We start from the raw sequence: 57671 nt of genomic DNA, 5'->3' as shown, positions 1-57671 counted from the left end.
CACAGGCCATTCAGCGCATCCAGCCTGATGTGCTGCACCTGCACATGCCCAACAACTCTGTTTTCTGGGCGCTCACCCTGGCGCAGGCGCGCGACATTCCGTGGGTGGTGCACTGGCATTCCGACGTGGTGGTATCACGCATCCGCACGGCAGTTGCCATCGCCTACCGCCTTTACAGGCCTTTTGAACAAGCCGTACTCAGCCAGGCGGCGCGGGTCATTGCCACATCCACGCCGTACCTGGAAGCCAGCGAGCCGCTTCGAACATGGCGGGACAAATGCGATGTAGTTCCCCTGGGCCTGGATTGCACGAACCCGGCACCACCCGACGACACCGAACCGCTGAAAAGCTGGTCAGCCGAAGATGGCGGCGCACTGCGCCTGTTGTCGATCGGGCGCCTCACCTACTACAAAGGTTTTGAGACACTGGTCCGCGCTGTGACGGGCCAGCCAGGGCTGGAACTGCTGATCATTGGAGAAGGCGAGTCCCGCCAAGAGCTGGAGACCCTCATTGCAACCCAAACCCGGTCCGGCGAGCCGCCCAATGTGCGCCTTTTGGGGAACGTGGGTGACAACGAGAAACATGCCCTGCTTCAGAGTTGTGACGTTTTCTGCCTTGCTTCGTGCGAACGGACCGAGGCCTTCGGAATGGTGCTGCTAGAAGCCATGCACCATGCCCGGCCTTGCATCGTGAGCGACCTGCCCGGATCCGGCATGCCCTGGGTCGTCTCAAAGGCCGATGCTGGCTTGCGCGTTCCCCCGGAAGACGGTATTTCGGGCTGGCGGGCGGCGTTCCAGCACTTGCAAGACCTGCCCGAACAACGCGCGGCATTTGGTGCGGCGGGACAGCGTGCCTTGCTTGAATATTTCTCGATTGCCGCCTGCGCAAAAGCGCTCGCCACCAGCTATAAGCTGGTGACCCCAGAGGCGGAAAAACCGGCTCGGGGCAAGGACCTCCTGGTGGTAATCCCCGCGCGCAACGAAGCCGGCACCATCGGCAGCGTGCTGCAGCATCTGCATGCGCAGGGCTGGCACGATGTGCTGGTCATCAATGACCAGAGCACGGACGATACGGCAGCCATTGCCAGCGCGGCAGGTGCCCGCGTGCTGAATCCTGTGCTCCCCATGGGCGCATGGGGTGGTATGCAAGCGGGGATTCGCTATGCGTTGCTGCATGGCTACCAAGCAGTCATCACCATGGATGCCGATGGCCAGCATGAGGTCAACGAGATTCCTGTTTTGCTGCGAGCGCGGGATCAGGCCGACCTGGTGATAGGAGCCTACCCAGAGCGCGCCAGTCGCACGCGGCAACTGGCCTGGAACTGGTTTCGCCACCTGGCAGGTTTTGACTTGCGCGACCTCACCTCGGGATTCAGGCTCTACAACGCCGAAGCCATGCAGGTACTCGCATCGCGTGAAGCCACCTTGCTGGACTATCAGGACCTGGGCGCCCTGCTACTGGTGCGCCGCGCCGGCTTGCGTATTGTCGAAGTGCCCGTTTCCATGAATCTGCGCGCGGTTGGCAAGTCGCGAATTTTCAACTCATGGTTCAGTGTGGCCAAGTACATGGCGGCCACCACGCTGCTATGCCTTGCGCGGTGGCAAGTGCGCCGAGCAAGCCGTCGCGCTGCTCCTTGATTCTCAGCAGCGTTTCATTGGCCAAGGCGTGGAAACTCGCCCACCATCACCCCTTGGCATCGGTTTATCTAAGCTAGCTCCCTAACTAAGCGGGGGACCGCAAGCAACGCCCCTCCGATGCCTGCTTTCGGCGACAACTAACGCTACCGGAGTTCTCGCAAAGCAGCGTTATCTGCCTCCAATATGGCCAGCCGCTGATTGAGGCGCCTCACATCTCTTTCCACCCGGGTATTGACGATGTCGGTGTGCAGCGTCTTGACGAGGACGATCACCACAGCCACCAGCAAAAGCAGAGCGGGCGGGTAACTGATGCCCACCACCACCGCGAGACGATCAATCAGACCCGGCCAGACTCCCAAGACGGCCGCAGCCCCCGCGACCAAGATCCAGAACAGGCCGTGCAGAAGGTAGAGGTGATCACGCCGGACGAGCAGCAGAATGACGGCGGCAAGGCCGATGCCCAGCAAGGTGGTCGTGATTTGAAGTGGCGCCATGATTGAGAGTTGTAAGAAGACCAGTTGCATGCAGACGCCTGTGCGTCCGCCGGCCACATTCGCAATGCGCCCCGTCACCTAGGCATCCAAACCTCTGAACGGAGCGATGGATTTTAACGTTCGCCCACAAACCGTTTCCCTCCTTCAGGCCGCTAGATCGTTAGGACACCAACTGGTACCAACATCACTTGCAAAGCGGTTAATTCAGCGTAAGCTCAGCACGCGTTACAGAGAGTAGTGATAGCAAATATCCAACTGGAGGTTCCGATGCGCAAACCCAACATTTACATCTTCATCTGCGGCCTTCTTCTGGCCGCGTCCGCAGCCCATGCTCAAGCCACGCGTACGTGGGTGTCTGGGGTAGGAGACGACGCAAATCCCTGCAGCCGAACGGCTCCTTGCAAAACCTTTGCGGGTGCAATCTCCAAAACTGCAACCAACGGGGCCATCAACGTACTTGACCCAGGTGGTTTTGGGGCAGTCACAATCACTAAGAGCATCACTATTGATGGGGCAGGTGGGCAGGCTGGAGGCATACTCTCTGCCGGGACAAATGGCATCATCATCAATAACGCGGCGGCACATGTTGTCATTCGCAATGTTGTCATCGACGGTGCGGGCACGGGCATCAACGGCATCAATGTCTTGAGCGCGGCGGGAGTCATCCTCGACAATGTCAGAGTGTCCCGAGTTACCGGCCAATGCGTCAATTTTGCACCTACAACCCCGGCAGATAGCAATCTCGCCATTCGCAAATTTCTCGGTGACCACTGTGGTGGCGGGGGCATCTGGATCGTTCCTGGTCCGGCCACATTGGCTACCGTATCTATTTCCGACACTCGTATCGACCAAAGTCAACGCGGTATCCGGGCTGATGACGGAAGCGACGTATCCATCGTGAATACGATCGTGAGCTCCAATACCAATGCAGGTTTTATTTCGAATAGCGTATCGCGCCCTGTCAGCATGAGCATCGAAAATTCGGTCTCCGACGGCAATATTCAAAGTGGTGTGCGCTCGTTTGGTGCGCAATCGTCAATTCGCATTTCGTCCAGCACCATTACTAACAACACCGGACTGGGCCTAGAAACATTATCGGGAGGACAAATCCGGAGTTTTGGGAACAATAGGAATTCTGGAAATTATGGCGGCAACGGAGCACCTACAAGCACGTTGAGTCTGCAGTAAGCAGCGAATAAAAAAGGCTCCATCAAGGAGCCTTTTTTATGTGATGCTGCCGTGCCCGCACATCATGCTGATGGCTTTTCCGACTTCTCGCAAACATCCAGCACAGGCCACCTAAGTCAATTCATCTATCTACTTGCTCTTTCGAGCCGGAACACCTGTGTAGATGCCTGGCTCGACTATTGATCGATGCACCACGCCTCCCGCACCCACCATAACTCCGCTGGCAACTGACACGCCATCGATGATGACAGCGCCAGCCCCCAGCATTGAATATGCTCCCAAGCTGCTTCTTCCGGCAATCGTGCTATTCACTGAGATATGGGCATACTCGCCAACCTGAGCTTCATGCTCAACGACAGCTCCCGTATTGACAATACAACCAGTGGCTATGGACGCCAAAGGACCGATGTGCGCATGATGGCCTACGAAGCAGCCTGCTCCGATGGAACTTCCAACCCCCACACTGGCGAGCGGAGAAACAAGGGAAACCAAAGGCAAACCCAGCTGCTCAATAGCCAGACACTGCTGACTTCGGCGTTTATTGTCACCGGCAGCGGGAAAAGCGCTATATTCCTGAAAATCATCTATCGCCAGAGACGAAACTACGGAATGCCCTAAAAAACTCTCCCCAGGCCGTGCATTTTCGTCGACAAACAATAAACTGATGTACCCGCATGCCAGCGCCAAATCGGCTGCACTACGCGCATGGCCACCATATCCGAAAATTATCAGTTTTTGAGACATCATTGCAGATTCTTGATTCGATCTACCCTGGAAATTCGGTCCAGAACTTCGATGTGCTCATTCACAACATCAGACCAGGAACGCTGGCTAAGTTGATCATAGGTTATGCGCTGCCGTGCTAGCAACTCCTGCGGATGAGCAAGTCCCCATTCAATGCGCCGTGCGCAGTCCTGCCAATCATAAGGGTCAAAAAAACTAATCTCTTGCAATTGAGGATCTGTCAAAACTTCCTCTGTGACCGGTATACGCGCCATAACCACTGGAGTGTCAACGGACAGCGCCTCAGTAAAGGTAAAGGGACATCCTCCTTCGCTCAGACTTGGATTAACAGCCAATGTCGCCAGCTTGTAACAAGCAGCCAACTCAGCAATACTGAGCTTGGGCAAGCATAGAACATCATTCTCTAATCGATTGATAGAAATAAAATCTTGTATCTCAGGTGCCGAACGCGGATGCCCAGTCAATATCAGTTTATGCGAAATATAGCGATTACGCAAAAGATACTCATATGCCCGAAGCAGGGTAATAATATTTTTATTCGGCCTGAACTGACTCGCATAGAATATAAACTGCAGCTCTCCATTGACCAGTCCAGAGGTATAGTCAATATTGGTGGCACGTAGTAGTGCTTGGAATAGCAGCTTCTGACAATGGTGCTTTGCCGTTTTTTCGGTGTCGGGAAACCCTGTAATTTCCACAGAGCGGTTCAATTTATTGGCAGCATGATGAATCACAGAAATTTTTTCCGCATCAACGCCATAGCGATCCACCAGCGTACCCCATTTCACTGCATCACTGTAGGTCACCAAGTTGTGTGCAGAATGAATCGATTCTTGAACCTTCTCAAAAACCTGCAGAGTGTAGTTTCCATTGACCGATGAGAAACCCACGGGAAAATCAGTCAATACAACATCCGGCACACACATCAACCTTGGGGCCTTGATCTCATTGAACGCTGGCCAGAAGGCCGTAGGGCAGTACCAAGCTGTTACCTCGTGCAGCCGCTCAATGACTTTCTGCATGCGCTGGGACTCAGAGTGCTCCATGTCAGCAAACAGACGCTGAACAAGTCCTATCCCTTGCGGCTCATCCAGCAAAGCTTTCAGCCGAGCTCTTTTGACAGCAATTCTGGGAGCCAGCCGCTGAAATCCGCGTTGAAGGAGAGGTTTCCAGCGATTGACCAGCAGCATGGGAATCCACAGGGGAGCCAGCATCAGAAGCAGGGCCCCCACTGGCAGCGCCTCCACGCAGAACATCAAAAGCGTGGATAAGCTGTTTACCGTGATGCCCCGCCGCTCTAAGCGCATCTGCGCCCTAGTGGCTACTTTATCCATGCCACGAGACAGACGCCGAAGCCAGCTCGAACCTCGCTCGCGTTTCAGGTAACTTTTCCAGGCCTCATAAACGTAGAGCGCGTACGGCTTTCCTTTAGGTCCAATGACGCGCACGCGATCCATGGGAACGTCCTCGCTCAGGAATAGCTGTTCCAATGAATCATGAGACCAACTGGGGCAAACAATCGTGAAGCGCACGTCAGTGCGCCCCTCCGCCCCTTTGAGAAATGCCGCCAAGTATCTACCTAGACCTTCCACCCTCAAATCAACCGTGGGGGGATATGCGACGTAAATTCCGTATTCTTTTACAGGCACGAGCGCACCTCTTCCCAGTACTGGCGTGCAAGCGCCTCCACACTCTGGCCGGCAAGTTGTTGTGGTGAAGGCAGGTGGGCACGCCTGCCAGGGGCGTCAGACTCCATTTGCTTAAGCTGAACCGCCATATCGCGGGGAGACTTGGCGTCCATCCACGCGAGGTTCAGTGCAAACTGCGTATCCATCTCACGCATAGCGGGATAGTCGCTGGACAGCGATGGAACCCCCAAGCAAGCAGCCTCAATCACGCTGAACGTTCCGTTATCAATATTACCTGCATGCCATAGGAACGCGGCCCCTTCCACGAGTTCGCGATAAGTGGCGTCTAACAACTCGCCGCACCACTGAACCCGCGCCTTCAACAGTTCACTGCGTTCAAAGACCTTGGCCATTTCTCGCAAATGAGGAGTCTGACTGGTCAGCATGTCCCGGGTGTTGACCCCCGTAACGCGGCAATCCAGCTTTCCGCCCAATTCGCCGTAGTAGATCTCTAAGGCCTGCGCCGCGCGAGCATGATTCTTGTGCAGGGAAGCATTGGTGGTCCAGATAAAGTAGCCCCGACCCGAACCTCGTTCCTTATTGTGGGCTGCCCTGCGTATGGGAAACTCAGGCGCCAACATAGGAACCCGACGAACCAAGCGAGGCTGAAGACCCGCATATTGGGTTGCGTCTCGCCAAGTGAAGTCTGTGGTCACAAGCACGCGCGCAGCAGACTGAGCAGCCAGTAGAAAAAAGTAGTCCGCGCCCTGCGGCATGACGGCTTCATAGCGCTGCAAATAGTCATACACCATGAGCACATTGGGCTTCAGTGGAAGCAAAGGACTCGACAAACGGTCGCTGACGACAAGCCAAAGGTCACAATCTTGCAGCTGCTGAATTCCGTCGTCGGGCACGAGGTATTGCTGAACTAGGGGCTCCCACTCCGGAAAGCCCGCGTACCGCATGGCACGGCGCGCCTCGCCAGCTCGCAGGGACTTCCACTTATATGGCCTTCGCTGGACCCCTTCGGCCAAGTCATCAAAATCAGTTGTCGAATACACCGCAGGGTCGTCCAGATGCAGAAACACAACATCTGTCGGCTCTCCTGCTTGGCGACTGCCGATATACAGCGCCTTGGCTAGCAACAACGCGCCTCGTAGGCTGCCACCGCGATACCCCACAGGCAAGATCACCGCAATGCGTTTGCGCTTCGTCACGAGGGGTCGACGCGCTTGTTCTGCGCGCGCCAGGGCGAGTTCTGAGGCGATGCGGGCAAAACCAGCCTGCCATGCACCTTCACAGTTCGCTGGATTCATCGCATCCAGAAGCATCGTTTGACTTCCTCGGATGCTCCGGATCAGATCTTGGTCGCCATTCAGGATACGTTCAATTTTTAGCCGCGCTTCACGGATGGTTTCGCAACGCCCCGGAAGCTTCGAGCCGCCCATCCGATCCAACATACCGCCCCCCATGAATACAAGCGGCATGCCGATGCGAACGGCTTCAAAGGGGTGGTAATGAATATGATGTGATTCTTGGCTGTGATAAAACATGACGCGGCTTTGAGTCATGTTATGAGCATGCTGCTCATTGCTCACGAAGCCGAGAACCCTCGGGTCATCCACTTGAATCGGTTGTGCGCCAGCGACGATATAGGGTAGATCCCCAAAACTTCGGCAAAACGATTCATATATCTGCCGATAGTAAAAATTGAATCCAATATCTGGGCAGACAAAAACAACCTGTTTTAGCGCACCTTCCCAGCTATCCTTATAATCAACACTTTCCATACCCAAAGGGAGATAGCATCTTCTGTCACGAAGATACTTAGCCTCTTGATCCCCCAGATGTGGATAGGCCTCACCAAAATAGAATCGCCCACCCAAACCCCTCACAGTTGAAGCGATTCCGTAGTGCGCTATTATTTTCTCATAAGTGACTGGTTTTTCCGTCCCGAACGCCCTTAAGATGATGGACCCACGAAAATACTTCGCAGCAGATACCAAAACCTCCGCTGAATGCAATATCAAGAAAACAACATCAAAGTGTCGATTTGCAATCTCCCAGGCATCTTGGCTTGCTCCCGCATACCAATCCGCCGCATTTAAAACCTGCAGATCATGCACTGATATAGCCAGTCTATCATCCTCTGAGAAGTCAATATTTGCACTCCGAAAGCTTGGGTCAGCTGGAAATATTTTTGGCTGGAATATCTGCTCCACGCCAATGCGTTTCAGCATTGGAATCTCAAATTTTCGTGCTGACGTGTGGTTAAGCAACCACATTACACGCAAGGGCTGATCATTCCTCATGGAATATTATTCACCTTCTTGTACTCGACTACCGCCTTGGGAATGGAGCCGTCAAAAACTATCTCACCACGGTGAAAAACCAATCCTCTCTGGCAAAGGCTATTAAGGGCGCCAAAATCATGAGAAGCCAGCAGAAGAATTTCTGCGCGCTCAATCAACTCCGCAATTCTCTGTCTCGCTTTACCCATAAAATTCGCATCCCCCGCACCAATAACCTCATCCAGCAATAATATATCCCCACCAACCGCAGTAGATATAGCAAATGCCAATCGCACTTGCATGCCTGCAGAATATGTCTTAATAGGATAATCTATAAATTCCCGGAGATCTGCGAATTCAACGATCTCGGCCTGTTTTTCACGCATGAACCGTGGCGTTAATCCCAACAACAGTCCCCGATATAAAATATTTTCACGACCGGTAGCATCCGGCTCGAACCCTAAGCTCAAATCAAATAGCGAACGCACCTGCCCTCGAACATTGACCTGGCCACTGGAGACTGGATACAAACCGGCAACGGTTTTGAGGAAAGTGCTTTTTCCAGCGCCGTTGTGCCCCAAGAGTCCCACACGCTCTCCACCTTTGATTTCAAGAGTTATATTCTTGAGCGCATGAACATCTTTGATCTCACGTGCACCACTTTTCCCAAACGGTCGTGATAATAAAGATTTAAGCGAACGCTCTTTGAACGCAACCGATGCATAATGCAGATTGACTGCTTGAAGATTGATTTCAGGCTGGTTCATAAATAAAAGATAACCTTGCTCTCAGCCTTCCGCCCCACCAACCAGGCGAAAAGACCAAACACCAGAGCTATTGCAAAGGAATAGCTGTAGTTTTCGACGGTAGGCCATGCCCCCTCCAGCAACGGCGCTCTAACCAACTGGAGCACGTGGTAAATGGGATTGAAGTCCACCAGAAAACCCATCCCCCCTTGCCTAAACATTTTGGCTTCAAAATAGACCGGCGATATAAACCACAAGGCCTGCATCAATAGCCCCATAGCGTGGGGCACGTCCCGAAAGCGCACACCAATATACGCCAAGGTCGTAGCCAAGGGCCACGCGATCAGACCCAAAACAGGGAAGATGGTGAGCGTCGCCAACCAACTCCAGCCGAAGTTCTGCGGAAGCACAACCAGCGACCATCCAAACAGAGCAACGCTTGCCAACATCAGAACAGCCAGGCTCCCTAAAACGGTGCGGAGGGTATATATGGCCAATGGGTGTTTACACTGCTTGATATATGCATCTGCCTGAACGAACGATAGGGCTCCCCCCGTAACGTTGGCAACAACAAATTCCCACACAATCAAGCCAGAGAGAATGTAAGGGGCATAAGTTGTGATGTCTGACTTGAACATTTGGCTGAACACCACCGCCAGTAACGCCGTCATGCCGAGGGGTTGAATAATTGACCACAAGGCCCCAAAGAAGGAACGCCGCCAACGCGAGCGCAGGTCAGCCAGAGCGAGATGGGTCCAAAAATAGCGGGATTGCCATATCCCTTTCCAGTATCGATTCATTAAACTAGTCCAGTGGTTTGACCGTTGCACCTATCCATCGAATACCCAGCCCTTTGTTGCAGTGGTCCAGCCCCAACGTGGATGCATCCAGACGCAATATCTCGGTACCTCCTACAGATAGAATTGCCGTCAAATGGCTAGTTTTTAGCTGAACATCTCCCTCCAGAGGAAGTCCAAATACATTTGCAATTTCCGTCAACTGCCTCCACCCGTCTCCTTTGTGGCGCCATGCAGACAATACCCCTCCTCCGACTGAACTCTGAATCAGTAATGCAGCCATATGGGTATCCCCACCCTTACCCGTGTAACCGAGCACTGCAGAGACATGCGACACCTGCCCAGCTTCAAGGGCATAGGAAAAGCACGCCATAGATTGATTATCAGAGTCCTTTTTCAAAGCTAGGCACAGGTTATCTACAGCGGCTCGCTTACTTCCATCATTTAACGTTTCTGGTGACCCGAGGACCAAAGGGTATGACGACCAGGTGGCTTTCCCGCCCCAAACAGCGCGAGCCAAATCAAGCTTGCCCTGAACCAAATCGGCATTAGATATTGTAAAATTCTGGCCATTTTTTTCGCTTTTTTCCATTTCAGCCGGGGGAAGATCCCGGAACTCACTTTCCGCGAGGAAATTCTGGATATTATGCAATGGAGTGCCATGGTGGGCCAGATCGGGCACATCCAAAAATCTCACCTCATTCACTGCTCCATAAGGCCCCAAGCAGATGTAGTCAATCGCTTGCCATTGCTTTCGATCCAATACCCAAATCGCACTCAGCGAATTGCGACGCAAATCTCTCCCGGTCTTTTGGCTCTCTCCTACAAGCACGTAATCATCGGTAGCAGCCAGCCCGCGCGTATATACAGGTGAGCCTGATTCCCAAAGAGGCTCTGCGCAATCTATATCGATCAGGGCCCCAATTTCAGAATGACAACTTATACGCTGGCCTTCAGAGGTAATCCAAATATTGTGAAGCCCCGTTCTCTCACCGAGAGGAGTGACTGATAACAAGTCAAGATCCGGGTATGAAAAAACAGCCAACTTAGAGCCTTTATTGTGGCCATGCGCTACTACAAACAGTTGATCATTCTGGAGAAATACGGAATTCAGGTGATCGCCTGTAATTTTTTCCAGCGACAATCGGTCCCATCGCGCGTTACTGATACCCGCCTCTTGAAATAGATTGAGACGATTCAAATCAACTATCGAAATAACATTTCTGCCCGTGTTCGTACAAATAATTCGACCATCAGGCGCACACAATATCTGGTGAGGAGCAGATAAGAAACGCCTCCCATTCTGAGTACCTTTGGAGAGCCAGCCCTGTTCAGATTGGGCATAAGATGCTATGTCGATGAGATCTGAATTATTCACACCTGAATGTGAAAGAACCAGCTCCGAATCTCCCGGGAACCAAGATATTCCATAATATTCTGGCTGATCTTTTTTCAAAGGGGTAACGCGCTTCGAATCTAGATCGACCAGCAAAATATAGCCAGTGGTGGCGACTAGCGCATACTTCATTACACAAGATTCTCAAAAAATAGTCGCAAGTGCTTAGCGATATCTTGTACATTTTCAAACGCAAGCGCGGGGAAGCTCGGCAGATTGATTCCTCTAGCCCCTAGATATTCAGCAACAGGAAATACGCCTTCAGCCTGACAATGAGGCATGGTGTGCGCAGGATAGAAAACGGGCCGTGTTTCAACGCCTTGCTTGCGCAGGTGCTGGCGAAGCCCGTCCCGTTGGGTGGCATCGTTCACCAGAACGGAGCACATCCAGAAGGAATGTGTCGTTCCGGACTCTTCACGATGCACCTCCAGCGGCAATCCCTGCAGGGCCTCTTCATACCAAAGTGCAATTTGGCGTTTCTTTTCAAGAATGACGTCTGCTTGTTCCAGCTGTGCCAATCCAATCGCGGCACAGATATTAGTCATTCGGTAGTTATAGGCAACGATATCGTGCCAATATTCCCGGCTTGACGATACGCCTTGATTTTTCAGGTGAAATGCTTTCGCGAGCACTGCTGCATCTTTGGCAATTACCATACCTCCTTCGCCCGTGGTAATGGTTTTGTTGCCAAAGAAGCTGAAAGTGGCGACATCACCAAAGGTGCCAACATGTCGCCCTTTGTAATAGCTACCAAAGGCCTCAGCGCAATCCTCAACCAAGAGAAGATTGTTCTCTTTGCAAATTTGAACAATCGGATCCATGTCACAGGATTGCCCATACAGATGAACGGCCATCACCGCCTTGGTTCTTGGTGTTATTTTTTTCCGTATATCTTCGGGGTCTACCTGCCATGTAGCTTGCAACGAGTCCACAAATACGGGAGTTGCGCCCGTTTGGATGATGGTGTTGACCGAAGCAATGTAGGTGAAGGTTGGCACAATCACCTCATCGCCAGGACCAATGCCCAATGCGGCCAGGGCCAGATGAATGGCCACGGTGCCATTGCAGACACTGGTTGCACCTCCTTGCGCACCCACATAATTTGCGAAGGCCGACTCGAACTTGCCAATGAATTCCCCCTTGGAGGAAATCCAAGTGGAGTCCAGGCACTGATTGACGTACTCTTTTTCGCGTCCGTTGAAATAAGGTTGGTATACCGGAATCATGCCTGGCCGATCATTCGTGATGGTTGAAGTATTTAAAACCATTCTGTTTGACCAGCTCGTCGCGTTGTGCCTCCTTAAGGTCTTCCCGCATCATTTCTGAAACCAGCTCGGCGAAAGTGGTAGTCGGTACCCAGCCCAATTTCTGCTTGGCCTTGGTTGGATCGCCAAGCAGTGTTTCAACCTCTGAGGGACGGAAATACCTGGGATCGACCGCCACAATACATTTACCCGTTGCCGTGTCGTAGCCTTTTTCCTCCACACCCTGCCCCTGCCACTGGATATGGATATCGATCTCTTTCGCTGCAAGATCCACAAATTCGCGAACTGAGTGCTGCTCTCCGGTCGCAATTACAAAATCTTCCGCTGTTTCCTGCTGCAGCATTAGCCATTGCATCTCTACATAGTCGCGCGCGTGACCCCAGTCGCGCAGAGCGTTCATATTCCCGAGGTACAGGCATTCCTGTAATCCAAGTTTGATTCTCGCAAGTGCGCGCGTGATCTTGCGTGTTACGAAAGTTTCACCCCTCAAGGGAGATTCGTGATTGAACAAGATGCCGTTGCAAGCGTACATTCCGTATGCTTCACGGTAGTTCACCGTGATCCAATAGGCGTACATCTTTGCAACCGCATAAGGAGATCGAGGGTAAAACGGGGTGGTTTCCTTTTGGGGAACCTCCTGCACCAAGCCATAAAGCTCAGAGGTAGATGCTTGATAAAAGCGGGACTTCTTTTCCAAACCGGCAATACGTATGGCTTCTAGTATGCGCAACGTACCCAAGGCATCCGAATTGGCGGTGTATTCGGGCTCTTCAAACGACACGGCGACATGGCTTTGGGCCGCGAGATTATAAATCTCGTCTGGTTGAACCTGTTGGACAATACGGATAAGACTGGAGGAGTCTGTGAGATCACCATAATGGAGCGTTAAATCCAGCCCTTCGCTATGGGGGTCGTGATAAAGATGATCAATACGATCCGTATTGAACAACGATGCACGCCGGCGAATACCATGAACAGAGTAGCCTTTGCTGAGCAACAACTCGGCCAAATACGCTCCATCCTGCCCTGTAATGCCAGTAATAAGTGCTATTTTCTTTTTCAATTCACTCTCCAGAATATAGATTTCTTAGATTAGGAGCACATCCGCCCATAAGTATCGTCAAATCTCACGATATCATCCTCCCCCAAATAACTTCCTGATTGGACCTCAATAATCTCAAGCGGTACTTTTCCGGGATTAGAAAGTCGGTGGACGTGACCCACTGGGATATAAGTCGATTCGTTCTCACCCAAGAGAAAGACCTTGTCCCCATTGGTGACCTGAGCCGTCCCCTTAACAACCACCCAGTGTTCGGCGCGGTGGTGGTGCATTTGCAGGCTGAGGCTTGCACCTGGATTGACCACGATGCGTTTGACTTGGAACCGCTCACCGCTATCAATACTGTCGTACCAGCCCCAAGGCCGATGTACTTTGCGGTGGGTGTTCGCCAAAGCGCGTTTGTGCGCTTTGAGGTGAGCCACGACATGTTTGACGCTCTGGGTCTGTGACTTGTCGGCAACAAGTACGGCGTCGGGAGTTTCAATCACCACGATATTCTTCAAGCCAACGCCTGCAACCAGACGGCTGCTCGTCATTACTAGTGACCCAGTCGAATCGGTTAACACTGCGTCGCCGACTACGGCATTGCCATTGGCGTCATGGCCCAGGACTTCCCACAAGGCATCCCAGGCGCCGAGGTCAGACCACCCGGCCTGCAGCGGTACGACACACGCAGGAATATCCAGGTCTGGGCGTTTCGGCAGACGCTCCATGACGGCGTAGTCAATGGAATCCGACGGGCAGGCCGAGAAGGCGCTCACGTCAGGCCGTACAAAATCCAGATCGCACTTCGCCTCCGCCATCGCACGGGTGCACGCCTGGAGGATCTCCGGATTGCAAGCGCCCAACGCTTTCAGCCAGACACTTGCACGCACCATGAAGAGCCCGCTGTTCCACAGATACTCTCCTGAGTCGATGTACCTTTGGGCGGTATCACCATCAGGCTTCTCCGCAAAATTGGCGACACGGTAAGTCCCGGGCTCATACTCTGTGCCCCGCTGAATGTATCCATAACCCGTCTCGGGCCTGTCCGCCACGATGCCAAACGTGACCATGGCACCTTGCGCAGCTATCCCCAAAGCTCGAAGGATTGCAGCGTGCAGGGCGGGCCGATCAGTGAACACATGATCCGCAGGCATGGCCAGCAGTATCGGGTCACCCCCGTCACGACAAGCTTGCAAGGCTGCGAGGGTAAGGGCAGGGGCCGTGTTCCGCCCAGAGGGCTCCAGGACGATGCTTGCGCTGTCTATTTTGGCGGCAACCAGCTGACTAGCGGCGAGAAAACGGTGCTCGACGTTGCATACGAGCACAGGCGGTGTCAGCGAAACGCATTCTGGCAGTCCGTGCAGACGCAACACGGTGTCCTGGAGCAAGGTGAACTCACCGTTAAAAGCCAGAAACTGTTTCGGATAGGTTTCACGCGACAAAGGCCACAGCCGGGTGCCGGAACCTCCACACAAGACGACAGGAACCAGTGTGTGCTTCATGAAAAGGGACAAAAAAGGAGCGCTTCAGTGTTCGCTGCGGCCCTAACCGCTTGGAAACTGACCCGTTCAAAATTGGGGGAGCCATGGCGGCAGACTCTGCGCCGCACGCGTAGAAGAAGACTTGACACCGGTCTAGCGGTCCGGCACTTCTTTAACGCATTGTATCTTTGCCCCTATACGCGCCAGCCAAGGTTACATCGGGTTTCCTTCCCCCAGTCTGAAGGTTCGGCTGCCCGCTATGACCGAGCGGATCAATCCACAAGACCTCGTTGCGACGGGATATCGGCCACCAAAAAGTGTGCCGCTCTGCATTGTTTTCAGACCCGTGGGGCCCCGGCAATCGCACAGCGCTCGACTCGGCTGTAAAGCACACGACCTGCCCGTACGAAAACCGCGCTGTGGCCCTGCCTGATCTATGCCAACTGCTAAGTCAGGGCTGAACAACCATTGAAGCCCACCCTCAAGGGGAGGCACACGCCGAGGTTCGCAGAGGCGTCCCTTGCAACTGAGCGTGCCACTATTGAATCTTCGCGCAAAGCGCCAGCAAGGGGGATTGCGCACGGGTCTCGCTGTAGCGTGGCCTGCCCCCAACTCCCGTCACGGCGCTCCTTCAACCAAACAGATATTCACTCTGAAATGGCATAAAGAACATCTTCACGATCACCCCAATTGTTGCAGGTGTTATTACCAAAAACAGATACGGTCTTGTCTTGTGCTTGCGCAGAAAGCAACAACGCGTATATCGTCTTCCCTTGCGCAGTAGCTAGATTGATAGCCCACTGATTGTTGTTTCCACAAGTAGGAGATCCCGTCTTGGTACCAGCAGTAAAGAAAAGAAAATTACTGGCATTAATAATCATCGTAGTGACTTTGCCAGAAGACGTTCCTGCCTGAACATTAAATGCAAGAAGTATGGCACAAGCGGCGAACGAAGCTTTTTTAACTATTTTCATATAAATCCCTCAGTCCAAAAGAAGTTGCAGTATCGGAGCAAGATTAATTGGTTTTTTGTGATATGACGCCGCCAATGTAACTCCACTATATTGACTATACCCGCGCAGCATCACATGGTACGTACCCGCAGCCGGTGTTGGGAACGTACAGCTCTCCTCGTTTCCTGGCAAATAGGGCCTGCAATCGTATGAAGTGGTCGTTGGCACCTGCCCGAACTTGACGAAGAGATCCACATCCCCAATTCCGCCACTTATCTGGACAATCAGGTTTTTGGCACCTGCTGGAATCGTTACAGTGCGGTAGAGAACAGAGCCCGCAGCCCCTGTCAGATTTGTCTCCAGAAGAGGCGTTGTGGCAGGGCCACCTGCGTTGTTTGACTTGAAGTTCGCGGTCACGGTGGTGTTGGCATTGACCGTGAATGAGCAAGCGCCCGTCCCACTACAAGCACCTCCGCTCCATCCGACAAAGGCACTTCCGGCCGAGGGGCTTGCAGTCAGCGTTGCGATGGTGCCTGGGGTCAGTGATTCGCTACAGGTGCTACCGCAATTGAGCAATCCCCCTGTACGGCTTACTGTGCCCGTCCCCGTGCCGATCTTGGCTACGGAAAGTACGCCTTGGGGAGTTGGAATGAACGTGGCGGTCACATTCCTTGCCGCACTCATGGTTACGGTGCAAGACCCAGTTCCTGAACAATCGCCACCCCACCCAGAGAAGGTGTACCCAGTTCCCACGACTGCAGACAGCGTGACTACAGTGCCCGCTGCGTAGCTTTCGTTGCAGTCCACGCCACAATTAATACCCGCTGGGGAGCTGGTTACCGTGCCCGTCCCCGTTTTGCTCACACTCAGGTCAAAGGTGCCCGAAGTATCCAGGGGCAGCTTTGTCTGCGCTTGATCGGACATCATAGTGGGGACCCGACCAGCATTCACTCCATAGGCGTGATTGGTTCCAAACGTCCATGCGATATTGCTCATCCCGCCACTGAGCAAATGGCAGTAGCTCATGATGGTCCCATTGCCCTGGCCGGCTCCACCGCCCGTAGTTGACGACAGGCCCGGTAAAAAGCCAAAACGGCCTGCCCCCCCGAGCGCGATTCCACACTGCCCAGTGGAGTTGCCCGAATAGCAGCAATCAATCGCGCCACCGGTATTGGGAGTTGGTGCGATATAGGGATTATCGTAATCATGCGTATGGGAGCTACCAAACGCATGCCCGATTTCATGGGCAACTACAACCGAATCCCAAATGACTTGCGGATTTGACGGGTTGAAATTTCCTTCGATATTTGCACTTACCCCGTAAGCGATCGCCTGGTTGGACAGGCTACCTACATAGGCAATGCCACCTCCAGAATTTTTACCACTTAGCAAGTGAACATGGTGCCGGGAAATAGATGCATTGGCCCCTGCGTTCCAAAAAGTCCGCAACTCATCGAGCATTGCACTTGTGGCGGTCTGGGTCCACGGGTCGGCCGATGTCGTTCTGATCACTATTTGCTTCAGATTGAATCGGGTAGCCACTTCGGCCTGGTACCTACTACCGACATAAGTAAGCAGGTCCGTGACGTATGTGAATGCAGCCGACTCAGAGCCAAAATTTTGGTAGAACTCATAGTCGCTATCAATAATTATGTCAGCACGCCGCGGGCTGCCTGCTTTCTCTTCACCCAGAATTTTTTGTGAATTCTCTCTACCGGTTTTCAGTAGATTTTCAATGCCGAGCTTCCGCTGCCCAGGATCGGATTGAAGAAATTCCGGACTTACTCCGCAAGAGAATTCTCTGTTGACAAAGTCCTTTTGATGATCGACAAGGCGCGAAACAGCTCCCCCTGAGCCGCCGCCCCTTGCAGGCAATAATTCATTAACAACGGTTTCTTTTCCTCGGTGAATGATCGTCCTGATCTCACCACTAGGGTTCACCGTGACGAAGGCGTAGCTATCAGAATTGCCCTCGAGTGCTCCCACGAAATGAGCACTCGCAGCAAGCGGAAATGCCCTAGAACCCTTTTCATCAACAACAATGAACTGTGTATCCCCGTTTATTACTTCCGAGCGACGCAATATGAGATTAACAACCGAAGGAAGTTCATCATTAATTTTGAGATTTTGAATATGAAGGGCTTCGCCAGGCTTGATACTCATGGCGGTAAGCGCTAGTTTTTCAGACGGCGCCTCTCCCGGCGTAAGCTCCAGAATCTGCTGGGCATGAGCCCCCACCAAATAGAAGGCAAACGCAGCAACTGCCAGAGATTTGGTGGATCGCCAACTCAATTTATCGAACATTGTTTTATTTTTCATAGTGATAAACGATCACCAAATTAATTTAGCACACCCGTGGTCGCTCCACCCCAACACGTGAGGATTTGCACTCCAAAGACTGCAGCTCAAAAATCTAGCGCAAATGCGTAAGAACATCAAGAGCATCTTCACTAGCCAGGCGCTCCTGAGATGCGGTCCAAATCAGGCAAAAAGGCAATTCCAATGTTCACGGAACAACGCCCATCCCGCAACATCTGCAAGCCACTTATCAGTGGCGTCCACCACACCCAGTCTGAGTGCGCCTGCGCCTCCCACCCCTTCCCGGCCCCAGGACCATCCAAAGCCCAACCCAGCTACGCTCGCGCCAAGACGCCAGACTCTCAGACGCGCAAAAAATGCACTGCCATGTGAACAGCATTTTTAATGCCAATAGATTTTAAATATAGTTTTAATGCATTCAGAAAATTCGCGCATTCAAATTCAAATTACTTAGTAGCCTACTTTTTCAGGAATGGCTTTAACACAGACTGAAGTGTTTGCATCACACGCCACGATCGCGATCCCACAATATCCCGGTAAACCTGCTGAAGTTGCATGTGACTTGCACCGAGATGCGCCAGCTGAGTGCGAAGCAAACCATTCTCCGCGTCAACCTCTGCGGCGCTCTCCTGCGCTACCCTCACGGCATTTTGATTCAGTTCTGACGCCCGCAAGTGCGCTACTTCCAGTTGCTCCAATTGAGAACGCAACATCCTGTTTTCAGTCTCAATTCTCTCGTTTTCGGATTTCAACGCTGAAATCTCTAATTGCGTGGCCTCATTTTTACCCCCGGATGGCTGGCCGTCGGGCGCATATTCCTGGGTGTCCTCGGCCCTTCGGCCAAACCCCTTCACTGAATAGGTTGACCGCGGGCTAGCACGCCACTCCTGAAGACGCTCCTTGAAGAGTTGGCACGCGTACTCATACAACTTTTGATCGTATTCAACCTGCCCGGCAATTATTTCCCTTGCTCGATTACTCACTTGATCGACTGAAATTCGAGATCTGTTTTCCATTTCAGGGCCGATTTTATAATCACTCAGATCTGGAATCATGCAACGCAAAAGTTCCAGCGACTCTGGAAAACTCTCAGTGATTCCAAAAAAATCCAAAGCTGCCAGATTCTTCTTGGCACTCTCAAGATGCTGCGCCAGATCATCACCGGAATAGGTAGAAAGATACATGGTTTGCTGATTACCCAATGCACCATCCACAATCACGGCATTATCTGAACACACAAACTCCTCCAGGGAGGCCCGCTGCGCAAAGACAAGCGCGTCACGCTCCACGGTATTTGCAACCTTATAATGAGGATCATCAGGTTGGAAGTTTTTCTCGTCGTGCCAAGATTTATATTGAGAAATAGTGCGCTTCAACGGATCACGAACAAAAGTTGCCAAAAACGCGCCCGGGCAGAATCGCAGGAGATCTTTATAGTAAAAGTGACCAAAAACAAATGGCGATGACCCTTCATTTCGAAAATACATTTCAAGCGACTCCGGCTTGTCATTTCTGTCAAGTCCAGTAAAAGCCCGAGACTTCTCAAAACCTACGCCTTGAGACAAAATATAGTTTTCGAATGCGGTCCCGGAGCATTTCGGTATGTGCACGAACGCAAATGGAGTCTTAAAGCCGGATAGTTCGCCATGCTGATCGCCATCCGCGGCACAGCGGATATCTGAGAATTTCATAACAAATATATCTATTCGAAGATTAGAGAATTCGAGACACGATCAGAACGGAAATGGACATCAAGATGATGGCGAGAGGGGAGCCATTCAACGCACCTCTTATGCACTTCTCAAAAGCTGGCCTAGCTATGCAACGGCGGATGGCGCAACACGCGCCCCAACCCCGCCGAATGAAGGCCCACAGACCAGCATGTGGAACCTCTCGACTGACAGCAAGGGCTCATGAATCAATGCAGGCAAGGGCTACTCACTATATCTTTGAACCCATCGTCCGCCAGATCGCAAACCCCCTCTGCAGCGCTCCTGTGCAAGCAGCCACCGCACCGCCCACCAGGTTCCGAAATCTGTAGGGCATCTTGAAACCGCCACAAATGCCCGTATCATTAGCACTCACCGCAGACGAGTGCTAACACCGCCTCGGCTGCCGGAAGTTTGGTAGCGCCTGGGCCTCCAGGCGCTGAGTACGTCAGCTTTTTACTGAAAACAGGAGCATTGCAATGAACCTTCGCCCTCTGCACGATCGCGTGATCGTCAAGCGTATCGAAAGCGAAACCACGACGGCCTCCGGCATCGTGATCCCTGACAACGCCGCTGAAAAGCCCGATCAAGGTGAAGTGCTGGCCGTCGGCCCCGGCAAGAAGAACGACAAGGGCGACGTGATCGCCCTGAACGTGAAGGTCGGTGACCGCGTTCTGTTCGGCAAGTACTCGGGCCAGACCGTCAAGGTCAACGGCGATGAGCTGCTGGTCATGAAGGAAGACGATCTGTTCGCAGTGGTCGAGAAGTAATTCTCCCGCTGATTCGCTCATCTTTTCATAGCTGCTACTGCTTACTAGATAAGCGCTAGCGGCCAATTTGAACCCAATTTTCAGGAGCTCCAAAATGGCAGCAAAAGACGTAGTTTTCGGCGGCGAAGCCCGCGCACGCATGGTTGAAGGCGTGAACATCCTGGCCAACGCGGTCAAGGTGACTCTGGGCCCCAAGGGTCGCAATGTGGTGCTGGAGCGCTCGTTCGGCGCCCCTACCGTGACCAAGGACGGTGTGTCCGTGGCCAAGGAAATCGAACTCAAGGACAAGCTGCAGAACATGGGCGCCCAGCTCGTGAAGGAAGTGGCCTCCAAGACCAGCGACAACGCTGGTGACGGCACCACCACCGCTACGGTGCTGGCACAAGCCATCGTTCGCGAAGGCTTCAAGTACGTGGCCGCCGGCATCAACCCGATGGACCTGAAGCGCGGTATCGACAAGGCTGTGACGGCCCTGGTTGCCGAGCTGAAGAAGGCTTCCAAGCCCACCACCACCTCCAAGGAAATCGCCCAAGTGGGTTCGATCTCCGCCAACTCCGACGAAACCATCGGCAAGCTGATCGCTGACGCCATGGACAAGGTTGGCAAGGAAGGCGTGATCACCGTGGAAGACGGCAAGTCGCTGGACAGCGAACTGGACGTCGTGGAAGGCATGCAGTTTGACCGCGGCTACCTGTCGCCCTACTTCATCAACAACCCAGAAAAGCAATCCGCGATTCTGGACAACCCCTTCGTGCTGCTGTTCGACAAGAAGATCAGCAACATCCGCGACCTGCTGCCTACGCTGGAGCAAGTTGCCAAGGCTGGCCGTCCCCTGCTGATCATTGCCGAAGAAGTCGAAGGCGAAGCCCTGGCTACGCTGGTGGTCAACACGATTCGCGGCATCCTGAAGGTTGTGGCTGTGAAGGCTCCAGGCTTTGGCGACCGTCGCAAGGCCATGCTGGAAGACATCGCCATCCTGACGGGCGGCAAGGTCATCGCTGAAGAAGTGGGCCTGACGCTCGAAAAGGTGACGCTGGCCGACCTGGGCCAAGCCAAGCGCATCGAAGTGGGCAAGGAAAACACCATCATCATCGACGGCGCCGGTGCTGCTGCTGACATCGAAGCCCGCGTCAAGCAAGTGCGCGTGCAGATCGAAGAAGCCACGTCCGACTACGACCGCGAAAAGCTGCAAGAGCGCGTGGCCAAGCTGGCTGGCGGTGTGGCCGTGATCAAGGTCGGCGCTGCCACCGAAGTCGAAATGAAGGAAAAGAAGGCCCGCGTGGAAGACGCACTGCACGCTACCCGTGCCGCTGTGGAAGAAGGCGTTGTGGCCGGTGGTGGCGTGGCCCTGCTGCGTGCCAAGCAAGCTGTAGGCGACTCGGTCAAGGGCGACAACGCCGACCAGGAAGCCGGTATCAAGCTGGTTCTGAAGGCTATCGAAGCGCCTCTGCGCGAAATCGTGAACAACGCTGGTGGCGAAGCCTCGGTGGTGGTGAACGCTGTGTTGGCCGGCAAGGGCAACTACGGCTTCAATGCCTCGAACGACACCTACGGCGACATGCTCGAACTGGGCATTCTGGACCCCACGAAGGTCACCCGTACGGCCCTGCAAAACGCTGCCTCCGTGGCATCGCTGCTGCTGACGACCGAAGCCATGGTTGCTGAAGCACCCAAGGACGAGGCCGGTGCTGGCGGCGGCATGCCCGACATGGGTGGCATGGGCGGCATGGGCATGTAATGGCCGGCCGCTCCGGGTGGAACCCAGGTTCTGCCCGGTAGCCCCAAAAGAAACCCCGCAGGTTGCAAAACCTGCGGGGTTTTTTCCTTGCCGGGCTGACATCCACGGGTGAATGCCGCCGGAGCAGCAGATCGCCCCAACGGGTCGGTCAGAACCTGTAGGTCGCGCTCAGCACCACATTGCGCCGTGTCGCCCACCAGCAGTCACCACGCGCCAGACAGGTGCTCATGTACTTCTTGTCGGCCAGGTTGCTGATATTGAGCGCGTAGCGCCAGTCCTGGCTGTCGTAGGCCAGCAGCGCATCCACCACACCGGCCGCCGGAACCTTCGGCCCCGTGCCGTCGCGGAACGACGACAGCCAGCGGTACCCCGCACCGGCCGAGAAGCCGCGCACGCCGCCAATGGAGAACCGGTACACGCCCCACACGGCCGCCTGGTGGCGCGGCAGGTTTTCCAGCAGCGGATCGACGTCCGTGTAGTTGTAGTGGGCGGTCAGGTCAAACGCTGTGGCCACGCGCGCCTTGTATTCCAGCTCCAGGCCCTTGTTGCGGGTCTGGCCCACCTGCAGCGAGTTGTCGGGGTTGGTCGGGTCGGCCACCTTCTGGTTCTTTTCCTTGAGGTCGTACACCGCCGCCGTGAACTGGGTGGTGCCGCCTGAGGGGGCATATTTCACGCCCACCTCGATCTGTTCGCCCTCCAGCGGCTTGAAGCGCTGGCCCGAGGCGTTGGTGCCGCTCACAGGGCTGAAGGATTCGGCATAACTGATGTAGGGCGTCCAGCCGCCCCCCAACTGGTACATCACACCCAGGCGTTTGGTGGTGTCGCTGGTGCGGTCGTCGGACTGGCCCGCCAGGCTGTTCACAGCACGGTCGTGGCGCAGGCCGGCGATGAACATCCAGTTGCCCCACTTCATCTGGTCCTGCACATACAGGCCGCTTTGGCGCTGCACGTTCTCGGGCCGTGCGATGAGCGTCGGGTTCAGAACGTTGCCGTACACCGGGGCGTAGGCATCGATGGGCGTGTTGTACGCATCGTCGGCCTCGTTCTTGTTCTCGGTCTGCCGGTTCCAGTCCACACCCAGCAGCAGTTGGTGGCTGAGGGCGCCGGTGGTGAGGTTGCCCTGCAGATGGGTGTCCACCGCTGCCATGCGGGTGCGCGTGACGTTCTTGCCGTAGACGCGGTCAATCAGCCGCTGGTTGACAGGGTCTGCGCCCCAGCCACCCGGGATGGTGAAGAAATCGGCATAGTGGTAGCCACCGCGGTTCTCATTGCGTGCCAGGCGCAGGTTCTGGCGCACCGCCCATGCGTCGTTGAAGCGGTGCTCGAACAGGTAGCCGAGGGATTGCCGGTCGCTGTCGTAATAGTCGCCCGGCTCGCCGATAAAGCGGTTGATAGGAAGCTGGCCATTGGGGTTGGGCAACAGCGTGCCCGACCAGGGCAGGAACTGCGCCGTGGTGCCCGTGCGGTCCTGCTGCCAGTGGGCCTGCAGCACCAGCGAGGTGGCGGCATTGGGGCGCCAGGCGAGCGAGGGCGCGATCAGGCGCCGGTCGTTCTGCACGTAGTCCGTCTGCGTGTCCGCATCGCGCGCCACGGCCACAAGACGGTACGACCATTCGCCGTCCTTCGTGAGCGGGCCGGTCAGGTCGGCCTGCAGCTGCTTGCGGCTCCAGCTGCCCAGCTGCACGCCCACTTCGCGCTGCGCTTCCTGCAACGGGCGCTTGCTGACCATGTTGACCACGCCCGCCACCGTGCCCGCGCCAAAAAGCATGCCCGACGGGCCGCGCAGCACTTCAATGCGCTCGAGCGTGTAGGGTTCGGCGGGGGTGGTGCTGGTGTACCAGTTGTAGTTCTGGCGCAAACCATCCAGGTACGTGTCGGGGGAGCTGCCGCGCACCCGCACACTGTCGGCGCGGCTGTCCAGGCCATAGGCGTCGCTGCGCACCCCGGCGGCATACAGCAGCGCCTCTTGGAAGGTCGTCGCGCCCTGGTCCACGATCTGGTCGCGCGTGACCACGGTGACGGACTGGGGGGTTTCGGCCAGGGGCGTGTCGGTCTTGGTGGCCGTGGCCGCGTTGCGGGCACGGTAGCCGACCACCGGCGCGGTGGCCGATTCTTTCTCGGCGCTCGCGTCCACGCGCACCTCGGACAAGGTGGCTCTCACGTCCTGGGCCTGGGCCGCGACCCAGGCGGGGACGCCTCCAAAAGCCAACGCAATACCCATGCAGACTGCGGTCCGCTGATGCTGGAGTTTCATGATTTTCAAGAATAGAAATAAGAATGATTACTATTCTAAAAATCAAACCACACAGGCACGCGTTCCAGGTACAAGATGTCGTACAACAGCAACAAGTTGCGCTCGGATCGCAGTGAGATTGCTTCTATTTTTATAGCTATTTGCGCTTATCAAGAAAGCGCCAGAGCCACTTTTGACCAATATTCGGGCTGCACAAGGTTGCGGTACCTCTCTGGTACCCCGGAGCCCCCGCCACACCCCCACAAAAAAGCCCGCTGACCGTAAGACCAGCGGGCTTGGCGCGGGCGGACTCAGAGAGAGCCCGCAGCGGCGTCGCAAAGATCAGCCCTCGCTGGGCTGCACCCACCAGTAGATCAGCAGCAGCACGCCGATGCCGGTCAGCGTCAGCAGTTGCCACCAACCCGAGCGGCCAATGTCGTGCAGTCGGCGCGCGCCCACGGCGAATGCGGGCAGCAGCAGTGCAATGGAGACGATGCCGGAGACCACGTCACCCAGGAAGCTGGCGATCACCATGACGATGATCTGGAACAGGAAAAACCACCAGAACTCGGAGCGCACGGCGCGGCCCGAGAAACCCGCGTACTGCCCCAGGCAGCTTTTGATAGCCGAAACAAAATCCATACTGAACTCCCTCTCTTTGAAACTTAAAGCCGTTGTGGCAGGGCCAAGCCCCGCGCCATGATAGGGGCGCGCAGGGCAGCAAGTCCACACGCCCAGTCACCCCACCGACTACGCCTCACTCTGCAGGCGGACCAGGGAACGACGGATGCTTCTATTCTTATAGCTATCAGCGCTTACAGGAAAAGCGCTAGAGCCCTATTTCGCATCAAATCCTGGAAAACTCACACGGCCTTGCGCAGCGCATGCGTCTCGCGCGCCAGCTGGGTGATGCGCGCCCAGTCGCCCGCACGCACGGCGTCGGCGGGCGTCAGCCACGAACCGCCCACGCAGCGCACATTGGGCAGCGCCAGGTAGTTGGGCGCAGTGGCCAGGCTGATGCCACCCGTGGGGCAAAAGCTGACCTGGCCAAACGGACTGGCCCAGGCCTTGAGCAGAGGGATGCCGCCCGCGGCCTCGGCCGGGAAGAGCTTGAGGAACGAGAACCCATCGACCAGCGCGGCCATGATTTCGCTGGACGTGGCCACACCGGGCAGAAGCGGCAAATTCAGGCCCTTGCAGGCGCCGCCCACTTCGGAGGTGTAGCCAGGGCTCACCGCAAAACGTGCACCGGCCTCGCTCGCGCGGCGCGCATCGTCGGCGTTGAGCACCGTGCCCACGCCCACCACGGCCTCGGGCAAATTGCGCGCAATGGCTTCGATGGCGGGCAGGCCAGCAGCGGTGCGCAGTGTGACTTCCAGCACCTTCACGCCACCGGCCAGCAGCGCCTCGGCCAGGGGCAGCGCGTCTTCCACGCGGTCGATCACGATGACGGGGATGACGGGGCCATGGCTCGCGATGTCAATGGGATTCATGGAAATACTCCTTGATGTTGGATGCCGCACGCGGCGTATGACAGGGGCGCGGCCCATACCAGTGCACCCGTGGAACTGGCTTCGCCAGGCCACTGGGTGCGTCCCCCTCCCGCTCAGCGAGAGAGGGGGAAGGCGCGCAGCGACTCAGGGGGTGCATCCTGCTACAACCATGTGCAGGCTCCTTGTTCGGCACCGCCTGCGTGGCGGCGAAAGTTGGTAAACAGTTCCCGGCCAAAGCCGGTGGCGGGAGGCACGGTGTACGGCGCCACGGGGCGGGCGGCCCAGGTGGCTTCGTCGACCAGCACATCGAGCGTGCCCGCCACAGCGTCCACCCGCACAATGTCGCCATCCAGCACCTTGGCCAGCGGGCCACCGGCCAGTGCCTCGGGCGTGACGTGGATGGCGGCGGGCACCTTGCCCGATGCGCCGCTCATGCGGCCGTCGGTGACCAGCGCCACTTTGAAGCCCTGGTTCTGCAGCACGGCCAGCGGAGGGGTGAGCTTGTGCAGCTCGGGCATGCCGTTGGCCTGCGGACCCTGAAAGCGCACCACGGCCACCATGTCCTGCTGCACCTCGCCCGCAGCAAAGGCGGCGAGCAAAGCCTCTTGCGAATCGAACACGCGCGCAGGCGCTTCGATGATGTGGCGGTCTTCGGGCACGGCCGACACCTTGATCACCGCGCGACCCAGGCGCCCTTGCAGCAGGCGCAGACCGCCGGTGGGCGAGAACGGCCGGGTCACGGGGCGCAACACGGTTTCATCGCCCGACACCTCCGGAGCGCCCTGCCCGCCTACGGCAATGCCGCCGGTGTTCACGCTCATCACATCGGGGTGCATGAAGCCGCCGGCCAGCAGCTCGCGCAAGATCCACGCGGGGCCACCTGCGGCCTGGAACTGGTTCACGTCGGCATCGCCATTGGGGTACACGCGGGCCAGTAGCGGCACGGCGGAAGACAGCTCGTCAAAGTCCGACCAGTCGATCAGGATGCCCGCGCTGCGCGCAATGGCCACCCAGTGGATCAGATGGTTGGTGGAGCCGCCCGTGGCCAGCAAGGCCACCATGGCATTGACGATGCAGCGCTCGTCCACCACGCGCCCGATGGGCGTGAAGCGCGCACCGCGCTTGCCGATGTCGAGCACCGTGCGCACGGCCTGCCGCGTGAAGGCTTCGCGCTCTTCAGTGCCGGGCGGTGCAAAGGCCGCGCCAGGCACGTGCAAGCCCATGGCTTCCAGCAGCATCTGGTTGCTGTTGGCCGTGCCGTAGAAGGTGCAGGTGCCGGGGCTGTGGTACGCGGCGGATTCGGCCTTGAGCAATTCATCCCGCCCCACGAGGCCTTGCGCGTACTGCTCACGCACCTTGGACTTGTCCTTGTTCGACAGGCCGGTGCCCATGGGGCCTGCGGGCACAAACACGCAGGGCAGGTGCCCGTAGTGCAGCGCGCCAATCAGCAGGCCCGGCACGATCTTGTCGCACACGCCCAGCAGCAGCGCGCCATCGAACACATCGTGGGACAGCGCTACCGCAGTGGCCATGGCAATGGCATCGCGGGAGAACAGCGACAGCTCCATGCCGGGCGTGCCCTGCGTCACGCCGTCGCACATCGCAGGCACACCGCCTGCCACCTGCACCGTGGCGCCGTGCTGGGCGGCCTCATCCCGCAGAACGGCGGGGTAACTTTGGTAGGGCTGGTGGGCCGACAACATGTCGTTGTAGGCCGTGACCACGCCAATGTTGGGCGCCTTTTCGACCGTGATCTTGAACTTGTCAGCGCCGGGCAGCGCGGCATAGGCGTGGGCCAGATTGGCGCAGCCCATGCGGTCTTGTGCGGGCTTGCGGGCGATCATGGCGTCGATGCCTGCGAGGTAAGCGCCGCGGGTGTCTGCGCTGCGCTGGACAATGCGCTCGGTCACGCGCGCTACAACTGGGTGCATGGAAGTCTCCATCGGTGGGTGGCAGGACCCCGTGCATGGCGCCGGAGCCCGTTGTCTGAGGCCCTAGAATGTAACTCGATAACCACCCCACTTCAACCCATGTCCCTGCAAACCCTGCCCCTGCCGCCCTCCGAACTGGGCGAATCACCCTTCTGGCACCCCACGGAAAAATCCCTTTACTGGTGTGACATTCAGGGACAAGCAGTACACGCATGGCATCCTGAAAGCGGTCGCCACCGGCAATGGCGCATGCCCAGTGAGCCCGGCTGCTGCGCGCCTGCAGCGGGCGGGCGATTGGTAATCGGGTTACGAAACGGTTTCTACCTTCTGGATACGGCGAAGGACAGTGCCGACACCACCGCCCTCACCTGCCTGGCCCTGCTGCCACCTGATCAGCACGACACCGCTGTGCTGCGCCTGAATGATGGCCGGTGCGACACCGCAGGCCGGTTCTGGGCGGGCTCGGTCATCAGCCCTCGCACCGCGCCGGATGCCGCGCTGTGGTGCCTGCAGGCCGACGCGGCCAGTGCCACGGGCTACCGCGTGCGCCAGATGGCCGCCAACAACTTCACCGCCAACGGCCTGGCCTTCAGCCCCGACAACCGCACGCTGTACTGGTCCAACACGCCCGAACATCGCATTGACCGGTTTGACTTTGACGTGGCCACGGGTGAGATCACGAACCGCCGCCCCTGGGTGCAGTTCGACCGCAAGGTGGAAGGCCAGCCCTACGGCGGCAGGCCCGATGGCGCGGCGGTGGATGTGGAAAGCAACTACTGGGTGGCGATGTACGAAGGCGCTTGTGTGTTGCAACTCTCGCCATCGGGTGAGGTGCTGCAGCGCCTTGCAGTGCCAGTGCAGTGCCCGACCATGGTGTGTTTTGGGGGGGAGGATCTGCGGACGCTGTACGTCACGTCGGCACGGGCTGGGAGGCCGGTGGAGGAGCAGGAGGCGAAGACTCCTGCGGGATCGCTGTTCAGCGTGCGGGTGGAAGTGGCAGGACTGCCAGTGAATTTTCTCCAAGGACAATCGACGAGCGCAGCTCAAAAAGGCGCCTCACCATGAACTACACCCTTCGAACATGTGCCGCCTTTTTCGCGGGAAGCTGCCTGGCATTCGACGCTTCGGCCCTCAGCATGAAGGCGCTCAAGACGCACGTTGTTCAATTCCATGAGAGTGGCGTCACCCTTGCCGCAGCAGATCGACAAGCAGTGGCCACATTTGCAGAATCTCTGCGTGAAGCGGATTGGTGTCCGCTGGTTGTTGTGATCGGTGAAGCAAAGTTCCTCATCGACAAACACGACACCAAAACCATGGCCGAAGCCAGAGCCGCCTATGTCACGAATCTATTGAAGCGAAACGGCGTCCCAGCCCAAGTGCTCTTCTTTTTTGTCCAACCCTCCCCCACCCTATCTGCATCGGTTGAGATTGAAGCTGTGGGTTCCCCATCAAGCCCCGGGTGCAAGCACTCCAGGACAGAGGAAGGCTTTCGTCCTTCCCCGCCCGAACTCGAACCGAACACCGGCGCCCCGGCGTTCATTCGCTAGTGCGTAGCAGCGCAGCCGTCGCGCCAGAGACAGGGGCAGACATAGCATCCGTGCACCAGCACGCAGTGCTTTGCTAGCGACCAACCACCCCCAGCACGTCAAAACACGCCCCCATGTTGTGATAGTCCACCTTCCCTGCATTGCTTTTCTCGCGGGTGGTGTTGCGGTTGTCCCGATGCAGGATGCGAAACCACGCACCATGTTCGTGGTCCACGAAGTGCTCCCAGCAGTAGGCCCAGATGCGGTCGTACCACTGCCAATACCGATCGTCGCCCGTGCGCACAGCCAGAACGACAGCGGCGGCCATGCTCTCGGCCTGCACCCAGTGGTATTTGCCGTCGTCGCAGATGCTGCCGTCAGGCGCCATGCCGTAGTACAGGCCGCCGTGTTCGGCATCCCAGCCGCGTTCTACAGCGGCATCGAACAGGCGCTGTGCGCAGGGCAAGTGCCAGTCGGCGGGCAGCAGGGCATCCAGTTGCAGCAGCAGCTTGGCCCATTCGGTCTGGTGGCCGATCTGGTAGCCCCAGGGGCGGAAGATGTTGCTGCGGTCGTGGCGGTTGTAGTCCCAGTCCACCGACCAGTCGGCGTGGAAATGCTCCCACACCCAGCCTTCGGCAGCCGGGGCGCTGGCAGGGCTGGATAACGCCGCCTGCCGCTGGCAGATGCCTTGCGCCAGCTGCTCGGCACGCTCGATGTAGCGGCGCTCGCCCGTGGCGCGGAAGGCCGAGATCAGGGCCTCGCAGGCGTGCATGTTGGCGTTCTGGCCCCGGTAGCCTGTGAGCTGCCAATCGGGGCTGGCCTCGTCGGCATACAAGCCTGCGGTGGGTTGCCAGAAATGCTGTTCGGCGGTATCAAAGGCCTGGGCCAGCCACTCGCGGGCTTCGGGCACGCCAGCCTCAAAGGCGCGGGCGTAGGCCAGCATCACAAAGGCCATGCCATAGCAGTGGCGCGTGGCGTCTTGTACGGTGGCTCGCCTTTCATTCCAGTCGATCAGCCAGGCGTAGCCGCCAGTGGCGGGGTCGAGGAACGCGGTGCGCAGAAACTGCAGCGCGTGCAACATGCCGGCCTGGTAGCGTGCCTCGCCCGTGGTGCGGTAGAGCATGGCGTGCGTGACCACAAAACGGGTAGCGCTGACCAGGTGGCGGGTGCGCGTGTCGTACACCGCGCCGTCATCCAGGAAGAAGTGGTACTGCCCGCCGCTCGCGTCGGTGGCCACGGGGTCGTAGAACGCCATGGTGTCACGCAGATGCTGGCGCAAAAAGGCTGCGGAGCGGAAGTCCGGATAGGGCGGAATCGCCATGGGGGTGTCTCCTGATGCGTTAGCTGTAGGCCAGAGACCGTGCAGGCCTCTGTCGGTGGGGGCCTGGTCTGCCGCCAGCGCTGCCCCAAAACGAGCAATGTTCCGGGAGTCAGGCCGCGCTGCGCAGAAGGCCCAGCAGGCCGGCGGTCGAGCCATCCAGCCCCGCAGCGTCGCCACTGGCCAGCCGCGCCTCAATGTCCTTGGCCAGCACCTTGCCCAGCTCCACACCCCATTGGTCAAAGCTGTTGATGCCCCACAGGCTGCCACTTACGAACACGCGGTGCTCCTGCAGCGCAATCAGCGCGCCCAGCGAGGCGGGGGTGAGCGCATCCAGCAGCAAGAAGGTGCTGGGACGGTTGCCCGGGAAGTGGCGGTGCCCATCTTCCCCCTCCTTGCCCACCATCAGCGCCTGGGCCTGCGCCAGGGCGTTGGCCAGCAGCTTGTTGTGATGGCCCGGGAGTGGGTGGGTGGGCTGGCGCACGGCGATGAGTTCCAGCGGCAGCACGTCGGTGCCCTGATGCAGCATCTGGAAGAACGCGTGTTGGCCGTTGGTGCCCGGCTCGCCCCACAGCACGGGCGACGTGGCATAGGGCAGCGGCTGGCCGTCCAGCCCCACGCGCTTGCCATTGCTCTCCATCTCCAGTTGCTGCAGATAGGCCGGCAGGCGGCGCAATGCGGCATGGTAGGGCGCAATGCAGCGGCTGGTGAAGCCATGGAAGTTGCGGTACCAGATGTCCAGCAGGCCCAGCCGCACCGGCAGGTTCTGCGCCAGCGGCGCTGTGCGGAAATGCTCGTCCATGGCATGAGCACCGGCCAGCAGATCGCGAAAGCCCGCCGAGCCAATCGCAATCGCGATCGGCAGGCCAATGGCGGACCAGAGCGAATAGCGCCCACCCACCCAGTCCCAGAAGCCGAAGGTGGTGGTGATGCCCAGCGCCTGCGCGGCATCGACATTGGTGGTCAGTGCCGCAAAGTGGCGCCCCACATCCTGACCGCCTTGCGCCGCAAACCAGGCCAGCGCCGAGCGCGCGTTGGTCATGGTCTCTGCCGTGGTGAAGGTCTTGGAGGCGATGAGGAACAGCGTGCTCTCGGGCTTGAGCGTGCGCAGTGTGGTGTGCAGCTCATGCCCGTCCACGTTGGAGACAAAGTGCAGGCGCTTGCCCGGTGCACGGAACTGCTCCAGCGCCAGCACGGCCATGTGCGGGCCCAGGTCCGAGCCGCCGATGCCGATGTTCACCACGTCGGTGATGGACTCATGAGCACGCACCGTGTCGGCATAGGCCAGCATGGCATCCAGCGTGGTGTGCACCTGGGCCAGCTCGTGTGCAATGTCTGGCCCGTCGCCGGGCAACGCCAGGCCCCGGGGGCGGCGCAGCAGCGTGTGCAGCACGGCGCGGCCTTCGGTGCTGTTGATGGGCTGGCCGCCGAACATGGCGTCGCGGTGCCGGGTGAGTCCACTGGCACGGGCCATGTCTAGCAGCAGCGCTTCGGTGGTGGCGTCCCACAGGTTCTTGGAAAGGTCCGCAAACACCTCGGGCGCATGCTGGCTGAAGTGCTCAAAGCGCTGCGCATCGCTGGCAAAGGCCTTCCGCAGGTCCAGACGGCTGCCATCTGCGGAGAACGCGGCCTGCAACTGAGGCCACTGCGGAGTTTGGTCGCAACGGAGGGAGGACATGGTGGATTCAGGATGTGGGGAGGTGAAAACCGGCGAGATAGTAACTTGATTACACAATTTATCTAATAATTTTCTGCGCACGAACTGTCAAAAAACGTTTTACAGCCTCTACAGCTACACAATTCAATGTAACGAGATTACAATTTCCAGCCGCAGACGCACAACAACACCCTGATACGGAGACCCCATGAGTTTTGACCTTGTCCTGTTTGGTGGAACAGGTGACCTGGCCTGGCGCAAGCTCATGCCCGCATTGTTTCAGGCGTTCCGGCACGGAACGCTGCCCGAGGGGGGGCGCATCATTGCCGTGGCGCGTGACGAGCTGAGCCACGAACAATACCGCAGCCTGATAAAGGCGCGGTTTGACAGCGTGGAACTGGCCAAGCGCCCCACCCCGGACGAGTTCGAACGCTTTGGCGCGCTGCTGCACTACCTGCGCATGGATCTGTCCAAAACAGAGGACTACACCAAGCTGGCTGCCATGCTGCATGAACGCGGCGCCGACTCGGTGGTGATGTATGTGGCCACCGCGCCCAGCCTGTTCACCAACGTGTGCGAGCAGATCGCCGCCGTGGGCCTGAACGGCCCCACCACCCGCGTGGTACTGGAAAAACCGCTGGGCCACGATCTCCAATCGAACCAGGCCATCAACGACACGCTGCGCCGCGTGCTCAAGGAAGAGCAGGTCTTTCGCATCGACCACTACCTGGGCAAGCCCTCGGTGCAGAACCTGTTTGCCATGCGCTTTGGCAACGCACTGTTCGAGCCCCTGTGGCGGCGCGAAACCATTGCCAACATCCAGATCACCATTGCCGAAGAACTGGGCGTGGAGTCGCGCGGTGCGTTCTATGACCAGACCGGCGCCCTGCGTGACATGGTGCAGAACCACGCGCTGCAACTGCTGTGCGCCATCGGCATGGAGCCGCCCATCAACTCCAGCGCCAACGCCATCCGCGATGAAAAGCTCAAGGTGCTGCAGTCGCTCAAGCCCTGGAGCATGGAGACCATCGGCCAGCACGTGATTCGGGGTCAGTACGCGGCGGGCAACGTGCACGGCGCGCAAGTGCCCGGCTACGCGCAGGAAAAAGGCGTGGCCCCCGGCAGCACCACCGAAACCTTTGTCGCGCTGCGCACCGAGATCAGCAACTGGCGCTGGGCCGGAGTGCCGTTCTACATCCGCACCGGCAAGCGCCTCGCCGGGCGCGACGCGCACATCGTCGTCAACTTCCGCCCGGTGCCGCATCCCATCTTCAAGACCCCGGTGGGCGCCGCCAACCGCCTGGTGATCAACCTGCAGCCCAAGGACGGGCTGGAGCTGCACCTGCTGGCCCAAGGCGCCGCCCAGCACCAGACGGAGCCAGCGCTGTCGCAGGTGCACCTGAACCTGGACTTCGACCAGCGCTTTGGCACCGAGCGCGTGGGCGCCTACGAACGCCTGCTGCTCGACGTGATTGCAGGCCGCCTGAACCTGTTTGTGCGCAGCGACGAGCAGGAAGAAGCCTGGCGCTGGGTCGAGCCCATCCTGCAGCACTGGAAGAACGACCCCGTGGGGCCGCGCCCGTACACGGCGGGCAGCTGGGGGCCTAGCTCGGCCAGCGCGATGATTGCGAGGGATGGGTATTGCTGGAGCGAGGAGATGTGAGCGGGGCGTTCACGCCACCTTTCTCCACCACGTCTCTCCTCGCCATCACGCTCTTCACCCGGGCGCGCCGCGCTGCGGCAGATCAATCAGGCGCCCGCCAGCTGCGCCCGGGCCTCCCGCCTGAAATCGGTGGGGCGTTGGCCTGTGTGTTTCCTAAAGAACCGACCGAAGTACGCCTCGTCCTCAAACCCCAGCTCGGCGGCGATCTGCTTGACCGACAGGGACGAATACACCAGCTCTCGTTGCGCTTCGTGCACCACGCGCGCGTTGACCATATCTTGGGCCGACATGCCGAGCACTTCGCGGCACAGGCGCGAGAGTTGCCCTACGGAAATCCCCAGCGCGTCCGCGTAGGAACGCACGGGCGTGTGCTGGCGGACATGCACATCCAGCAAGGCACGGAACCGCTCGATCTGCCCGGCCTTGCGCGAGCGCCCAGGCCCCGGCAGCGCGGCGGACGTCTGCGCCAAACGGGCAATCTGCACGAACAGAGCCACCAGCAGGGGCATACCTGCGGCCCTAACGCCCCCATCGCCATGGGACTCCTGCTCGATCACCTCAAACAAGGGTTGTAGCGCCTGCGCATGACGTCCACCCGGATCCACCGGCAGGACCAGGGGGCGGCGGATGTGCTCCAGCAACTCCGGCGCCGCCAGGGCAGCCAGCGACTCCAGCGGCTTCTGCGCCGCAGTGATGACCGGGCCGTCCGTGGCCGGATGAAAGCTGAACCCATGCACCGTGCGCGCGGGAATCACCACCAGGCATGGCGGGTGCAGCGGCCAGCGCTGGCCGTCCATCAGCGCGCTGCCGCCCGCGCCGCCCGCCGTCAGGTACAGCACTTGGATCAGCCCCTCGTGGAAATGCAAGTCGATCTCCCAACCAAACAAGCTGGAACGTTCAGGCACCCGCTCCAGATGCACCAGATCGGCCCAGGCCGGCGAAGCGTCCTGCGTGCCGTAGAGCGCGAACTGTCGCACCGTCCCGGGCTCGATTCTCATGGTTTTCCCTCATTCTGAGTGGGTGGCATATGCACGAATTGTCCTGTTCATCGCTCGCTTTGTCGATTGAGAAAAGCCGCAGGGTGCGGGATGCTTCACCCCATCACCACAAGGAGACAGCGGCCCATGAACCACAGCGACAACCGCATCGCTCACGATGAATTTTCCTCCGCGCAGGGCGCCGACTGGCTACGACTGAAGGGACGCGTCTGCGTCGTAACTGGGGCCGGCAGCGGCATCGGAGCCGCCATTGCAGGCGCGTTTTCAGCGGTCGGTGCCCAGGTGGCGTTGCTGGACCGTGACGGAGAGGCCGCCCGACAGGTGGCCACACGATTGACCACCCAGGGAGGCCATGCGCTGGCTGTGGCCTGCGACATCACCGACGAAAGCGCTGTGTCCGCCGCAGCCGTGCAGGTGCGTGAAAGCCTTGGGCCCACCGCCGTTCTGGTCAACAACGCGGGCCTGCTTCGTCCGGGTAGCCTTGACAGCGTCACGCTGGCCGACTGGAACGCCGTGTTGGCCGTCAACCTGACCGGCTACCTGCTATGCAGTCGTGCCTTTGGGCAGGACATGCTGCAGGCGGGCCGGGGTTCACTGGTGCATGTTGCATCGGTATCGGCCTTGCACCCGCAGACTGCCAGCGGCGCCTACAGCGCCAGCAAGGCGGGGGTGCTGCTGCTGTCGCGCCAGCTGGCGGCCGAGTGGGGCCCCCGGGGCGTGCGCAGCAACGCCATCTGCCCCGGGATGATCCGCACCGCGCTGTCTGCCCGCTTCTATGAGGAGCCGGGTTTCGAGGCGCGTCGCGCGGCGGCCACCGCCAGCCGCCGCGTTGGCGAGCCCCGGGATATTGCCGAACCCGCGCTGTTCCTCGCCAGCGACCGATCGGCCTACATGAACGGCGCAGAGCTGCTGGTCGATGGCGGCCTGGGCTGCATGTTGATGGACATGGTGCCGCGCCCGGGCTTCAACCGCACGCCGGCCCCAGCCACCTGACGCGCACCGCCCCGCACGGCGTCCCCTCACCAGAACCCACGCACCAAGCGCCACCGGCGCAGGCCGCCGCATGGGCAATGCCCAGCGCCCCCTGTACATACACCCCTCAACAAGGAGACTGCAACATGAACCCTGCCAACCCTTCCTCCTGCGAGGAACTGACGTGCGACCTGCTGGTCGTGGGCTCCGGCGCCGGCGGCCTGTCCACCGCCATCGCGGCCAGGAAACACGGACTGGATGTCATCGTGATCGAAAAGGCAACCTGCTTCGGGGGCACCACCGCCTTCTCGGGCGGGGTGCTCTGGATCCCCGGCAACACCCAATGTGCTGCACCAGACACCCGCGAGGCCATGCGCACCTACATGAAGGACCAGACGGGGCCGTTCTACAAAGCTGATGCGGTCGACGCCTTCCTGGACCATGCGCCCGAGATGGTGGCCTGGTTCGAGCGCGAGACTGCCGTGCGCTTCGTGCCCACGCTCTACCCCGACTACCACCCCGACGCACCAGGGGGCGCTGCCATTGGCCGCTCCATCCTGGCCGCGCCCTATGACGCGAGCCAGCTGGGTCCAGAGCTGGCACGGCTACGCCCACCGCTGTCCACGATCACCTTCGTGGGCATGATGTTCAATTCGTCGAACGCCGACCTCAAGCATTTCTTCCGCGCCACCAAATCGGTGGTGTCGGCTGCCTATGTGGCACGGCGCCTGGGGGGCCACCTGCTGGACCTGGTGCGCTACCGCCGAGGCGTGCAGGTGACCAGTGGCAACGCCCTGGCTGCGCGCTTGGCCAAGACCTGTTTCGACCTGGGCATTCCGATCCACACCGAGGCCGAAGCGCGCGAACTGCTGCAAGCTGATGACCGCGTGACCGGTGCACGCGTGCACACGCCCCGGGGCGAACGGCGCATCCGCACCCGCCGGGGCGTGGTGCTGGCCTGCGGCGGCTACCCCCACGATGTGGCCCGCATCACCCAGCGCTACCCGCACCTGGCGAGTGGTGGCGAGCACCTCTCGCCTGTGCCCGCAGAGAACACCGGCGATGGCCTGCGCCTGGGCGCGCAGGTCGGGGGGCAAGTGGATGAGCGCTTTGACGGCGTGGGCGCAGCCGCCTGGATGCCGGTGTCGCGCGTGCCCCTGAGCCAAGGTCGCACGGGAGTGTTTCCGCACCTGCTGGACCGCTACAAGCCCGGCATCATTGGAGTGCTGCGCAACGGGCGGCGTTTCACCAACGAGTCCCACTCGTACCACGACGTGGGCGCTGCCATGATCGAGGCTTGTCGTGGTCAGCGCGAGACCGCCATGTGGCTGCTGTGCGACCAGGCCACGCTGTCCAAATACGGCCTGGGCTATGCCAAGCCTGCGCCCATGCCCGTGGGCGGCCTGATCCGCAAGGGCTACCTCTTCAAGGGCCGCACGCTGGCAGACCTGGCCCAGGCCGCTGGCATCGACCCCGAGGGGCTGGAAGCCACCGTGCGCGAGTACAACGCTGGCGCGCGCACCGGCGAGGACCGCCAGTTCGGGCGCGGCACCACGGCCTTCAACCGCTACCTGGCCGACCCCGACCAGCAGCCCAACCCCTGTGTGGCCCCTATCGGTCCCGGCCCTTACTACGCCGTCAAGGTCGTCATGGGCGACCTGGGCACCTTCGAGGGCTTGCGCACCACCACCGAAGGCCAGGTGCTGCGTGCCGACGGGCAGGCCGTACCCGGGCTGTACGCCGTGGGCAACGACCGCACCAGCATCATGGGCGGCAACTACCCTGGTGCCGGCATCACGCTGGGGCCGGCCATGACCTTTGGCTGGATCACCGGCCGCCACGTGGCGGGCGCATGGCCGCCAGGCCAACGCACAACGCCCACCCGCAAGGAGGCCTGCCATGCCGCATGAGCCCTTGGCCAAGCCCCTGGTGGACCACCGCGTCTACACCATCCGCCTGCGCAAGATGGGCGAGTTCCTGGAGGTGTTCAACCGCATGGCCATGCCCGTGCTGATGGACACACTGGCACACCCGGTGGGGTTTTACGTCAGCCAGGTCGGTCCCTTGAACCAGTTCGTGCACCTGTGGGCCTACGAAGACCTGGCCGACTACGAGCGCCGCTGCCAGGCCCGCGACAGCCACCCAGCGTTTCCCGCCTACCTGGCAGCGTCCGAGCACCTGATCGTGGCGCAGGAAACGCGCCTTGTCCGCGCAACGCCCATGCCGGGCTGGAGGATGCACCAGCCCTGAAGCAACACCCGCCCTGCCCCATTGCATTCACCAGACCACCAGATACAACATCAACGGAGACAAACCATGCACATCCCATCCCTTCGCACCTTCATCACCCGTCGCAACCTGCTGCTGCGCGCCAGCGCCGCAGCCTGCCTGGCCGCCACCACGGGCGCCAGCCTGGCCCAGCCTCCAGCGTGGCCGAGCAAGCCCATCCGGTTGGTCGTGGGCTTTCCGGCTGGCGGTACCACCGACGTGATGGCCCGCGTCGCAGGCGCGGCACTGAGCAAGTCGCTCGGCCAGCCCGTCGTGGTGGACAACAAGCCGGGGGCCAGCGGCAACCTGGGCGTGATGGAAACCAGCAAGGCCGCACCCGATGGCCACACGCTGATGGTGGCCCCCATTTCGGTGCAGACAGCCAACCCCTTCCTGTTCAAGCCTGCACTGAACCCCGAGCGCGACCTGCGCCCCGTAGCCAGCCTTGGCTACGCCCAGCTCTACCTCGTGGCCAAGAAGGGGCTGCCTGTGCAAAGCGCCAACGACCTGGTGGCCATGGCCAAGGCGGCGCCTGGCAAGCTCAGCTATGCCTCCGGGGGGGCTGGCACCCAGATGCACCTGGTGGGCGAACTCTTCAAGCAGCAGGCGGGGTTTGACGCCGTGCATGTGCCTTACCGAGGCGCGGCACCGGCGCTGCAGGACATCCTGGCCGGGCAGGTGGACTACTACTTCGACCCGGCCACCGGCTTCCAGCACATCCGCGAAGGCCGCGCACGGCTGCTGGCCGTGACCGGCACCAAGCGCTCGGCCTTCTTCCCGGAGGCACCCACCCTGACCGAGCTGGGCATCAAGGGCGTGGAACTGGGCAACTGGTTTGGCGTGTTTGCGCCCGCAGGCACGCCCAGCGACATCGTGAACCGACTGGCCAGCGAGATCGCCAAGGCGGTCGCCCTGCCGGAGGTGAAAAGCCGCTTTGCCGACCTGGGGGCCGAACCCATCGTGCAGGACGCCACCGCCTTCCAGCAGACCATCGGTGCAGAAACGCAGCTCCTGTCAGCGCTCATCAAGGAACGCCGCATCGCCGTGGACTGAGCGCAGGACAACGAAGGAGAACCTGCGCCGGTCAGGCCGGCCCGACCAGCTCGATCGGCAACCCATCAGGGTCGGCAAAAAAGGTGAACAACGCGCCGGTAAACGGATCGACCCGCACCGGCTCCACCGCCACGCCATGCGCTACCAGCGTGCCCACGCTGGCCTCCATATCGGCTACGCGCAACGCCAGATGGCGCAGGCCACAGGCCTCGGGGTACGACGGGCGCTTGGGTGGATGGGGGAAGGAAAAAAGCTCCACCTGCGTTCCATCGGGTAACTGCAGGTCCAGCTTGTATGACTGCCGCTCCGCCCGAAAGACTTCGTGCACCACCCGCAGGCCGAGCACCTCGGTGTAGAAGCGGCGCGAGCGGACATAGTCGCTGGCGATGATGGCCACATGGTGCACACCGCTGACCTGTAGCGCAGGCCCCGGCGCGGGCGGTGCGGCAACTTCGCTGCTCATCCTTCAGAGCCGGCAATATCGAGCGCACGCGAAGCTCCATACAGCGCAGGCGTGGCGCTCGGGTCGATGATCCAGCAGGGGATGGACGCGAGGTAGGGCTGAAAGCGTCCCTTGGACTCGAACCGTGCGCGGAACGAGGATTTGTCGAACCACGTGCCCAGGCGCGGCACCATGCCGCCGCCAATGAACACGCCGCCGCGCGCGCCCAGGGTAAGGGCCAGGTTACCCGCCACGCTACCCAGAAAGCCGCAGAACAGGTCCAGCGCCTCCAGCGCCAAGGCGTCGTTGGACTGCAGTGCCAGCTCGGTCACTTCGGCGGCCGAACTGATCTCCTTGCCGCCGCGCTGGGCCAGCCTGCGCAGCGCATGGTACAGGTCCACCAGCCCCGCACCCGATACCGCGCGCTCTGCGGACACATGGCCATAGCGTTCTTGCAGGATGGCCAGCACGTCGAATTCGCGCTGCGTCTGCGCGGCCAGCGAAACGTGCCCACCCTCGCCCGACAGGGGCACGCCGTTGCTGGACCCCGGCGGGAAGACCAGACCCGACACGCCCAGGCCCGTGCCCGGGCCCAGCAGCGCGATGGCGGCGCCCGGCACGGCCTCGCCACCGCCCACGGGGCGCAGCAGGTCGGGCGTCAGCAGGGGCAGCGCCAGCGCCAGCGCGGTGAAGTCGTTGATGACCACCAGGCGCTCAAAACCAAACGCCTCGCGCACCGCGCGCTGCGAGAAGCTCCAGCTGTGGTTGGTCATGCGGATGGCGTCGCCCGTGACGGGGTTGGCAATGCCAAACGCCGCCTCGCGCGGGGTGGGTACGCCCACTTCTGTCAGATAGGCCGCCAGCGCAGCATCCACGGTGGGGAACTGCGCGCAGGGCAACACGCGCGTGTCGTGCAAGGGGCCGCCCGGTTCGTTCTGCCAGGCCAGTCGGATATTGGTGCCGCCGATGTCGGCAAGGAGGCGCTGAGGGTGCATGGGAAAAATATGAAAACCAAAGGTCACACGCCCCCGTTGCCCTGCGGCAGACGGCGGCCTGCGGATCGCTAATGCTATTATTTATATAGCTTCTGGCGCTTGATAGATAAGCGCTGGAGCCTCTTTTTACCTGAATTACCGCTTCGGGCAAAGACCAAAGCCCCTTCTTGCAGCGACCCAGGGGCCGGGGCTCCCAACCGCTCAGCCTGTCAATCGATCTTCGGACTTGGCGTCGAACCAGTGGGCGTTGGCGGGCTCTACCGCCAGGCCCACGGCGTCGCCGGGCTGCACGCGGGTCTGGGCGTCGGTGCGCAGCGTAACGCTGCCTGCGGCGGTGTCCACCATCACATAGGTGTCCGGGCCCGTGGGCTCCACCACGCTGACCCGGCCGCGCCAGGGGGCGGTCTCCTGCATCACCAGGTGCTCGGGGCGCACGCCCAGCAGCACCTCGTTAGCACTGGATGGTGGAGGCGCCAGGTTCAATGCCGCACCCTGGATGCCAAACTGCCCGCCCGTGACCGCGCCACGCAGCAGGTTCATGGTGGGCGAGCCGATGAAGGTGGCCACGTAGGTATTGGCCGGGCGGTTGTAGATCTCGTCGGGCGTGCCCAGCTGCTGCACCACGCCGCCCTTCATCACCGCGATGCGCGAACCCAGGGTCATGGCTTCGACCTGGTCATGCGTCACGTACACGCTGGTGATGCCGCTGGCCTGGTGCAGGCGCTTGATCTCGGCGCGCATCTCCACGCGCAGCTTGGCGTCGAGGTTGGACAGCGGTTCGTCAAACAAGAAGAGCTGCGGCTGGCGCGCCAGGGCCCGGCCCATGGCCACGCGCTGGCGCTGGCCGCCCGAGAGCTGGCTGGGGCGGCGGTCGAGCAGGTGACTGATCTGCAGCATGGCTGCGACTTCGTCGATGCGCTTTTGGCGCTCTGGCTTGGGCATCTTGCGCATCTCCAGCGCAAAGCCAATGTTGTCGGCCACAGAGAGCGTGGGGTACAGCGCGTAGCTCTGGAACACCATGGCGATGTCACGGTCGCGCGGGGGCATGCCCACCACGTTCTTGCCACCGATGCGGATCTCGCCTTCGGTGGGCTCGTCCAGGCCCGCAATGATGTTGAGCAACGTGGATTTGCCGCAGCCCGAGGGGCCGACCAGGATCAGGAACTCGCCCGGTGCCACGTGGATGTCGATCTTGCGCAGCACTTCCACGCTCTTGTCACCCTTGCCAAAGCGCTTGTTGATGCCCGCGATGTCCAATGAAGACGCCATGATTTTCCTTAACCTTTCACCGCGCCAGCCGTCAGGCCGCGCACAAAAAACTTGCCTGCGAGAACGTAGATCACCATGGTGGGCAAGCCTGCGATGATCGCGGCCGCCATGTCCACGTTGTAGGCCTTCACACTGCTGCTGGTGTTGGCCAGGTTGTTCAGGCCCACCGTCACGGGCTTCGAGTCCGTGCCCGAGAACACCACGCCAAACAGGAAGTCGTTCCAGATGTTGGTGAACTGCCAGATCAGCGTGACCATGATGATGGGCGTGGACAGCGGCAGCACGATACGCCAGAAGATCTGGAAGAAGCTGGCGCCATCCATGCGCGCCGCGTTCACCAACTCCTTCGGGATCGCCGCGTAGTAGTTGCGAAAGAACAGCGTGGTGCCCGCCAGTCCCGCCAGGCAGTGCACCAGCACCAGCCCGGTGATGGAGCTCGAAAGCCCTAGCCATCCCAGCACCTGGCTCATGGGCAGCAGCACCACCTGGAACGGCATGAACACACCAAACAGCAGCATGCCGAACAGCGCATCGCTGCCGCGAAACTTCCACAGGCTCAGCACATAACCATTGAGCGCGCCCCACACGGTGGAGATCATCACGGCCGGCACGGCCATGGCCACCGAATTCCAGAAGAACGGGCGCAGGCCATTGCAGTCCACGCCCGTGCAGGCGCTGGACCAGGCCGTGCCCCAGGCTGCCCCGTTCAGCGCAGCGGGCAGCGCCAGCAGCGAGGTGCTGCGAATCTCCTCGGCATCCTTGAACGAGGTGACCAGCATGGCGTACAGCGGTAGCAGGAAGAACGCGGTGGCCAGGGCCAGCACGGCATAGACCAGCAAGCGGCCGAGCGACGGAAAGAGGGAGGGCTTAGCGGTCATGGGGCTTGGTCCGCAGTTCGCTGTAAAGGTAAGGGATGACCAGTGCCGCCACGGTGGCCAGCATCATGGTGGCACTGGCGGCGCCCAGGCCGATCTGGCCGCGCGAGAACGACATGGTGTACATGAACGTTGCTGGCACGTCGGTGGAAAAACCAGGGCCACCGGCGGTGAGCGCCATCACCAGGTCAAAGCTCTTGATCGCCAGGTGCGACAGCACCATGACTGTGGAGAAGAACACGGGCCGCAGTGCGGGCAGCACGATGCGCCAGTAGATGCGTGGCAAGGATGCACCATCGACCTGCGCGGCCTTGATGATGCTGTCGTCGATGCCCCGCAGGCCCGCCAGGAACAGCGCCATCGCAAAACCAGCGCTTTGCCAGATGCCTGCAATCACCACGCAGTAGATGGCCATCTCGGTGTCCACCAGCCAGCCAAACTCAAAATTCGGAAAGCCCCAGTCGCGCACCATTTTTTCGATGCCCAGGCCCGGGTTCAGCAGCCACTTCCAGGCCGTGCCCGTGACCACAAACGACAGGGCCATGGGGTACAGGTAAATGGTGCGCAGCGCGCCCTCAGCGCGGATCTTCTGGTCCAGCAGCACGGCCAGCACGACGCCGATGGCCAGGGACCCGCCCACGTAGCCCACGCCGAAGATGCCGAGGTTCTTGAGCGCGACCCACCAGCGGTCCATCTCCCAGAGTTTTTCGTATTGTGCGAGACCCACCCATTCGTAGTTGGGGAGCATGCGCGATGCGGAGAGGCTCAGCACGCCATTCCAGACCATCAGGCCATAGATGAAGGCAAAGCCCAGTACAAAAGCCGGTGTCACGACCAGCTTGGGCAGCCATGTTTCAAACGTGTTTTTGCTCATGGCCACGGTATGTGTTTGTCATCGTCCTGCATGTAAAAAAAGCGGGGGACACGCAGGAGTGCCCCCCAAATGAACAAAGTAACCTCTGACTAACTCGCTAACTCACTACCTACTCAACGGATCACCACCACACCTCGTACTGCACGCCCACCAGCGTGCGCGAGGTCTTGCCATTGGCGCCAAAAGTTGCGGCATTGGCCAGTGCCGCTGCCTGGTTCCAGTTGGCCTTGGTCACGTACAGACGCAACTCGGGACGTGACCAGAAGTCTTCCGACAGGGCCAAGGCGCCCGCCAGCGTGACCTTGGACAGGCGCTGGTCAGCACCAGTGCCCTTGCGGGTGGTGGTGGACAGTTCCACCAGGCCCTTGAAGTTCTTGGTGAACGCATAGGAGCCACGGCCGCCCAGCGAGAAGTCCTTGGTCTCCACGCCCGTCAGATCAGCCTTGTTGGTCTGGTAGCCAATGAGGGCCTGACCACCAAACGGGCCGCTTTGCCAATTGATGGAGTCGGCGATGCGGGTGGCGCGCTTGCCAGCGCTGGTGCCCTCGATGGCCTCGAACTCTCCGTCGATGCGCGCATGGCCCCGCGATGTTTGCAGGTACAGCGTGTTGGTGATGCTGGGCAGCAGGAATTCCTTTTGCGTGTGCATGAAGGAGATGCCCGAGCCCGAACCGCCATTGACCTGGCCCTTGCCCCCCACCGCCGTCAGCAGCACCCGCAGCTTGCCACCCGGGTTGGTGTTGATCTCCGACAGGTCGGCGTTGATGCGGTGTGCCTTCACGTTGTTGGGCAGGCCACCGTCGAACTTGTCGCCGGTGAACACGCCCAGGCCCAGCTTCATGCCGCCGACGGGCACATCGGTCACACCGGCGCCGATGTTGTCGCCGTAGTTCAGCAGGAAGTAGTCGACGATGTGCACGTCCTGGATCCGCAGGCGGCGCTGGCCGACCCAGAACTTGGCTTCGGGCGAGAACGAGAAGCCGCTCATTTCCACAAATGCCTGTTCGGTGCTGATGTCGCCACTGCCCCACTTGGCGGGCATGTAGTTGACCTTCCACTTGACACCGCCGGCTTCAAAACCGCGTGCAAAGTTGACTTCGATGCCGTTGTCACCCTCGTTGCCCAGGCGGTACTTCTGCAGTTCGCCACCCAGCGAAAGGTTCCCCTTGACGCCGTCGGAGTGGTTGAACACCGGGCCGCCCCGCGAGTAACCGTTGAACTCAAAGCCTGCTACATCCATAGCAAAGGCGCCATTCGCGCATGCGGCGGCCAAAGCCACCGCCGTAAGGCGGTTTCTTGTCTTCATGATGGGATCCCTCTGGGGTTGGTTTTATTGCGTGTGTGCGCGTGTGTCTTGCACGGCTTACTTGGTTTTCGCGGCGGCCGCGATCTTCTTCATGGCATCGGCGACGCTGACCTTGTCGTCGTTCCAGAACTGGCTGACCACGTCCTTGATGGCACCTTCGGTGGCCGGGGCAATTGCCATGCCGTGGGCCGCGCTGGGCACCAGACCCCCGCTCTTGGCGGTGTCCACAAAGTCCTTGGCCGAGGCCTTGGCGCAGTCGTCAAACTTGTCCATGGGCTGGCCCGCACGCACGGGGATGGAGCCCTTGTTCAGGTTGAACACTTCCTGGAAAGCCGGGCTCATGATGGCGCTGGCCAGGTCGCTCTGCGCCTTCTGTGCGGCAGCATCCTTCAGCTTGAACAGAATGAACGAATCGACGTTGAAGGTGAACGCGTTGGCCGAGCCCGGTGCAGCAGCACACAGGAAGTCTTTGCCCGGCGCCTTGCCTGCGGCCAGGAACTCGCCCTTGGCCCAGTCGCCCATCAGCTGAAAGCCTGCCTTGCCCTGGATCAGCATGGCCGTGGCCAGGTTCCAGTCGCGGCCAGGGGCGCCGGGGTCGGTGTAGCCCTTGATGCGGCGGAAGGTCTCCAGCGACTTCTTCATGATGTCGCTGTTGATGGCCTTGTCGTCAAGCTTGACCAAGGCGTCCTGGTAGAACTTGGGGCCACCCACGCCAAGCACCACCGATTCAAACGTGGTGAAGTCCTGCCAGTTCTGGCCACCGTGGGCCACGGGCACCAGACCTGCGGCCTTGAGCTTGTCGGCTGCCGCAAAGAACTCGTCCCAGGTCTTGGGCATGGCGGCCACGCCAGCCTTCTTCAGGGCCTCGGAACTGCCCCACATCCAGTTCACACGGTGCACGTTGACCGGGGCGGCCACGTAAGCGCCCTTGTACTTCATGACATCGGCGACCACCTTGGGCAGCAGGTCATCCCATTTTTCAGCCTTGGCCAGGGTGTCCATGTTGGCCAGCACGCCTTCGGACGCCCACTCCTGAATGGCCGGGCCCTTGGTCTGCGCAGCCGACGGTGGGTTGCCCGAGATCACGCGGCTCTTGAGCACGGTCATGGCGCTGTCGCCACCGCCACCGGCCACGGCAAAGTCGCGCCAGGTGTGGCCCTTGCCCTGCATGATCTTCTTGAGCTCGGCCACCGACTTGGCTTCGCCGCCCGAAGTCCAGTAGTGCAGGACCTCCACCTCCCCCGCGCTGGCCGACATCGCTGCCGCCAGGCCCACCGCCACTGCGGCGATTTTTGTCATCTTCCACATACCCGTGTCTCCTCGATGTTTGAATCCGTTGGTGCGCCGCAATCCGGTGCTGTTCAGCGCAGTCGGTACTTTAATTACAATAATTAATGAACATATCAGGGCTTTCCCGGGTGTGGGTTACATACCAACGCCATTGGCCCGTTATTGAATTACCAACCGCTGCGGGTGCAAGCATTGCCGTGCTGCAGGAGCCGCTGGCGGGGTGCTTTGTTATGCTCAATCCCATGGCCACGATACTGATTGTTGAAGATGATGCCCTGCTGCTGGACGCGCTGACTGGCCAGCTCCAGCAGCTGGAATTCGGCGTGCACACGGCCTCCAGTGTGGCCGAGGCCACCACGCTGCTGCAGTCGCAGGCGGTGGACGGCATCATCCTGGACCTGGGCCTGCCCGGCGCCGACGGCATGGAGCTTCTGACCTGGGCGCGCACCCACATTGCCGGCCTGCCCGTGCTGATTCTGACCGCGCGCGATGGCGTGGAAGACCGCGTGCTGGGTCTCAATGCCGGGGCTGACGACTACATCACCAAGCCCTTCAACATGCAGGAGCTGCAGGCCCGCCTGCAGGCCATGCTGCGCCGTGCGCGCCAGCCCGCCTTTACCCAGGCCAGCAGCGCCGCAGGGGGCGCCAGCACCACCATCGGCCCGCTGGTGCTGGACCACGCCAGCCATTCGGCGGCGCTCAATGGCGACCTGCTCGACCTGACCCAGCGCGAATGGGAGCTGCTGGAGTTGCTGGTCAACCGCTGTGGCGAAGTCGTCACGCGCGACGATGTGCTGGCCGCCTGGCGCGCCAGCCCCCCGGAGCCCGGACAAACCGCCGCGCCCCCGCTCAACTCCAACGCGCTGGAGGTGTATGTGCACCGCCTGCGCAAGAAGCTCGACACCTCGCCGCTGGCCATCCGCAACATCCGGGGGCTGGGGTACATGCTGAACAGGCCGTGAAGTGGAGTGCCCCCCTGAGTCGCTGCGCGCCTTCCCCCCAGGGGGACGCCGCCAGCGCGGCGGGGCGGCCCTTGCGCGGCGGCCCTGGCCAGGCCGCACCGGTTTCGCCCGCTGTGCCGCAAACTCACTTGACTGGCTGCATCACCCAAATTGCCCCCACCCGTTCGGGCTGAGCCTGTCGAAGCCGGGGAGTGTTTTTGCAAACAGCCCTTCGACAACCTCAGGGCGAATACTCCCTCTGCGGCAAGTCTTCCATCAGACAAACTTGTATTGGTAATTCATGCGCCACGTACCGGGGGTTTCTCTTCAACGCAAGCTGCTGCTGTGGCTGTTGCTGCCGCAGCTGGTGTTGTGGCTGTCTGGCGGGTTTCTGGCGTGGCGCATTGCGCTGCAGAACGGCGAGAAGGGCATTGACCAGACGCTGACGCAGTCGGTGCGAGCGCTCGCGCGGCAGATCAAGCCGATCGGGGACGGGTTGCTGGTGGACTTTCCCAAGGCCGCGCAGGACATCCTGGAGCAGGACCCGGCCGACCGCATCACCTACATGGTCTCGTCCCCGCCCGGCCGCTTTCTGCTGGGCAATGCCCAGTTGCCCCCGCCGCCGCCCGTGGAGGTGCGCGTAGGCGACCCCTACCTGTACCACGCCCGCGTGGACGACCGCCCCGTGCGCGTGGCGCTGCTGGACGTGGACTACGGCACACCCCAGACGCGCCAGACCCTGCGCGTGCAGGTGGCGCAGAGCCTCACCGTGCGCGAGCGCATCGCGCAGGAGCTGCTGGAGCAGATGGTGTTCCCCATGGGGCTGATGGGCCTGGCGCTGAGCGCCGTGGTGTATGCGGGCGTGCTGCGCGGCCTGCAGCCCTTGAAGCGCCTGGAGGCCCAGATCGAGCGCGCCGGCGCCCTGCCGCAGGCTGGCACCACACCGCTGCCCCCCATCGAGCTGACCTCGGCTCCGCAGGAGGTGCATTCGCTGGCCAGCACCATCAACCGGCTGCTGGAGACCGTGGCGCGCGGCCAGCAAAAGGAAAAGCGCTTTCTCAACGACGCTGCGCACCAACTGCGCACCCCGCTGGCCGGGCTCATCGGCCAGACCGAGCTGGCCCTGCACGAAAGCCATGAGCCCGCCGTGCAGGAACGGCTGCAGAAAGTGCTTTCGGCCGCCCAGCGCAGCGCCCACTTGGTGCACCAGCTGCTGCAGCTGGCGCGCTCCGAATCGAACGTGGAGATGCAGGCCATCGACCTGGCCTGCCTGGCCCGCGAAGTCGCTCGCGAATGGGCAGCCCGCGCCCTGGCGCAGGGCATGGACCTGGGCTACGAGGGTGACGACAGCCTGCCCGTGCAAGGCCAGCCGGTGCTGCTGCGCGAGGCGCTCAACAACCTCATCGACAACGCACTGCACTACGCAGGCCCCGGCGCCACGGTGACAGTGCGTGTTGGCCACGAGGAGCCCGGGCGCTGGGCCTTGCTGCTGGTGGAGGACGACGGACCGGGCGTGCCAGCCGAACACCTGGGCGATCTGTTTGCGCGCTTCTGGCGCGGGTCGGACAAGGCGGGGGGGTGTGGGCTCGGGCTGTCGATCGTGGAAGAGATCGCGCTGCGGCATGGCGGCCGGACGGTGGCGGAGGGGGTGGTGCCTAGGGGGTTGCGGGTTGGGATGCGGCTGCCTGCGGGGTGAATTTTTGGTTTTTTTGGGGTCTGGCGCTTGACCTACGAGCGCGGGAAGCTGCTTTTTTCATAGCATCTTGCACGTACCATTCGGACTGAGCCTGTCAAAGCAAGGGCAAGCTCGTTCTCTGGTTTATGCAGCGTGCTTGGGTCAAGGGCGAAGGCCGGGAGTCGCCCGGCATGCGAGTAACTTTCTTTCGCGTCGCCGAAAGAAAGTCACCAAAGAAAGGGCGACCCTGCTGTCTGCGACCCCTGCGCTTCGCTCCGGGGCAACCTAGGGTGCTCGGTCACGGGGTGCACCGCAGAACTCGCTGCGCGCCTGCGGCGCTCCGCTCGAACAACTGCGGTGAGTCAGTTCACGAAGCGCGTGTGTCCTTCGGCACACGCGCCACCCCGCGCCCTGCGCGCCCCAGGCGCATCCAGAAGGGAACCCAGAACATCCACACGGGCCATTGCTGCGCAACCTGGGCCGAGCGCAGCAATGGCCCGTGTGGATGTTCGGCTGCCCAACCCCCTGTTGGCTGCGCCTGCGGCGGGGCGGTTGGGGGGTGAGCATGGGCGTCGGAGCGCCCATGCCTCGTTAACTGACTCGCCGTGGTTGTCCGAGCGGCGCGCGCCAGCGCAAAGCGAGTTCCACGGCGCACCCAGCAACCGCCCCGACGCAGGTTTACCCCGTAGCGAAGCGCAGGGGTCGCAGACTGGGGGGCGCCTTTCTTTTGCTCACTTTTCTTTGGCGAAGCAAAGAAAAGTGAGTCGCCCGCCGGGGCGACAACCCGGCCTCCGCCCTCAACACAAGCATGCTTTTCAAACCAGCGCGCCAAGGCTTCGACAAGCTCAGCCCGAACGGTATGGGGCAAACTGAGGAGCTATAAAAACAATAGCGGCTGGCGCTTACTAAACAAGCGCCAGCCGCCAAAACCACTAAAAACTCCGACCTCAAGCCGCCAGAATCAGCTTCTCCAGCTTCACCGCATCCACCGCAAACGCCCGAATCCCCTCGGCCAGCTTCTCCGTCGCCATCGCGTCCTCGTTCAGCGCATAACGGAACCCCGCCTCGTCATAGTTCACCGCTGGCAGATCCATCCCCTTCGCAACGCCAGCATCCAGCGCCCGCTGCAACGGCGCATCGCTCGCCGCCAGCTGCGCCAGCAGCTCCGGCGCAATGGTCAGCAGGTCGCACCCAGCCAGCGCCGTGATCTGGCCCACGTTGCGGAAGCTTGCACCCATCACCTCGGTGGCAATGCCAAAACGCTTGTAGTGGTTGTAGATCTGCGTGACGGACTGAACGCCCGGGTCGTTGGCCCCGGCACGCGCAGCCTCGTCCCAGCTCGCGCCCGCCTGCTTCTTGTACCAGTCGTAAATGCGGCCCACAAACGGGGAAATCAGCTGCACCTTGGCCTGGCCGCAAGCCACGGCCTGGGCGAACGAGAACAGCAGCGTGAGGTTGGTGTGGATGCCCTTGCGCTCCAGCTGGGCAGCGGCCTGGATGCCCTCCCACGTGGCCGCGATCTTGATGAGCACGCGGTCGATGTGGATGCCTTCGGCCTGATACAGCTCGATGATGCGCTCGGCGCGCGTGACGGTGGCGCTGGTGTCAAAGCTCAGACGCGCATCCACTTCGGTGGAGACGCGGCCGGGCACGTGGGTCAGGATTTCGCAACCAAAACGCACCAGCAGGCGGTCGATCACCTCGTCCATGGCGCGCCCTTGCCACTTGGCGACGGTGTCCTTGAGCAGGGGCGCGTATTCTGGCTTTTGCACCGCCTTGAGTATCAGCGAAGGGTTGGTCGTGGCGTCCTGCGGACGGAACTGGGCCAGTTGCAGAAAGTCGCCGGTGTCGGCAACCACGGTGGTGAACTGTTTGAGGGCGTCGAGTTGGTTCATGGCGCCATTATTCCGCATCACGTTGGGCACCTTCGGTACTACCAACCACCGATACGCCGTGGACACCCAGGCTCAGCTGCACGTCATCACCCACGGCCAGCACATCATCCAGGTCGGACGACACCACAAAGATGTGGCCGAGCGTGGTGTCAAAGGTGTATTCGTGCACCGCGCCCAGGTAGGCCCGCTTGTCCAGCCGGGCGGGCAGCAGGCCCGCGCCCTGGCGGTGAATACGCCAGGCCTCCGGCCGCACCGCCACCTTTACCGGGCCGCTCTTCACCGCCATGCGGGGGCGCAGCACCAGCGGGCCGAGTGCCACCGTGCCGTCAGCGTCGGCCACGGCGGGGAACAGCATCGCCTCGCCCATGAAACCGGCCACAAACTCGCTGTGCGGGGTTTCGTACAGCGCGCGCGGCGAGCCCTTCTGCGCAATCAAGCCCTGGTTCATCACGATGATCTGGTCGCTCACGGCCATGGCCTCGGCCTGGTCGTGTGTGACGTAAGCCACCGTGAGCGACAGGCGCTGCTGCAGCGCGCGGATCTCTTCGCGCATCTCACGGCGCAGGCGGGCGTCGAGGTTGGACAAGGGCTCGTCGAACAGCAGCACCTCGGGCTCCAGCACCAGCGCACGGGCCAGGGCCACGCGCTGCTGCTGGCCGCCCGAGAGTTCACTGGGCAGGCGGTCGTCATAGCCCACCAGGCCCACGCCGCGCAGCGCCTCCACGGCCTTGGTGCGTGCCTGCTCCTTGGGCTGGCCCGACATGCGCAGGCCGTACATCACGTTTTCCACCACGTTCATGTGCGGGAACAGCGCGTAGCTCTGGAACATCATGCTCACGTTGCGCTGCGCGGGGCCGAGTGTGGTCACGTCCTTGCCGGCAATGAAGATCTCGCCCGAGGTGGGCGACTCCAGCCCCGCGATCATGCGCAAGGTGGTGGTCTTGCCGCAGCCCGAGGGGCCGAGGATGGTGGTGAGCGTGCCGCGCGGCACCTCAAAGCTGATGCCTTTGACGGCCAGGGCAGCGCTGCTGTCGCTGCCGTAGCGCTTGGTGATGTTGCGGAACACGATGCCCGCGTCGTTGTTGTTCATGGTTGTCTTTTCAATTGACGATTGCGCCTGGCAACTGGCGCGATCCAGGCGTGGGACGCCGAGCAAGGGCCGCCCCGCAGCGAGGCGTTGTCCCCCTGGGGGGAAGGCGCCGAAGGCGACTCAGGGGGGTCATAAGCCACCGCGCCGACCGAGTTTGCGGTCACCCACCAGCAGCTGAATGAGCCCGATGGAGGCCGACATGAGGATGATGAGCACCGTGCAGTACGCCAGCGCCACGCCATAGTCGCCATTGCCCACGCGGCCAATGATGTAGGTGGTGGCCAGCTCGTTTTCGGCCGTGACCAGGAAGATCACCGCACTCACGGTGGTGATGGCGCGCACAAAGCTGTAGACCAGCGCCGCCACCAGCGCAGGCTTGAGCAGCGGCAGCACCACATGGCGCAGGGTCTGCACACTGCCTGCGCGCAGCATCACGGAGGCTTCGTCCAGCGAACGGTCCAGCTGCTTGAACGCCGCCGTGCCCGCCCGCACGCCCACCGGCAGGTTGCGGAACATGAAGCACAACACGATGATGAGGGCGGTGCCCGTCAGCTCGAACGGCGGCACGTTGAACGCCAGGATGTAGCTCACGCCCAGCACCGTGCCGGGAATGGCAAACGCCAGCAGCGCTGCAAACTCGAACGCGCCCTGCCCCCGGAACTCGGTGCGCGCCAGCAGCCACGCAATGCCGATGCCCAGCGTGGCCGTGAGCGGCGCCGAGATGGCGGCGAGCTTGAGCGTGGTGAAAAACGAGTTCCACGCGGTGCCCGCCCACACCACACCAAACTCGCCCCATTCCACGCTGAACGCGGTACGGAAATGCGCCAGGGTGATGGTGTAGTCGCGCCCCCAGGTCTGCACAAAGCCACCGGCCAGCGCAAACAGGTACACGATCAGGGTGAACGCCATCCAGGGCAGTGCAATCGAGTGCACCACGCGGCGCACGCCCGTCGGCAGCGGCATGGCGATGCCCGCATCGCCCTTGCCCGATACAGTGGTGAAGTTCTGCTTGCCCAGCAGCCCGCGCTGAATGGCAAACACCGTGAGCGCAAAGAACGTGAGGATCCAGGCCAGCGACGCGGCACGCCCCTGGTCGTACTGCGCACCGACGATGGCAAAGAAGATTTCGGTCGAGAGCACCGAGAACTGCCCGCCCACCACGATGGGATTGCCGAAGTCGGCCATGCTTTCGATGAAGCCCACCAAAAACGCGTTGGCCAGGCCGGGCTTGAGCAGCGGCAGGGTCACGGTCATGAAAGTGCGGTGCGGGCTGGCGCGCAGGGTTTGTGCGGCTTCTTCCAGGCTGGGCGCCACGCCCTGCACCACGCCGCGCATGATCATGAAGGCGATGGGCGTGAACGCAAAGGTCTGCGCCACCCAGATGCCCAGCCAGCCGTAGAACCAGCGCGTGGGCGTGATGCCGAACGCGTATTCCAGAAACTGGTTGAACACCCCGGCACGGCCAAACAGCAGGATGAGCCCCAGGCCCACCACAAACGGTGGCGTGATGATGGGCAGCAGCGCCACGATGTTCAGCGGCCGCGCATAGCGGCGCGACGCGCGCTCGGCCATCAGCGCCATGAAAGTGCCCAGCAGCGTGGTGCTGGTGGCGGTCATCAGCCCCAGGAACAGCGTGTTCCAGGCCACGCCGCAGCGCTGGCCACCCGCCAGGCACGAGAGACCAAAGTTGCGCTCGTGCGCAATGCGCTCCCACACCACGGCCAGCGAGAACGGGCCATCCTCCAGAAAAAACGCAGCCGACAACGCCTTGAGCACCGGGAACACGATGAACAGCGCGAGCAGGCTTCCACAGCCCACCACCGCAGCCGCTACGAACAGATCGCCTTTGAAAAATCCTCGCCGTGCCACGCCGAACGACAGCAGCACCAGCAGTGCTGACAACACCACAAACCCGCCCCAGCCCATGCCGGGCTGGCGCGCGCCCAGTTCACCCAGGCTGGTGTTCATCCACTCAAAGGCCCAGCCTCGTGCGCCAATCGCAAAGCCACTGAGCAACAAGGCCACAAGCCCCAGCGCGCCCCCCGCCGCAAGCACGGCGCCCTGCTTGCGTCCCGCAGGCAGGCAGGCGCCGAGCCCCGCCACGGCCAGACCGGCCAGGCCTAGCCAGAGCCAGGGCCGACCAAACAATGCCGCCTGCATGAGCCCGTTGGCCGCCTGTTCGCCGCTGAAAACCTGGCCCACCGCGAGCAGGCCATTGGCATCCTGCTGCGCATACCAGGGGAACACGAGATAACCCAGCACGCCCACGACCAGCCAGACCCACAAGGGCCGGTTGACCGAGGCGCTGGGTGCTGTGGTTCGGAGGGTTGCGTGCGCCGCCGCTGCTGCTGCCGACACCACCACCCCTTAGCGCGCCGCGTTCTGCACGTCTTTTTCCCAGCGCGCAATCAGGCGGCGACGCTCGGCGCTGGCGCCGTATTTGGCGTAGTCGTAGTTGATGAGCTTCATCTTGGAAGGGTCGGTCATGCGCGGGTCCTTGGGCACCTGCGTGTTGCTGGGCAGCTGGAACTGCTTGGCCGCCAGGCCAAACTGCTGGCCGCCTGGCGTGAGTGCCCATTCGTAGAACTTCTTGGCGGCCTCGGTGTTGGGGCCGTTCTTGACGATGCTCATGGAGCCCACCTCGGCGCCCGTGCCTTCCGAAGGCGTGACCGAGCCCACGGGGAAGCCATTGACCGCCTCAGTGGTCACGTCGTGCACGAAGCTCACCGACACCGTGGTCTCGCCCCGGGCGGCCGCCTTGACGGGCGCCGTGCCCGAGCGGGTGTAGGTGCTGATGTTGGGGTGCAGGGCCTTGAGGTATTCAAACGCCTTTTCCTCGCCCATGATCTGCACCAGCGTAGCGATCATGGTGTAGGCCGTGCCACTCGATGCCGGGTTGGCCATCTGCACCTCGCCCTTGAACTCGGGCTTGAGCAGGTCAGCCCACGACTGCGGGGGGTTGAGCTTGCGCTTGGCCAGCAGCTCCTTGTTGTAGCCAAAGCCCAGCGGGCCCAAGTACACGCCCACCGTGCGGTACTTGGAATCCGCCGCCTGCTTTTGCGCCCAGGGGTACAGCTGCGGCAACTGGGGCGATTTGTATTCGAGCGTGAGGCCCTGCTCGGCCGCCTGCAGGTGCGGGTCGCCTGTGCCGCCAAACCAGATGTCGGTCTTTGGGTTGGCGCGCTCGGCGTTGAGCTGCGCCAGCGCCTCGCCTGAGCCCTTGGCCGTCATGTTGACCTTGGTGCCTGTGGTCTTGGCGTACACCGTGGACATCAGGTTGCACCACTCGGCTTGCACCGAACAGATGATGTTGACCTGGCCCTGGGCCCAGCTGCCGGAAGCGGCCGCCACCAGGGCCGTGCCGGCCAGAAGTTTCGTCAGCAAAGGTTTGCGCATGGGAGTCTCCTCAGTATCTGGATAACGTGATTAACGCGATGCAAGGATGCTAGTCCTGCAGGCAGGCCAGGGTCAGGGGGGAAACTCCCAGACCGGGTGCAAGCAGGTTGAAAGGCGGGGATGGCGCTCTCCCCGCCGCCTTGGGAACCAAGTTACATTAAGAATGGTTCCCCCAAACCTGTTCGAAGGCCTCACCTGAGCAGCCCGCGCTGCACACCCTGACTGAGACATGCTCGACCGCATCACCGCCTCCCTGCCCTCCCTGGCCCCCGCCGAACAGCGCGTTGCCCGGCTGGTGCTAACCGACCCACGCACTTTTGCACGCCTGCCCGTGCGTGAACTGGCCGAACGCGCGCACGTGAGCAAACCCACGGTGGTGCGCTTTTGCCGCAGCATGGGGTATGACGGACTGGCAGATTTCAAGCTCAAGCTGGCAGGCAGCGTGAGCGAAGGCGTGCCCTTCATCCACCGCAGCGTGGACGCCGACGACAAGACCGGCGACGTGCTGGTGAAGGTGGTGGACAACGCCGTGGCGGCCTTTTTGCAATACCGCAATGCCGCCAGCACCGTGGCGCTGGAGCGTGCGGCCGAGGCGATTGCAGCCACCTGGAAAACCGGCAAACGCATCGAGTTCTACGGCGTGGGCAACTCGGGCATCGTGGCACAGGACGCGCAGCACAAGTTCTTCCGTCTGGGCGTCACGTCCATTGCCACCAGCGACGGCCACATGCAGGTGATGAGCGCGACCCTGCTCGGCCCGGGCGATTGCGCGGTGATCATCTCCAACTCGGGCCGCACCCGCGATTTGATGGACGCCGCCGACATCGCCCGCAAGAACGGCGCCACCACCATCGCCATCACCGCCAGCGGCTCGCCCCTGGCCAGCACCTGCCAGATCCACCTGGCCGCCGACCACCCCGAGGGCTACGACCGCTACAGCCCCATGGTGTCGCGGCTGATGCACCTGCTCATCATCGACGTGCTGGCCACCTGCGTGGCGCTGCGCATTGGCAGCTCGCTGCAGCCAATCCTGCAGCAGATGAAAGAGAACCTGCGGGCCAAGCGCTACGCGTAAATCCTGGCCGTCAGGCCAGGCCGGGTGCACACCTTCTCAGTCCAGCGTGACACCCGCGTCGCGGATCACCTTGCCCCACTTGGTCGTTTCAGCAGCTAAGAAGGCATCGCACGCCTCCGGTGTGGTGCCCTCTCCGAAGGTACCCATGGTTTCGAGCTTGGCTTTGGTCTCTTCACTCTGGATGATGGCGTTCACGGCGTCCGACATGCGCTTGACAACGTCGCGCGACGTGCCGGCGGGAGCAATCATGCTGGCCCAGGTGCTGCCCAGCATGCCGGGCACGCCCTGCTCGATGAAGGTCGGCACGTCGGGCAACATGGGCAAGCGCTTTTCGCTGGCCACGCCGATGAGGGTGATGCGGCCTGCCTTGGCGGGCTGAATCAGGTTGGGCGGAGGGTCGAGGAACAAAGGCACCTGGCCGCCGAGCAAATCCGTCAGCGCCGGCGCGGCGCCGCGGTAGGGAATATGGACCATGAAGGTCTTGGTGAGTGACTTGAGCAACTCGCTGGTCAGGTGCGCGGCAGAGCCCGTGCCTGACGAGGCAAAACTCACCTTGCCCGGGTTGGCCTTGGCATAGGCCACGAGTTCCTTCACCGTCTTGAACGGTGCATTGGGGGCCACCGCTGCCACCAGTGGAGAAACACCCAGCAGCGACACCCCCACCAGGTCCTTGCGCGGGTTGTAGGGCAGCTTGGGGTAGAGCGTGGTGTTGGCGGTAAAGGCCGGAATGACCACGCCAAAGGTGTGACCGTCCGGAGCGGACTTGGCGACGGCATCCACGCCGATGATGCTGTTGGCGCCGGGTTTGTTGTCGATGACAACCGACTGTCCGAACTGCTTTTGCAGGCCCAAAGTCAGCAGACGCGCCATCTGGTCGGTAAACCCGCCCGCCGTGTATGGCACGACGATGCGAATCGGGCGGCTGGGCCAAGTGGCTTGGGCCAGTGCTGGCAGTGCCGCACTGGCCAGCGCTGCGCCAGTGGCCTGGACGAGGCTGCGACGGGAAAGGGATGCGCTCATGGTTTTGTCTCCTGCTGGTTTATAGGTGCAAAAAATAGGCCCATCGCTTATTCAATAAGCACTGGCAGCTATATTTTCAATAGCAAACAACCCGCATCGATTGGGCTGTGCTTTTGATCTACGGGGGCTCAGAGCGCCTTGGTCAACTCCGGCACGGCCGTGAACAGATCCGCCGCCAGCCCATAGTCGGCCACGCTGAAGATCGGTGCCTCAGC

The 57671-nt window shown here is 60.7% G+C and carries 46 protein-coding genes (1 of these 46 running past the window's edge); 14 read left to right on the top strand and 32 right to left on the bottom strand.

Translation table 11 applies throughout. The annotated features are described in order from the left end of the window. Window positions 1-1637: the 3' portion of a glycosyltransferase gene (locus ACSQ22_RS17025; RefSeq protein WP_121507481.1), read on the top strand. The gene continues 172 nt to the left of window position 1, outside the view; 1637 of the gene's 1809 nt are visible here — the last part of the coding sequence; its start codon lies beyond the left edge, outside the window; the stop codon is at window positions 1635-1637. A gap of 143 nt (window positions 1638-1780) precedes the next feature. Here ACSQ22_RS17025 and ACSQ22_RS17020 read toward each other — a convergent pair whose 3' ends face one another. Beyond that, a complete protein-coding gene (locus ACSQ22_RS17020; RefSeq protein WP_121508820.1) occupies window positions 1781-2131 on the bottom strand; it encodes a DUF2304 domain-containing protein in 351 nt (116 codons plus the stop codon). A gap of 267 nt (window positions 2132-2398) precedes the next feature. Between ACSQ22_RS17020 and ACSQ22_RS17015 the strand changes: the two genes are divergently transcribed. Beyond that, window positions 2399-3319 (top strand): right-handed parallel beta-helix repeat-containing protein, encoded by a 921-nt coding sequence (locus ACSQ22_RS17015; RefSeq protein WP_121507482.1) that lies wholly within the window; start codon window positions 2399-2401, stop codon window positions 3317-3319. Window positions 3320-3448: 129 nt separating this feature from the next. Here the strand turns inward: ACSQ22_RS17015 and ACSQ22_RS17010 are convergent, their stop codons facing one another. The 12 genes from ACSQ22_RS17010 to ACSQ22_RS16955 all read right to left on the bottom strand — a co-directional run bounded on the left by ACSQ22_RS17010 (window position 3449) and on the right by ACSQ22_RS16955 (window position 19675). Further along, the gene (locus tag ACSQ22_RS17010) at window positions 3449-4063 is read right to left on the bottom strand and encodes a NeuD/PglB/VioB family sugar acetyltransferase (protein ID WP_233559430.1); all 615 of its coding nucleotides are present in this window, start codon (window positions 4061-4063) and stop codon (window positions 3449-3451) included. Next, a complete protein-coding gene (locus ACSQ22_RS17005) occupies window positions 4063-5520 on the bottom strand; it encodes a glycosyltransferase (RefSeq protein WP_199727034.1) in 1458 nt (485 codons plus the stop codon). Before ACSQ22_RS17005 ends, ACSQ22_RS17010 begins: the two co-directional genes overlap by 1 nt. A gap of 182 nt (window positions 5521-5702) precedes the next feature. Beyond that, complete coding sequence (locus ACSQ22_RS17000) at window positions 5703-8003, bottom strand: hypothetical protein (protein WP_436131010.1); 2301 nt, start codon at window positions 8001-8003, stop codon at window positions 5703-5705. Further along, window positions 8000-8749 carry an ABC transporter ATP-binding protein gene (locus tag ACSQ22_RS16995; protein ID WP_436131009.1) on the bottom strand — a complete coding sequence of 250 codons (750 nt, stop codon included), beginning with the start codon at window positions 8747-8749 and terminating at the stop codon, window positions 8000-8002. Before ACSQ22_RS16995 ends, ACSQ22_RS17000 begins: the two co-directional genes overlap by 4 nt. Further along, window positions 8746-9528 (bottom strand): ABC transporter permease, encoded by a 783-nt coding sequence (locus ACSQ22_RS16990; protein WP_121507487.1) that lies wholly within the window; start codon window positions 9526-9528, stop codon window positions 8746-8748. Before ACSQ22_RS16990 ends, ACSQ22_RS16995 begins: the two co-directional genes overlap by 4 nt. 4 nt (window positions 9529-9532) lie before the next feature. Beyond that, window positions 9533-11053 (bottom strand): hypothetical protein, encoded by a 1521-nt coding sequence (locus ACSQ22_RS16985; protein ID WP_436131008.1) that lies wholly within the window; start codon window positions 11051-11053, stop codon window positions 9533-9535. Further along, a complete protein-coding gene (locus tag ACSQ22_RS16980) occupies window positions 11053-12147 on the bottom strand; it encodes a DegT/DnrJ/EryC1/StrS family aminotransferase (protein WP_121507488.1) in 1095 nt (364 codons plus the stop codon). The genes ACSQ22_RS16985 and ACSQ22_RS16980 overlap by 1 nt, the downstream gene beginning before the upstream one ends. Before the next feature lie 10 nt (window positions 12148-12157). Then, window positions 12158-13249 (bottom strand): GDP-mannose 4,6-dehydratase, encoded by a 1092-nt coding sequence (gmd, locus tag ACSQ22_RS16975; RefSeq protein ID WP_121507489.1) that lies wholly within the window; start codon window positions 13247-13249, stop codon window positions 12158-12160. Window positions 13250-13278: 29 nt separating this feature from the next. Beyond that, window positions 13279-14733 (bottom strand): mannose-1-phosphate guanylyltransferase/mannose-6-phosphate isomerase, encoded by a 1455-nt coding sequence (locus ACSQ22_RS16970; protein WP_436131007.1) that lies wholly within the window; start codon window positions 14731-14733, stop codon window positions 13279-13281. A 626-nt stretch (window positions 14734-15359) separates the two neighbouring features. Then, complete coding sequence (locus ACSQ22_RS16965; RefSeq protein WP_147433773.1) at window positions 15360-15686, bottom strand: hypothetical protein; 327 nt, start codon at window positions 15684-15686, stop codon at window positions 15360-15362. A 9-nt stretch (window positions 15687-15695) separates the two neighbouring features. After that, entirely contained in the window at window positions 15696-17984 is a 2289-nt protein-coding gene (locus ACSQ22_RS16960; RefSeq protein ID WP_436131006.1) for a M12 family metallo-peptidase, read from the bottom strand. A gap of 458 nt (window positions 17985-18442) precedes the next feature. Further along, window positions 18443-19675 carry a hypothetical protein gene (locus ACSQ22_RS16955; RefSeq protein ID WP_436131005.1) on the bottom strand — a complete coding sequence of 411 codons (1233 nt, stop codon included), beginning with the start codon at window positions 19673-19675 and terminating at the stop codon, window positions 18443-18445. Window positions 19676-20172: 497 nt separating this feature from the next. On the opposite strand from ACSQ22_RS16955, the gene ACSQ22_RS16950 reads away from it, so the two are divergent. Both ACSQ22_RS16950 and groL read left to right on the top strand, forming a co-directional pair. Continuing rightward, window positions 20173-20463, top strand: a complete 291-nt coding sequence (locus ACSQ22_RS16950) for a co-chaperone GroES (RefSeq protein ID WP_055395161.1) — start codon at window positions 20173-20175, stop codon at window positions 20461-20463. A gap of 94 nt (window positions 20464-20557) precedes the next feature. Beyond that, window positions 20558-22201 (top strand): chaperonin GroEL, encoded by a 1644-nt coding sequence (gene groL, locus ACSQ22_RS16945; protein WP_436131004.1) that lies wholly within the window; start codon window positions 20558-20560, stop codon window positions 22199-22201. A 148-nt stretch (window positions 22202-22349) separates the two neighbouring features. On the opposite strand, the gene ACSQ22_RS16940 is transcribed toward groL, so the two are convergent. The 4 genes from ACSQ22_RS16940 to edd form a co-directional block, all read right to left on the bottom strand. Beyond that, entirely contained in the window at window positions 22350-24455 is a 2106-nt protein-coding gene (locus ACSQ22_RS16940; RefSeq protein WP_436131003.1) for a TonB-dependent siderophore receptor, read from the bottom strand. A 321-nt stretch (window positions 24456-24776) separates the two neighbouring features. Then, the gene (locus tag ACSQ22_RS16935; protein WP_121422375.1) at window positions 24777-25076 is read right to left on the bottom strand and encodes a DUF805 domain-containing protein; all 300 of its coding nucleotides are present in this window, start codon (window positions 25074-25076) and stop codon (window positions 24777-24779) included. Window positions 25077-25297: 221 nt separating this feature from the next. Next, on the bottom strand, window positions 25298-25927 hold the full coding sequence (gene eda / locus ACSQ22_RS16930; protein WP_436131002.1) for a bifunctional 4-hydroxy-2-oxoglutarate aldolase/2-dehydro-3-deoxy-phosphogluconate aldolase: 630 nt from the start codon (window positions 25925-25927) through the stop codon (window positions 25298-25300). Between the two features lie 161 nt (window positions 25928-26088). Beyond that, complete coding sequence (edd, locus tag ACSQ22_RS16925) at window positions 26089-27858, bottom strand: phosphogluconate dehydratase (protein WP_436131001.1); 1770 nt, start codon at window positions 27856-27858, stop codon at window positions 26089-26091. Between the two features lie 99 nt (window positions 27859-27957). On the opposite strand from edd, the gene ACSQ22_RS16920 reads away from it, so the two are divergent. Together ACSQ22_RS16920 and ACSQ22_RS16915 are read left to right on the top strand one after the other, a co-directional pair. Then, window positions 27958-28923 (top strand): SMP-30/gluconolactonase/LRE family protein, encoded by a 966-nt coding sequence (locus ACSQ22_RS16920; protein WP_436131000.1) that lies wholly within the window; start codon window positions 27958-27960, stop codon window positions 28921-28923. Next, complete coding sequence (locus ACSQ22_RS16915) at window positions 28920-29405, top strand: hypothetical protein (RefSeq protein ID WP_228898860.1); 486 nt, start codon at window positions 28920-28922, stop codon at window positions 29403-29405. Before ACSQ22_RS16920 ends, ACSQ22_RS16915 begins: the two co-directional genes overlap by 4 nt. Window positions 29406-29478: 73 nt before the next feature. Here ACSQ22_RS16915 and ACSQ22_RS16910 read toward each other — a convergent pair whose 3' ends face one another. After that, window positions 29479-30705 (bottom strand): AGE family epimerase/isomerase, encoded by a 1227-nt coding sequence (locus ACSQ22_RS16910; RefSeq protein ID WP_436130999.1) that lies wholly within the window; start codon window positions 30703-30705, stop codon window positions 29479-29481. A 109-nt stretch (window positions 30706-30814) separates the two neighbouring features. Continuing rightward, on the bottom strand, window positions 30815-32380 hold the full coding sequence (gene pgi, locus ACSQ22_RS16905; RefSeq protein WP_436130998.1) for a glucose-6-phosphate isomerase: 1566 nt from the start codon (window positions 32378-32380) through the stop codon (window positions 30815-30817). A 187-nt stretch (window positions 32381-32567) separates the two neighbouring features. Here pgi and zwf point away from each other — a divergent pair, with 187 nt between their 5' ends. Next, on the top strand, window positions 32568-34022 hold the full coding sequence (gene zwf / locus ACSQ22_RS16900; RefSeq protein ID WP_228898863.1) for a glucose-6-phosphate dehydrogenase: 1455 nt from the start codon (window positions 32568-32570) through the stop codon (window positions 34020-34022). A gap of 86 nt (window positions 34023-34108) precedes the next feature. On the opposite strand, the gene ACSQ22_RS16895 is transcribed toward zwf, so the two are convergent. After that, the gene (locus tag ACSQ22_RS16895; RefSeq protein WP_436130997.1) at window positions 34109-35020 is read right to left on the bottom strand and encodes a helix-turn-helix domain-containing protein; all 912 of its coding nucleotides are present in this window, start codon (window positions 35018-35020) and stop codon (window positions 34109-34111) included. A 126-nt stretch (window positions 35021-35146) separates the two neighbouring features. Here ACSQ22_RS16895 and ACSQ22_RS16890 point away from each other — a divergent pair, with 126 nt between their 5' ends. The 4 genes from ACSQ22_RS16890 to ACSQ22_RS16875 all read left to right on the top strand — a co-directional run bounded on the left by ACSQ22_RS16890 (window position 35147) and on the right by ACSQ22_RS16875 (window position 39313). Next, window positions 35147-36013 (top strand): SDR family NAD(P)-dependent oxidoreductase, encoded by an 867-nt coding sequence (locus ACSQ22_RS16890; RefSeq protein WP_436130996.1) that lies wholly within the window; start codon window positions 35147-35149, stop codon window positions 36011-36013. Between the two features lie 125 nt (window positions 36014-36138). Further along, entirely contained in the window at window positions 36139-37902 is a 1764-nt protein-coding gene (locus ACSQ22_RS16885) for an FAD-dependent oxidoreductase (RefSeq protein WP_436130995.1), read from the top strand. Then, window positions 37892-38242, top strand: coding sequence for an NIPSNAP family protein (locus ACSQ22_RS16880; protein WP_436130994.1), 351 nt, complete (start codon window positions 37892-37894; stop codon window positions 38240-38242). Before ACSQ22_RS16885 ends, ACSQ22_RS16880 begins: the two co-directional genes overlap by 11 nt. A gap of 66 nt (window positions 38243-38308) precedes the next feature. Further along, on the top strand, window positions 38309-39313 hold the full coding sequence (locus ACSQ22_RS16875; RefSeq protein ID WP_121507504.1) for a tripartite tricarboxylate transporter substrate binding protein: 1005 nt from the start codon (window positions 38309-38311) through the stop codon (window positions 39311-39313). A gap of 31 nt (window positions 39314-39344) precedes the next feature. Here ACSQ22_RS16875 and gloA2 read toward each other — a convergent pair whose 3' ends face one another. The 7 genes from gloA2 to ACSQ22_RS16840 all read right to left on the bottom strand — a co-directional run bounded on the left by gloA2 (window position 39345) and on the right by ACSQ22_RS16840 (window position 46382). Next, window positions 39345-39776: an SMU1112c/YaeR family gloxylase I-like metalloprotein gene (gene gloA2, locus ACSQ22_RS16870; protein ID WP_436130993.1), complete on the bottom strand. Its 432-nt coding sequence runs from the start codon at window positions 39774-39776 to the stop codon at window positions 39345-39347. After that, window positions 39773-40750 carry a glucokinase gene (gene glk / locus ACSQ22_RS16865; protein ID WP_121422360.1) on the bottom strand — a complete coding sequence of 326 codons (978 nt, stop codon included), beginning with the start codon at window positions 40748-40750 and terminating at the stop codon, window positions 39773-39775. The genes gloA2 and glk overlap by 4 nt, the downstream gene beginning before the upstream one ends. 201 nt (window positions 40751-40951) lie before the next feature. Beyond that, window positions 40952-42019, bottom strand: a complete 1068-nt coding sequence (locus ACSQ22_RS16860) for an ABC transporter ATP-binding protein (protein ID WP_055395136.1) — start codon at window positions 42017-42019, stop codon at window positions 40952-40954. 8 nt (window positions 42020-42027) lie between these two features. After that, window positions 42028-42897 (bottom strand): carbohydrate ABC transporter permease, encoded by an 870-nt coding sequence (locus ACSQ22_RS16855; protein ID WP_121422358.1) that lies wholly within the window; start codon window positions 42895-42897, stop codon window positions 42028-42030. After that, window positions 42887-43768: a carbohydrate ABC transporter permease gene (locus ACSQ22_RS16850; RefSeq protein ID WP_121422357.1), complete on the bottom strand. Its 882-nt coding sequence runs from the start codon at window positions 43766-43768 to the stop codon at window positions 42887-42889. The genes ACSQ22_RS16855 and ACSQ22_RS16850 overlap by 11 nt, the downstream gene beginning before the upstream one ends. A 121-nt stretch (window positions 43769-43889) precedes the next feature. Further along, window positions 43890-45008, bottom strand: a complete 1119-nt coding sequence (locus ACSQ22_RS16845; RefSeq protein WP_121507506.1) for a carbohydrate porin — start codon at window positions 45006-45008, stop codon at window positions 43890-43892. A gap of 123 nt (window positions 45009-45131) precedes the next feature. Continuing rightward, window positions 45132-46382 carry an ABC transporter substrate-binding protein gene (locus ACSQ22_RS16840; protein WP_436130992.1) on the bottom strand — a complete coding sequence of 417 codons (1251 nt, stop codon included), beginning with the start codon at window positions 46380-46382 and terminating at the stop codon, window positions 45132-45134. 224 nt (window positions 46383-46606) lie between these two features. On the opposite strand from ACSQ22_RS16840, the gene ACSQ22_RS16835 reads away from it, so the two are divergent. Beyond that, window positions 46607-47326: a response regulator transcription factor gene (locus ACSQ22_RS16835; protein ID WP_055395176.1), complete on the top strand. Its 720-nt coding sequence runs from the start codon at window positions 46607-46609 to the stop codon at window positions 47324-47326. Between the two features lie 280 nt (window positions 47327-47606). Beyond that, window positions 47607-49001: a sensor histidine kinase gene (locus ACSQ22_RS16830; RefSeq protein ID WP_121422354.1), complete on the top strand. Its 1395-nt coding sequence runs from the start codon at window positions 47607-47609 to the stop codon at window positions 48999-49001. 926 nt (window positions 49002-49927) lie between these two features. Here the strand turns inward: ACSQ22_RS16830 and tal are convergent. From tal to ACSQ22_RS16810, 4 genes are all read right to left on the bottom strand, one after another. Next, window positions 49928-50875, bottom strand: a complete 948-nt coding sequence (tal, locus tag ACSQ22_RS16825; RefSeq protein ID WP_121422352.1) for a transaldolase — start codon at window positions 50873-50875, stop codon at window positions 49928-49930. Window positions 50876-50882: 7 nt separating this feature from the next. Continuing rightward, window positions 50883-51965: an ABC transporter ATP-binding protein gene (locus tag ACSQ22_RS16820; RefSeq protein WP_121422351.1), complete on the bottom strand. Its 1083-nt coding sequence runs from the start codon at window positions 51963-51965 to the stop codon at window positions 50883-50885. Between the two features lie 129 nt (window positions 51966-52094). Then, window positions 52095-54233, bottom strand: a complete 2139-nt coding sequence (locus tag ACSQ22_RS16815) for an ABC transporter permease (RefSeq protein WP_370449771.1) — start codon at window positions 54231-54233, stop codon at window positions 52095-52097. Between the two features lie 99 nt (window positions 54234-54332). Then, the gene (locus ACSQ22_RS16810) at window positions 54333-55361 is read right to left on the bottom strand and encodes an ABC transporter substrate-binding protein (RefSeq protein ID WP_121507513.1); all 1029 of its coding nucleotides are present in this window, start codon (window positions 55359-55361) and stop codon (window positions 54333-54335) included. 229 nt (window positions 55362-55590) lie between these two features. Between ACSQ22_RS16810 and ACSQ22_RS16805 the strand changes: the two genes are divergently transcribed. Then, a complete protein-coding gene (locus ACSQ22_RS16805) occupies window positions 55591-56436 on the top strand; it encodes a MurR/RpiR family transcriptional regulator (protein ID WP_055394300.1) in 846 nt (281 codons plus the stop codon). Window positions 56437-56472: 36 nt separating this feature from the next. Here the strand turns inward: ACSQ22_RS16805 and ACSQ22_RS16800 are convergent, their stop codons facing one another. Then, window positions 56473-57456, bottom strand: coding sequence for a tripartite tricarboxylate transporter substrate binding protein (locus ACSQ22_RS16800; protein ID WP_228898880.1), 984 nt, complete (start codon window positions 57454-57456; stop codon window positions 56473-56475). Window positions 57457-57671: the final 215 nt, after the last annotated feature.

Source organism: Acidovorax sp. LjRoot38 (assembly GCF_964252975.1).
Taxonomy (GTDB): Bacteria; Pseudomonadota; Gammaproteobacteria; order Burkholderiales; family Burkholderiaceae_C; genus Acidovorax; species Acidovorax facilis.
Note: the sequence above shows the minus strand (reverse complement) of the source record. Positions and strands in the feature narration are given on the sequence as shown.

Excerpts from the sequence above, each read along its gene's own strand:
- ACSQ22_RS16990 (WP_121507487.1), bottom strand. The coding sequence starts at position 9,528 with ATGAATCGATACTGGAAAGGGATATGGCAATCCCGCTATTTTTGGACC.
- ACSQ22_RS16890 (WP_436130996.1), top strand. The coding sequence starts at position 35,147 with ATGAACCACAGCGACAACCGCATCGCTCACGATGAATTTTCCTCCGCG.
- ACSQ22_RS17010 (WP_233559430.1), bottom strand. The coding sequence starts at position 4,063 with ATGTCTCAAAAACTGATAATTTTCGGATATGGTGGCCATGCGCGTAGT.
- ACSQ22_RS17000 (WP_436131010.1), bottom strand. The coding sequence starts at position 8,003 with ATGAGGAATGATCAGCCCTTGCGTGTAATGTGGTTGCTTAACCACACG.
- zwf (WP_228898863.1), top strand. The coding sequence starts at position 32,568 with ATGAGTTTTGACCTTGTCCTGTTTGGTGGAACAGGTGACCTGGCCTGG.
- ACSQ22_RS16940 (WP_436131003.1), bottom strand. The coding sequence starts at position 24,455 with ATGAAACTCCAGCATCAGCGGACCGCAGTCTGCATGGGTATTGCGTTG.
- groL (WP_436131004.1), top strand. The coding sequence starts at position 20,558 with ATGGCAGCAAAAGACGTAGTTTTCGGCGGCGAAGCCCGCGCACGCATG.
- ACSQ22_RS16970 (WP_436131007.1), bottom strand. The coding sequence starts at position 14,733 with ATGAAGCACACACTGGTTCCTGTCGTCTTGTGTGGAGGTTCCGGCACC.
- ACSQ22_RS16915 (WP_228898860.1), top strand. The coding sequence starts at position 28,920 with ATGAACTACACCCTTCGAACATGTGCCGCCTTTTTCGCGGGAAGCTGC.
- ACSQ22_RS16910 (WP_436130999.1), bottom strand. The coding sequence starts at position 30,705 with ATGGCGATTCCGCCCTATCCGGACTTCCGCTCCGCAGCCTTTTTGCGC.
- ACSQ22_RS16995 (WP_436131009.1), bottom strand. The coding sequence starts at position 8,749 with ATGAACCAGCCTGAAATCAATCTTCAAGCAGTCAATCTGCATTATGCA.
- ACSQ22_RS17015 (WP_121507482.1), top strand. The coding sequence starts at position 2,399 with ATGCGCAAACCCAACATTTACATCTTCATCTGCGGCCTTCTTCTGGCC.
- ACSQ22_RS16935 (WP_121422375.1), bottom strand. The coding sequence starts at position 25,076 with ATGGATTTTGTTTCGGCTATCAAAAGCTGCCTGGGGCAGTACGCGGGT.
- ACSQ22_RS16955 (WP_436131005.1), bottom strand. The coding sequence starts at position 19,675 with ATGAAATTCTCAGATATCCGCTGTGCCGCGGATGGCGATCAGCATGGC.
- gloA2 (WP_436130993.1), bottom strand. The coding sequence starts at position 39,776 with ATGAGCAGCGAAGTTGCCGCACCGCCCGCGCCGGGGCCTGCGCTACAG.
- ACSQ22_RS16965 (WP_147433773.1), bottom strand. The coding sequence starts at position 15,686 with ATGAAAATAGTTAAAAAAGCTTCGTTCGCCGCTTGTGCCATACTTCTT.
- ACSQ22_RS16820 (WP_121422351.1), bottom strand. The coding sequence starts at position 51,965 with ATGAACAACAACGACGCGGGCATCGTGTTCCGCAACATCACCAAGCGC.
- ACSQ22_RS16860 (WP_055395136.1), bottom strand. The coding sequence starts at position 42,019 with ATGGCGTCTTCATTGGACATCGCGGGCATCAACAAGCGCTTTGGCAAG.
- ACSQ22_RS16845 (WP_121507506.1), bottom strand. The coding sequence starts at position 45,008 with ATGGATGTAGCAGGCTTTGAGTTCAACGGTTACTCGCGGGGCGGCCCG.
- tal (WP_121422352.1), bottom strand. The coding sequence starts at position 50,875 with ATGAACCAACTCGACGCCCTCAAACAGTTCACCACCGTGGTTGCCGAC.
- ACSQ22_RS16835 (WP_055395176.1), top strand. The coding sequence starts at position 46,607 with ATGGCCACGATACTGATTGTTGAAGATGATGCCCTGCTGCTGGACGCG.
- ACSQ22_RS16950 (WP_055395161.1), top strand. The coding sequence starts at position 20,173 with ATGAACCTTCGCCCTCTGCACGATCGCGTGATCGTCAAGCGTATCGAA.
- ACSQ22_RS16840 (WP_436130992.1), bottom strand. The coding sequence starts at position 46,382 with ATGTGGAAGATGACAAAAATCGCCGCAGTGGCGGTGGGCCTGGCGGCA.
- ACSQ22_RS16880 (WP_436130994.1), top strand. The coding sequence starts at position 37,892 with ATGCCGCATGAGCCCTTGGCCAAGCCCCTGGTGGACCACCGCGTCTAC.
- eda (WP_436131002.1), bottom strand. The coding sequence starts at position 25,927 with ATGAATCCCATTGACATCGCGAGCCATGGCCCCGTCATCCCCGTCATC.
- pgi (WP_436130998.1), bottom strand. The coding sequence starts at position 32,380 with ATGTCCTCCCTCCGTTGCGACCAAACTCCGCAGTGGCCTCAGTTGCAG.
- ACSQ22_RS16980 (WP_121507488.1), bottom strand. The coding sequence starts at position 12,147 with ATGATTCCGGTATACCAACCTTATTTCAACGGACGCGAAAAAGAGTAC.
- ACSQ22_RS17005 (WP_199727034.1), bottom strand. The coding sequence starts at position 5,520 with ATGGATCGCGTGCGCGTCATTGGACCTAAAGGAAAGCCGTACGCGCTC.
- ACSQ22_RS16805 (WP_055394300.1), top strand. The coding sequence starts at position 55,591 with ATGCTCGACCGCATCACCGCCTCCCTGCCCTCCCTGGCCCCCGCCGAA.
- ACSQ22_RS16810 (WP_121507513.1), bottom strand. The coding sequence starts at position 55,361 with ATGCGCAAACCTTTGCTGACGAAACTTCTGGCCGGCACGGCCCTGGTG.
- ACSQ22_RS16985 (WP_436131008.1), bottom strand. The coding sequence starts at position 11,053 with ATGAAGTATGCGCTAGTCGCCACCACTGGCTATATTTTGCTGGTCGAT.
- ACSQ22_RS16830 (WP_121422354.1), top strand. The coding sequence starts at position 47,607 with ATGCGCCACGTACCGGGGGTTTCTCTTCAACGCAAGCTGCTGCTGTGG.
- glk (WP_121422360.1), bottom strand. The coding sequence starts at position 40,750 with ATGCACCCTCAGCGCCTCCTTGCCGACATCGGCGGCACCAATATCCGA.
- ACSQ22_RS16875 (WP_121507504.1), top strand. The coding sequence starts at position 38,309 with ATGCACATCCCATCCCTTCGCACCTTCATCACCCGTCGCAACCTGCTG.
- ACSQ22_RS16960 (WP_436131006.1), bottom strand. The coding sequence starts at position 17,984 with ATGAAAAATAAAACAATGTTCGATAAATTGAGTTGGCGATCCACCAAA.
- edd (WP_436131001.1), bottom strand. The coding sequence starts at position 27,858 with ATGCACCCAGTTGTAGCGCGCGTGACCGAGCGCATTGTCCAGCGCAGC.
- ACSQ22_RS16895 (WP_436130997.1), bottom strand. The coding sequence starts at position 35,020 with ATGAGAATCGAGCCCGGGACGGTGCGACAGTTCGCGCTCTACGGCACG.
- ACSQ22_RS16800 (WP_228898880.1), bottom strand. The coding sequence starts at position 57,456 with ATGAGCGCATCCCTTTCCCGTCGCAGCCTCGTCCAGGCCACTGGCGCA.
- ACSQ22_RS16920 (WP_436131000.1), top strand. The coding sequence starts at position 27,958 with ATGTCCCTGCAAACCCTGCCCCTGCCGCCCTCCGAACTGGGCGAATCA.
- ACSQ22_RS16850 (WP_121422357.1), bottom strand. The coding sequence starts at position 43,768 with ATGAGCAAAAACACGTTTGAAACATGGCTGCCCAAGCTGGTCGTGACA.
- ACSQ22_RS16855 (WP_121422358.1), bottom strand. The coding sequence starts at position 42,897 with ATGACCGCTAAGCCCTCCCTCTTTCCGTCGCTCGGCCGCTTGCTGGTC.
- ACSQ22_RS17020 (WP_121508820.1), bottom strand. The coding sequence starts at position 2,131 with ATGGCGCCACTTCAAATCACGACCACCTTGCTGGGCATCGGCCTTGCC.
- ACSQ22_RS16885 (WP_436130995.1), top strand. The coding sequence starts at position 36,139 with ATGAACCCTGCCAACCCTTCCTCCTGCGAGGAACTGACGTGCGACCTG.